At 67.4% G+C, this 55,896-nt stretch carries 53 protein-coding genes and 2 pseudogenes (1 of these 55 only partly in view); 34 read left to right on the top strand and 21 right to left on the bottom strand.

Annotated features, from left to right (window positions below):
- From GSI01S_RS14315 to GSI01S_RS14300, 4 genes are all read left to right on the top strand, one after another.
- Window positions 1–87, top strand: the end of a protein-coding gene (locus GSI01S_RS14315) for a glutathione peroxidase (RefSeq protein WP_039867746.1). The gene continues 414 nt to the left of window position 1, outside the view; the window shows 87 of its 501 coding nt (coding positions 415–501); its start codon lies off the left edge, out of view; it ends in the stop codon at window positions 85–87.
- 80 nt (window positions 88–167) lie between these two features.
- Window positions 168–407 (top strand): phosphoribosylformylglycinamidine synthase subunit PurS, encoded by a 240-nt coding sequence (gene purS, locus GSI01S_RS14310; protein ID WP_006897306.1) that lies wholly within the window; start codon window positions 168–170, stop codon window positions 405–407.
- Between the two features lie 7 nt (window positions 408–414).
- Window positions 415–1,095: a phosphoribosylformylglycinamidine synthase subunit PurQ gene (gene purQ / locus GSI01S_RS14305; RefSeq protein ID WP_006897305.1), complete on the top strand. Its 681-nt coding sequence runs from the start codon at window positions 415–417 to the stop codon at window positions 1,093–1,095.
- The gene (locus tag GSI01S_RS14300) at window positions 1,095–2,396 is read left to right on the top strand and encodes a M18 family aminopeptidase (RefSeq protein WP_006897304.1); all 1,302 of its coding nucleotides are present in this window, start codon (window positions 1,095–1,097) and stop codon (window positions 2,394–2,396) included. The genes purQ and GSI01S_RS14300 overlap by 1 nt, the downstream gene beginning before the upstream one ends.
- A gap of 11 nt (window positions 2,397–2,407) precedes the next feature.
- On the opposite strand, the gene GSI01S_RS14295 is transcribed toward GSI01S_RS14300, so the two are convergent.
- The gene (locus GSI01S_RS14295; RefSeq protein WP_006897303.1) at window positions 2,408–3,265 is read right to left on the bottom strand and encodes an SDR family oxidoreductase; all 858 of its coding nucleotides are present in this window, start codon (window positions 3,263–3,265) and stop codon (window positions 2,408–2,410) included.
- Between the two features lie 131 nt (window positions 3,266–3,396).
- Here GSI01S_RS14295 and GSI01S_RS14290 point away from each other — a divergent pair, with 131 nt between their 5' ends.
- Window positions 3,397–3,792 (top strand): winged helix-turn-helix transcriptional regulator, encoded by a 396-nt coding sequence (locus tag GSI01S_RS14290; protein ID WP_006897302.1) that lies wholly within the window; start codon window positions 3,397–3,399, stop codon window positions 3,790–3,792.
- 13 nt (window positions 3,793–3,805) lie between these two features.
- Here the strand turns inward: GSI01S_RS14290 and GSI01S_RS14285 are convergent, their stop codons facing one another.
- A complete protein-coding gene (locus tag GSI01S_RS14285; protein WP_006897301.1) occupies window positions 3,806–5,116 on the bottom strand; it encodes a PQQ-binding-like beta-propeller repeat protein in 1,311 nt (436 codons plus the stop codon).
- Window positions 5,117–5,370: 254 nt separating this feature from the next.
- On the opposite strand from GSI01S_RS14285, the gene GSI01S_RS14280 reads away from it, so the two are divergent.
- The 3 genes from GSI01S_RS14280 (at window position 5,371) to GSI01S_RS14270 (ending at window position 10,013) form a co-directional block, all read left to right on the top strand.
- The gene (locus GSI01S_RS14280) at window positions 5,371–7,911 is read left to right on the top strand and encodes an ATP-dependent Clp protease ATP-binding subunit (RefSeq protein ID WP_006897300.1); all 2,541 of its coding nucleotides are present in this window, start codon (window positions 5,371–5,373) and stop codon (window positions 7,909–7,911) included.
- A 130-nt stretch (window positions 7,912–8,041) separates the two neighbouring features.
- On the top strand, window positions 8,042–9,004 hold the full coding sequence (locus tag GSI01S_RS14275; protein ID WP_081598126.1) for a hypothetical protein: 963 nt from the start codon (window positions 8,042–8,044) through the stop codon (window positions 9,002–9,004).
- 106 nt (window positions 9,005–9,110) lie between these two features.
- Window positions 9,111–10,013 carry an SGNH/GDSL hydrolase family protein gene (locus tag GSI01S_RS14270; RefSeq protein ID WP_006897298.1) on the top strand — a complete coding sequence of 301 codons (903 nt, stop codon included), beginning with the start codon at window positions 9,111–9,113 and terminating at the stop codon, window positions 10,011–10,013.
- Between the two features lie 140 nt (window positions 10,014–10,153).
- Here the strand turns inward: GSI01S_RS14270 and GSI01S_RS14265 are convergent, their stop codons facing one another.
- The gene (locus tag GSI01S_RS14265) at window positions 10,154–11,611 is read right to left on the bottom strand and encodes an acyltransferase (protein ID WP_006897297.1); all 1,458 of its coding nucleotides are present in this window, start codon (window positions 11,609–11,611) and stop codon (window positions 10,154–10,156) included.
- Between the two features lie 245 nt (window positions 11,612–11,856).
- Between GSI01S_RS14265 and GSI01S_RS14260 the strand changes: the two genes are divergently transcribed.
- A complete protein-coding gene (locus tag GSI01S_RS14260; RefSeq protein WP_411815636.1) occupies window positions 11,857–12,888 on the top strand; it encodes an alpha/beta hydrolase in 1,032 nt (343 codons plus the stop codon).
- Between the two features lie 24 nt (window positions 12,889–12,912).
- Here GSI01S_RS14260 and kstR read toward each other — a convergent pair whose 3' ends face one another.
- Window positions 12,913–13,539, bottom strand: coding sequence for a cholesterol catabolism transcriptional regulator KstR (kstR, locus tag GSI01S_RS14255; protein ID WP_085950754.1), 627 nt, complete (start codon window positions 13,537–13,539; stop codon window positions 12,913–12,915).
- Between the two features lie 168 nt (window positions 13,540–13,707).
- Between kstR and GSI01S_RS14250 the strand changes: the two genes are divergently transcribed.
- From GSI01S_RS14250 to GSI01S_RS14200, 11 genes are all read left to right on the top strand, one after another.
- Window positions 13,708–15,879: an acyl-CoA dehydrogenase family protein gene (locus tag GSI01S_RS14250; RefSeq protein ID WP_006897294.1), complete on the top strand. Its 2,172-nt coding sequence runs from the start codon at window positions 13,708–13,710 to the stop codon at window positions 15,877–15,879.
- Window positions 15,880–15,995: 116 nt separating this feature from the next.
- Entirely contained in the window at window positions 15,996–17,087 is a 1,092-nt protein-coding gene (locus GSI01S_RS14245; protein ID WP_006897293.1) for an acyl-CoA dehydrogenase family protein, read from the top strand.
- Window positions 17,078–18,244, top strand: coding sequence for an acyl-CoA dehydrogenase family protein (locus GSI01S_RS14240; RefSeq protein WP_006897292.1), 1,167 nt, complete (start codon window positions 17,078–17,080; stop codon window positions 18,242–18,244). The genes GSI01S_RS14245 and GSI01S_RS14240 overlap by 10 nt, the downstream gene beginning before the upstream one ends.
- 8 nt (window positions 18,245–18,252) lie before the next feature.
- Window positions 18,253–19,287 (top strand): bifunctional MaoC family dehydratase N-terminal/OB-fold nucleic acid binding domain-containing protein, encoded by a 1,035-nt coding sequence (locus GSI01S_RS14235; protein ID WP_006897291.1) that lies wholly within the window; start codon window positions 18,253–18,255, stop codon window positions 19,285–19,287.
- Window positions 19,284–19,685 (top strand): hotdog family protein, encoded by a 402-nt coding sequence (locus GSI01S_RS14230; RefSeq protein WP_006897290.1) that lies wholly within the window; start codon window positions 19,284–19,286, stop codon window positions 19,683–19,685. The genes GSI01S_RS14235 and GSI01S_RS14230 overlap by 4 nt, the downstream gene beginning before the upstream one ends.
- A complete protein-coding gene (locus GSI01S_RS14225; protein ID WP_006897289.1) occupies window positions 19,685–20,863 on the top strand; it encodes a lipid-transfer protein in 1,179 nt (392 codons plus the stop codon). The genes GSI01S_RS14230 and GSI01S_RS14225 overlap by 1 nt, the downstream gene beginning before the upstream one ends.
- 40 nt (window positions 20,864–20,903) lie before the next feature.
- Window positions 20,904–22,529 (top strand): AMP-binding protein, encoded by a 1,626-nt coding sequence (locus GSI01S_RS14220; RefSeq protein ID WP_006897288.1) that lies wholly within the window; start codon window positions 20,904–20,906, stop codon window positions 22,527–22,529.
- 134 nt (window positions 22,530–22,663) lie between these two features.
- Window positions 22,664–23,032 (top strand): DUF732 domain-containing protein, encoded by a 369-nt coding sequence (locus tag GSI01S_RS14215; RefSeq protein ID WP_006897287.1) that lies wholly within the window; start codon window positions 22,664–22,666, stop codon window positions 23,030–23,032.
- Window positions 23,033–23,067: 35 nt separating this feature from the next.
- Window positions 23,068–23,481: a hypothetical protein gene (locus tag GSI01S_RS14210; RefSeq protein ID WP_006897286.1), complete on the top strand. Its 414-nt coding sequence runs from the start codon at window positions 23,068–23,070 to the stop codon at window positions 23,479–23,481.
- 570 nt (window positions 23,482–24,051) lie between these two features.
- Window positions 24,052–24,747 carry a hypothetical protein gene (locus GSI01S_RS14205; protein ID WP_006897285.1) on the top strand — a complete coding sequence of 232 codons (696 nt, stop codon included), beginning with the start codon at window positions 24,052–24,054 and terminating at the stop codon, window positions 24,745–24,747.
- Between the two features lie 135 nt (window positions 24,748–24,882).
- Entirely contained in the window at window positions 24,883–25,155 is a 273-nt protein-coding gene (locus tag GSI01S_RS14200; protein WP_006897284.1) for a hypothetical protein, read from the top strand.
- Between the two features lie 10 nt (window positions 25,156–25,165).
- On the opposite strand, the gene GSI01S_RS14195 is transcribed toward GSI01S_RS14200, so the two are convergent.
- Window positions 25,166–26,788 carry an ABC-F family ATP-binding cassette domain-containing protein gene (locus GSI01S_RS14195; protein WP_006897283.1) on the bottom strand — a complete coding sequence of 541 codons (1,623 nt, stop codon included), beginning with the start codon at window positions 26,786–26,788 and terminating at the stop codon, window positions 25,166–25,168.
- A 161-nt stretch (window positions 26,789–26,949) separates the two neighbouring features.
- Window positions 26,950–27,588: a TetR/AcrR family transcriptional regulator gene (locus GSI01S_RS14190; RefSeq protein ID WP_006897282.1), complete on the bottom strand. Its 639-nt coding sequence runs from the start codon at window positions 27,586–27,588 to the stop codon at window positions 26,950–26,952.
- A gap of 117 nt (window positions 27,589–27,705) precedes the next feature.
- On the opposite strand from GSI01S_RS14190, the gene GSI01S_RS14185 reads away from it, so the two are divergent.
- On the top strand, window positions 27,706–29,034 hold the full coding sequence (locus tag GSI01S_RS14185; protein ID WP_006897281.1) for a flavin-containing monooxygenase: 1,329 nt from the start codon (window positions 27,706–27,708) through the stop codon (window positions 29,032–29,034).
- Window positions 29,031–30,173, top strand: a complete 1,143-nt coding sequence (locus GSI01S_RS14180; protein ID WP_006897280.1) for a serine hydrolase domain-containing protein — start codon at window positions 29,031–29,033, stop codon at window positions 30,171–30,173. The genes GSI01S_RS14185 and GSI01S_RS14180 overlap by 4 nt, the downstream gene beginning before the upstream one ends.
- Window positions 30,174–30,180: 7 nt before the next feature.
- Here the strand turns inward: GSI01S_RS14180 and GSI01S_RS14175 are convergent, their stop codons facing one another.
- Window positions 30,181–30,633, bottom strand: coding sequence for a MarR family winged helix-turn-helix transcriptional regulator (locus GSI01S_RS14175; RefSeq protein ID WP_006897279.1), 453 nt, complete (start codon window positions 30,631–30,633; stop codon window positions 30,181–30,183).
- Between the two features lie 97 nt (window positions 30,634–30,730).
- On the opposite strand from GSI01S_RS14175, the gene GSI01S_RS14170 reads away from it, so the two are divergent.
- Window positions 30,731–31,114: a DUF5313 family protein gene (locus GSI01S_RS14170; RefSeq protein ID WP_006897278.1), complete on the top strand. Its 384-nt coding sequence runs from the start codon at window positions 30,731–30,733 to the stop codon at window positions 31,112–31,114.
- Window positions 31,115–31,119: 5 nt separating this feature from the next.
- Here the strand turns inward: GSI01S_RS14170 and GSI01S_RS14165 are convergent, their stop codons facing one another.
- From GSI01S_RS14165 to GSI01S_RS14155, 3 genes are all read right to left on the bottom strand, one after another.
- Window positions 31,120–31,722, bottom strand: coding sequence for a hypothetical protein (locus tag GSI01S_RS14165; protein ID WP_006897277.1), 603 nt, complete (start codon window positions 31,720–31,722; stop codon window positions 31,120–31,122).
- Between the two features lie 100 nt (window positions 31,723–31,822).
- Window positions 31,823–32,674, bottom strand: coding sequence for an SDR family oxidoreductase (locus GSI01S_RS14160; protein ID WP_006897276.1), 852 nt, complete (start codon window positions 32,672–32,674; stop codon window positions 31,823–31,825).
- A 58-nt stretch (window positions 32,675–32,732) separates the two neighbouring features.
- Window positions 32,733–34,280: an MFS transporter gene (locus GSI01S_RS14155; RefSeq protein WP_006897275.1), complete on the bottom strand. Its 1,548-nt coding sequence runs from the start codon at window positions 34,278–34,280 to the stop codon at window positions 32,733–32,735.
- A 118-nt stretch (window positions 34,281–34,398) separates the two neighbouring features.
- On the opposite strand from GSI01S_RS14155, the gene GSI01S_RS20170 reads away from it, so the two are divergent.
- Window positions 34,399–34,536, top strand: a complete 138-nt coding sequence (locus GSI01S_RS20170) for a hypothetical protein (RefSeq protein ID WP_156150444.1) — start codon at window positions 34,399–34,401, stop codon at window positions 34,534–34,536.
- A 39-nt stretch (window positions 34,537–34,575) separates the two neighbouring features.
- Here GSI01S_RS20170 and GSI01S_RS14150 read toward each other — a convergent pair whose 3' ends face one another.
- From GSI01S_RS14150 to GSI01S_RS19850, 6 genes and pseudogenes are all read right to left on the bottom strand, one after another.
- Window positions 34,576–35,007, bottom strand: coding sequence for a DUF6918 family protein (locus tag GSI01S_RS14150; RefSeq protein ID WP_006897274.1), 432 nt, complete (start codon window positions 35,005–35,007; stop codon window positions 34,576–34,578).
- A 14-nt stretch (window positions 35,008–35,021) separates the two neighbouring features.
- Window positions 35,022–35,882 carry an enoyl-CoA hydratase ChsH3 gene (gene chsH3, locus GSI01S_RS14145; RefSeq protein ID WP_006897273.1) on the bottom strand — a complete coding sequence of 287 codons (861 nt, stop codon included), beginning with the start codon at window positions 35,880–35,882 and terminating at the stop codon, window positions 35,022–35,024.
- A gap of 3 nt (window positions 35,883–35,885) precedes the next feature.
- Window positions 35,886–37,601 carry a 3-oxosteroid 1-dehydrogenase gene (gene kstD, locus GSI01S_RS14140; RefSeq protein ID WP_006897272.1) on the bottom strand — a complete coding sequence of 572 codons (1,716 nt, stop codon included), beginning with the start codon at window positions 37,599–37,601 and terminating at the stop codon, window positions 35,886–35,888.
- Window positions 37,602–37,735: 134 nt separating this feature from the next.
- Window positions 37,736–38,593 carry a class I SAM-dependent methyltransferase gene (locus tag GSI01S_RS14135; protein ID WP_006897271.1) on the bottom strand — a complete coding sequence of 286 codons (858 nt, stop codon included), beginning with the start codon at window positions 38,591–38,593 and terminating at the stop codon, window positions 37,736–37,738.
- A gap of 48 nt (window positions 38,594–38,641) precedes the next feature.
- Window positions 38,642–39,438, bottom strand: a pseudogene (locus GSI01S_RS14130) (VOC family protein).
- A gap of 110 nt (window positions 39,439–39,548) precedes the next feature.
- A pseudogene (locus GSI01S_RS19850) lies at window positions 39,549–40,558 on the bottom strand (cytochrome c oxidase assembly protein).
- Window positions 40,559–40,720: 162 nt separating this feature from the next.
- Here GSI01S_RS19850 and GSI01S_RS14120 point away from each other — a divergent pair.
- The 3 genes from GSI01S_RS14120 to GSI01S_RS14110 all read left to right on the top strand — a co-directional run bounded on the left by GSI01S_RS14120 (window position 40,721) and on the right by GSI01S_RS14110 (window position 43,195).
- Window positions 40,721–41,908 carry an LCP family protein gene (locus tag GSI01S_RS14120; protein ID WP_233500161.1) on the top strand — a complete coding sequence of 396 codons (1,188 nt, stop codon included), beginning with the start codon at window positions 40,721–40,723 and terminating at the stop codon, window positions 41,906–41,908.
- A 79-nt stretch (window positions 41,909–41,987) separates the two neighbouring features.
- Window positions 41,988–42,611 carry a ClpP family protease gene (locus tag GSI01S_RS14115; RefSeq protein ID WP_006897265.1) on the top strand — a complete coding sequence of 208 codons (624 nt, stop codon included), beginning with the start codon at window positions 41,988–41,990 and terminating at the stop codon, window positions 42,609–42,611.
- On the top strand, window positions 42,608–43,195 hold the full coding sequence (locus GSI01S_RS14110) for a ClpP family protease (protein ID WP_006897264.1): 588 nt from the start codon (window positions 42,608–42,610) through the stop codon (window positions 43,193–43,195). The genes GSI01S_RS14115 and GSI01S_RS14110 overlap by 4 nt, the downstream gene beginning before the upstream one ends.
- 2 nt (window positions 43,196–43,197) lie before the next feature.
- On the opposite strand, the gene GSI01S_RS14105 is transcribed toward GSI01S_RS14110, so the two are convergent.
- From GSI01S_RS14105 to GSI01S_RS14095, 3 genes are all read right to left on the bottom strand, one after another.
- The gene (locus tag GSI01S_RS14105) at window positions 43,198–43,512 is read right to left on the bottom strand and encodes a helix-turn-helix domain-containing protein (protein WP_006897263.1); all 315 of its coding nucleotides are present in this window, start codon (window positions 43,510–43,512) and stop codon (window positions 43,198–43,200) included.
- Between the two features lie 86 nt (window positions 43,513–43,598).
- Entirely contained in the window at window positions 43,599–43,982 is a 384-nt protein-coding gene (locus tag GSI01S_RS14100; RefSeq protein WP_006897262.1) for a hypothetical protein, read from the bottom strand.
- Complete coding sequence (locus GSI01S_RS14095; RefSeq protein ID WP_039867754.1) at window positions 43,982–45,148, bottom strand: 3-ketosteroid-9-alpha-monooxygenase, oxygenase component; 1,167 nt, start codon at window positions 45,146–45,148, stop codon at window positions 43,982–43,984. Before GSI01S_RS14095 ends, GSI01S_RS14100 begins: the two co-directional genes overlap by 1 nt.
- 157 nt (window positions 45,149–45,305) lie before the next feature.
- Here GSI01S_RS14095 and hsaA point away from each other — a divergent pair, with 157 nt between their 5' ends.
- The 6 genes from hsaA (at window position 45,306) to GSI01S_RS14065 (ending at window position 51,255) form a co-directional block, all read left to right on the top strand.
- The gene (gene hsaA / locus GSI01S_RS14090; RefSeq protein WP_006897260.1) at window positions 45,306–46,490 is read left to right on the top strand and encodes a 3-hydroxy-9,10-secoandrosta-1,3,5(10)-triene-9,17-dione monooxygenase oxygenase subunit; all 1,185 of its coding nucleotides are present in this window, start codon (window positions 45,306–45,308) and stop codon (window positions 46,488–46,490) included.
- A 38-nt stretch (window positions 46,491–46,528) separates the two neighbouring features.
- On the top strand, window positions 46,529–47,443 hold the full coding sequence (gene hsaC, locus GSI01S_RS14085) for an iron-dependent extradiol dioxygenase HsaC (RefSeq protein ID WP_006897259.1): 915 nt from the start codon (window positions 46,529–46,531) through the stop codon (window positions 47,441–47,443).
- Between the two features lie 111 nt (window positions 47,444–47,554).
- Window positions 47,555–48,130: a 3-hydroxy-9,10-secoandrosta-1,3,5(10)-triene-9,17-dione monooxygenase reductase subunit gene (gene hsaB / locus GSI01S_RS14080; protein WP_006897258.1), complete on the top strand. Its 576-nt coding sequence runs from the start codon at window positions 47,555–47,557 to the stop codon at window positions 48,128–48,130.
- Window positions 48,121–49,317 (top strand): hypothetical protein, encoded by a 1,197-nt coding sequence (locus tag GSI01S_RS14075; RefSeq protein ID WP_006897257.1) that lies wholly within the window; start codon window positions 48,121–48,123, stop codon window positions 49,315–49,317. Before hsaB ends, GSI01S_RS14075 begins: the two co-directional genes overlap by 10 nt.
- A 26-nt stretch (window positions 49,318–49,343) precedes the next feature.
- Window positions 49,344–50,126: an SDR family oxidoreductase gene (locus GSI01S_RS14070; RefSeq protein ID WP_006897256.1), complete on the top strand. Its 783-nt coding sequence runs from the start codon at window positions 49,344–49,346 to the stop codon at window positions 50,124–50,126.
- Window positions 50,119–51,255, top strand: coding sequence for a sulfotransferase family protein (locus tag GSI01S_RS14065; RefSeq protein ID WP_006897255.1), 1,137 nt, complete (start codon window positions 50,119–50,121; stop codon window positions 51,253–51,255). The genes GSI01S_RS14070 and GSI01S_RS14065 overlap by 8 nt, the downstream gene beginning before the upstream one ends.
- A 43-nt stretch (window positions 51,256–51,298) precedes the next feature.
- Here GSI01S_RS14065 and GSI01S_RS14060 read toward each other — a convergent pair whose 3' ends face one another.
- Both GSI01S_RS14060 and GSI01S_RS14055 read right to left on the bottom strand, forming a co-directional pair.
- Window positions 51,299–52,798 (bottom strand): HNH endonuclease signature motif containing protein, encoded by a 1,500-nt coding sequence (locus tag GSI01S_RS14060; RefSeq protein WP_006897254.1) that lies wholly within the window; start codon window positions 52,796–52,798, stop codon window positions 51,299–51,301.
- Between the two features lie 86 nt (window positions 52,799–52,884).
- Entirely contained in the window at window positions 52,885–53,754 is an 870-nt protein-coding gene (locus GSI01S_RS14055; protein WP_006897253.1) for an alpha/beta fold hydrolase, read from the bottom strand.
- A 175-nt stretch (window positions 53,755–53,929) separates the two neighbouring features.
- On the opposite strand from GSI01S_RS14055, the gene GSI01S_RS14050 reads away from it, so the two are divergent.
- A complete protein-coding gene (locus GSI01S_RS14050; protein WP_006897252.1) occupies window positions 53,930–55,156 on the top strand; it encodes an Nramp family divalent metal transporter in 1,227 nt (408 codons plus the stop codon).
- Window positions 55,157–55,896: the final 740 nt, after the last annotated feature.

The following is a 55,896-nucleotide window of genomic DNA, read 5'->3' as shown; positions in this document are numbered from 1 at the left end:
GTGCTGCGCCGCTTCCGTCCGCGCACCGAACCGGGCTCCCCGGAAGTGATCGGGGCCATCGAGGCGGCGCTCAGCGACGCCTCTTGAGCCAGGTAGAGTAGGCGCGTAACCGTTCTGCCCGCGTGGGTGGGACATTCGAGACCATCGGTGTGAGGAGCAGTGCCCGAATGGCGCGTGTAGTGGTCGATGTGATGCCCAAGGCCGAGATCCTGGACCCGCAGGGCCAGGCCATCGTCGGAGCGCTGGGGCGCCTCGGATTCGCGGGCGTGGCAGACGTCCGTCAGGGCAAGAGGTTCGAGCTGGAGGTGGACGGCACCGTCGACGACGCCGCCCTCGAGCGGATCGCCGAAGAGCTCCTGACCAACACGGTCATCGAGAACTTCAACGTCACCCGCGTCGCGGAGTAGCGGCCACATGACTGCTCGCATCGGAGTCATCACCTTCCCCGGCACCCTCGACGACGTCGATGCCGCTCGCGCGGTCGACGCGGCCGGCGGCGAGGCCGTGAGCCTGTGGCACGGCGACGCCGACCTCAAGGGGGTCGACGCCGTCGTCGTTCCCGGCGGCTTCTCGTACGGCGACTACCTGCGCTGCGGGGCCATCGCCAAGTTCGCCCCGGTGATGGGCGAAGTGGTGGAGGCCGCTCAGCGCGGCATGCCGGTCCTGGGGATCTGCAACGGTTTCCAGATCCTCTGCGAGGCCGGGCTCCTGCCGGGAGCGCTCACCCGCAACGAGGGACTGCACTTCATCTGCCGGGACCAGTGGCTCCGTGTGGAGTCGAACACCACGGCGTGGACCTCGCGCTACGAGGTCGGCGCTGAGATCCTCATTCCCCTGAAGTCGGGCGAGGGACGCTACGTCGCCTCCCAGCGCCAACTCGAAGAACTCAAGGGTGAGGGCCGGATCGCGTTCACGTATGCCGGCGACAACCCGAACGGTTCGAGCCTGGACATCGCGGGCATCGCGAGCGCCGACGGTCGCGTGGTGGGTCTCATGCCGCACCCGGAGCACGCCATCGAGGCGCTCACCGGCCCCAGCGACGACGGTCTCGGTCTCTTCTACTCGGCACTGGACGCGGTGCTCGCGGCCGTCTGATGACGGTCGACACGACTGCGACGGCGGCGGGGCTCGGTGACTTCATCGACGCCTCGCCGTCGCCTTTTCACGTCTGCGCGACCGTCGCCGCGACCCTGGACGCCGCTGGGTATCAGCGGCTGTCGGAGACCGATTCCTGGGCCGGACCGGACGGAGCCGCGTCGAATCCCGCCTCGGGCAGGCACTACGTGGTCCGCGGCGGCTCGATCATCGCCTGGGATGCCTCGGCCGCCGCTGACGACCCGCGCTTCCGGATCGTGGGCGGCCACACCGACAGCCCCAACCTGCGCGTCAAGCAGAATCCCGATCGCGTCAGCGCGGGTCTGGCGACCGTCGCGCTGGAACCGTACGGCGGCGCCTGGCTGAACTCGTGGCTCGACCGCGACCTCGGTCTGTCGGGCCGGCTGGCCTACGACGCCGGCGGAACGGTGGCCTTCGAGCTGGTCCGGATCGACGAGCCCATCCTGCGCATCCCTCAGTTGGCGATCCATCTGTCGGAGGACCGCAAGGGCGTGAGCCTGGACCCGCAGCGGCATGTCGACGCGATCCGCGGCGTCGGAGAGGCGCAGCCACTGCTGGCCTTCGTCGCGGACCGTGCCGGGCTCGACGCCGACGCGGTGCTCGGCTGGGAGTTGATGACGCACGACGTCGCGCCGTCGCGGATCGTCGGTGCGGCGGGGGATCTCCTGAGCGCGCCGCGACTGGACAATCAGGGCACCTGCTACGCCGGACTGCGCGCACTGCTCGACGCGGGATCGGGCGAGCGGTCGGGTGCGATCTCGATGCTGGCGCTGTTCGACCACGAAGAGGTCGGCTCGGGGTCGGAGCGCGGGGCGTCGTCGGACTTCCTCGTGACGGTGTGCGAACGGATCGTCGCCGCGTCCGGAGGTGATCGCGACGACTTCCTCCGCACGATGGCCGCCAGCGTCTGCGTGTCGGGCGACATGGCGCACGCGACGCATCCCAACTACCCCGATCGCCACGAACCGTCGCACCGCATCGCGGTCAACGGCGGTCCGGTGCTCAAGGTGAATCAGAATCTGCGGTACGCCTCCGACGCCATCGGCGAGGCCGAGTTCGCGCTGGCGTGCCGAGACGCCGGCGTGCCGCTGCAGCGATACATCCATCGCGCGGACCTCCCGTGCGGTTCGACGATCGGGCCGCTCACCGCCACGCGTACGGGGCTGCTGACCGTCGACGTCGGCGCACCTCAGCTCGCGATGCACAGCTGCCGCGAGTTGATGGGAGCCGACGACGTTCCGATGTATTCGGCGGCGTTGGCGGCCTTCCTGCGTCGGTAGCCGCCCGGGGCTCAGTTCAGTGCGGCCTCGATGACCTCGGTGAACGGTGTGCCGGGTCGGCCTCGGAGGTCGGCCAGATCCGTCGAATCGGAGTCGAGGGCGCCCTTGCCCGCCCCGGTGTCGGAATCGGCGAGGACGGCGGCGAATCCGGCCGGAACGCCGGCCGATTCCAGCGCCGCGGCGTATTCGGCCTCCGGGAGATCCCGGTAGGTCACCGGGCGACCGGAGACCGCCGCGAACGTCGCCGCGATGTCGGCGTACGTGAGGTGCTCGGCGCCGGCGAGTTCGTACACCGCGCCCGCCGGAGCGTTGATCAGCGCCGCGGCAGCGGCGTCGGCGTAGTCGGCACGCGCCGCGGGTGCGACCACACCGTCTCCGGCGCTGCCCGCGAAGACTCCCGACTCGACGGCGGGCGCCAGCGAGCGCGCATAGTTCTCCGTGTACCAGCCGTTGCGCAGCAGCACCGTGTCAATACCGCTCGCCGCGAGGAGCTTCTCGGTCTCGCGGTGTTCGTCGGCCAGGACGAGCGGTGACGAATCGGCGCGCAGGATGCTCGTGTAAGCGATCAGGCCGACCCCGGCGTGCGTGGCCGCTTCGATCACGTTGGTGTGTTGCGGCAGGCGTCGACCCACCTCCGAACCGGACACCAGCAGCAGCTTGTCGACGCCCGCCAGCGCGGTGCGCAGGGCCGGCGGATCGGCGTAGTCGGCGACGCGCACGGTGACGCCCGCAGCCGCCAGGCCGCTCGCCTTCGTCTCGTCGCGGACCACGGCGACGATGTCGGAGGCCGTGACGCCTCGCTCGATCAAGGAGTGGACGGCGGCGGAGCCGAGTCCGCCGGTCGCGCCGGTCACTGCGTACCTGGTCATGGGGAGTCCTCTCGTGGTCGGCGTAATGATGACGCCGATGAATTTGCGCTGTCAATTCATCATGCACTTACTAATAGTAATGTGCAATGGTGATGGTAAGCACATAGCGTCCAGGAGGGTAGAATGGCCGCATGAACGACGCGCAGCCCACGGAGAACATCGTCGACCCGTCTCTCGAGGCCGACGTCTTCTCGCGGAACTGCTCCTCGCGCGAGATCCTCCAGAACGTCACCAGCAGGTGGGGCCTGCTCGCACTGGTGGCGCTGCTCGACGGCGAGCTCCGGTTCAACGCGCTCCGCAGGCGGGTGGACGGCGTCAGCGAACGAATGCTGTCGGTGACCCTGCAATCGCTCGAGCGAGACGGCTACGTGCGGCGGGAGATGCTGCAAGCCATTCCGCCGCGGGTGGAGTACTCGCTCACCGAGGCGGGCACGCAGGTGGCGCAGCGGCTCTCCGGGTTGATCGAACTCGTGGAGGCCCAGGTGGACGAGGTCGCCGGGGCGCGTGCCGCCTACGACGGGCGCTGAATCCGCGTCGATGTCAGTTCGGTCGCAAGGCGGTGAGTGTCGCGCCCTCGCTCAGCACGATGTAGCCGTCGACGTCACGGGCCGATCCCAGCACAGTCCGGTTCCAGAGCTGCGCGCCCGAGTCGATGTCGTAGGCCGTCAACTGGTTGGGGTTCGCGAACACGGCCACATCGTCGGAGGCGCCCACGCAGGAGGAGGCGTCGATGGCGGCGTCGGGATCATCGAGCGCCGGGGGCGGCATCGCGCCGCGCCGCGCACCGTCGGCGAGGTCGAAGAACACGCGTGAGCGATCCTTGCGCGCCACTGACAGCACTCGGCCGCACGGCCGGGCGTTCGCCTTCGACAGTTCGGGATCTCCGATCTGCCAGAGCCCGTCGCCGGTCGCCGGATCGACGATCTCGTAGTGCCCGGCGGCGTCGAGAGACGACCCCTCGCCGGCGGGGGCGATCACCGGGAGCGTCGACGGTCCGCGGAGCACACGCATGCGCCGCGCCGTTCCGACGGCCTCGTCGCTGACGCCGGCCTCGGTGAAGGGATGGAACGAGACCGACTCGGCGCCGTACGCCGTGTCGGTCACCGCGATGCCGGATTCGAAGACGTCCACCGTGCACTGGGTGCAGGAGATCCGGTCGGTACCGTCGGCGGGGTCGATGACGTGATGTGCGTCGTCGGAGGTGTCGACGATGAGAGCGCCGTGCGCCTTGCGGACCTCGGCGGCGCCGGCGAAGGTGCGGCTCCACGCGGTGGCGCCGTCCGGTGATCGCAGACTGACCTGGTAGCCGCTCTGATTGACGTGCACGAAGTCGGGACCCAGGCCGAGAACCGCGGCGGTGTCGTCGCCGTCGGCGGTGCGGGTGAGGGATCCGTCGTGTTGATCGACGAGGTAGAACCCGTTCTCCGGCCCGTCGATGCGCAACCGAACGGCGCAGCCGATCTGACGGCGGTCGTTGATCGAGCAGTCGCCGAAACCCGCGTCGACCGGGGAGTTCCACTGCGGCTCGCCCGACCGTGCGTCGATGAGCATGAACTCGTGCTTGATGCCGACCGGGTACGAGATCAGCCAGCGGTGGCCGTCGGTGGCCGCGACCGTCGCCGGCCCGCTCATCCCCGGCAGCGTGCCGTCGTCGAGCGTCCACGCCGCGTCGGGTTCGGCGGAGTACGAGCGCAGCACGCCTTCGATGGAGGCGTCCGGTGCGGATTCCGGGGTACCGGACAGGACCACCCCGGCGGTGACGACCAGCGCCGCGGCGCCGAGGGCTGCGACCGCCGCCATGCCTCCGGGCAGGTGTGACAGGCGGCCCGCGAACGAGGAGCGCGAGGACATGCAAGACAGTCAATCACGGGCTCCGGCCGGGTGGTCGGAGCACCGTTCGCTCAGGGCGTATCGGGCCGGGAACATCCCCCTTGAGCGTTGCGTTGTCAACCACAGAACCCCGTCGCAGTACACAGCCGAGGACTGAGGACAGATGTAACTGCCTCGTCGCCTCCCGGGACCACTACAGTGGAGGCAGGGCTGGTCGCCGGAGTACGTCACACTTTCGTGACAGCGGCCGGGGCGCAAGCAATAGAGGGAGAACAATGTTCGAACGGTTCACCGACCGCGCACGCCGGGTTGTCGTCCTGGCGCAGGAAGAAGCGCGGATGCTCAACCACAACTACATCGGTACCGAGCACATCCTCCTGGGACTCATCCACGAGGGTGAAGGCGTCGCGGCGAAGGCGCTCGAGTCGCTCGGCATCTCGTTGGAGGCGGTTCGCAGCCAGGTCGAGGAGATCATCGGCCAGGGCCAGCAGGCGCCGTCGGGTCACATCCCGTTCACTCCGCGCGCCAAGAAGGTGCTGGAGCTGAGTCTGCGCGAGGCCTTGCAGCTCGGTCACAACTACATCGGCACCGAGCACATCCTGCTGGGTCTCATCCGCGAGGGCGAAGGCGTCGCCGCGCAGGTGCTGGTGAAACTGGGCGCCGACCTGAACAAGGTCCGCCAGCAGGTGATCCAGCTCCTCTCGGGCTACCAGGGCAAGGAGCCGGCCGAGGCGGGTACCGGCGCGCGGTCGTCGGAGTCGGGCACACCGTCGACCTCGCTGGTCCTCGATCAGTTCGGCCGCAATCTCACGACCGCCGCGAGCGAGGGCAAGCTCGATCCGGTGATCGGCCGTGAGAAGGAGATCGAGCGGGTCATGCAGGTCCTCTCGCGCCGCACCAAGAACAACCCGGTGCTCATCGGTGAGCCCGGCGTCGGCAAGACCGCCGTGGTCGAGGGGCTGGCGCAGGCGATCGTCAACGGCAACGTCCCGGAGACGCTCAAGGACAAGCAGCTCTACACGCTCGACCTCGGGTCGCTGGTCGCGGGCAGCCGCTACCGCGGCGATTTCGAGGAGCGCTTGAAGAAGGTGCTGAAGGAGATCAACACCCGCGGCGACATCATCCTGTTCATCGACGAGTTGCATCAGCTCGTCGGCGCGGGCGCAGCCGAGGGCGCGATCGACGCCGCCAGCATCCTGAAGCCGAAGCTGGCGCGCGGCGAACTGCAGACCATCGGTGCCACCACTCTGGACGAGTACCGCAAGTACATCGAGAAGGACGCCGCGCTCGAGCGCCGCTTCCAGCCGGTGCAGGTCGGCGAGCCGTCGGTGGAGCACACCATCGAGATCCTCAAGGGTCTGCGCGACCGCTACGAGCAGCACCACAAGGTGTCGATCACCGACGGTGCCCTCGCGGCTGCGGCCACCCTCGCCGATCGGTACATCAACGACCGCTTCCTGCCGGACAAGGCCATCGACCTCATCGACGAGGCCGGCGCGCGGATGCGCATCCGCCGGATGACCGCTCCGCCGGACCTGCGCGAGTTCGACGACCGCATCGCCGAAGCGCGCAAGGAGAAGGAATCGGCGATCGACGCCCAGGACTTCGAGAAGGCGGCGAGCCTCCGCGACAAGGAGAAGCAACTGGTCGCCGAGCGCGCCGAGCGCGAGAAGCAGTGGCGGGCGGGCGACCTCGACGTGGTCGCCGAGGTCAACGACGAGGAGATCGCCGAGGTCCTCGGCAACTGGACCGGTATCCCGGTGTTCAAGCTCACCGAGGAGGAGACCACTCGTCTGCTCCGCATGGAGGACGAGCTGCACAAGCGGATCATCGGCCAGGAGGACGCCGTGGCGGCGGTCTCGCGTGCGATCCGCCGTACTCGTGCCGGACTCAAGGATCCGAAGCGTCCGTCGGGCTCGTTCATCTTCGCCGGACCGTCGGGTGTCGGTAAGACCGAGCTGTCGAAGGCGCTCGCGAACTTCCTGTTCGGTGAGGACGACGCACTCATCCAGATCGACATGGGTGAGTTCCACGACCGCTTCACCGCGTCGCGACTGTTCGGAGCCCCTCCCGGCTACGTCGGTTACGACGAGGGCGGCCAGCTCACCGAGAAGGTGCGCCGCAAGCCGTTCTCGGTGGTCCTGTTCGACGAGATCGAGAAGGCCCACCCGGAGATCTACAACACGCTGTTGCAGGTGCTGGAGGACGGTCGCCTCACCGACGGTCAGGGCCGGACCGTGGACTTCAAGAACACGGTGCTGATCTTCACGTCCAACCTGGGCACGTCCGATATCTCCAAGGCTGTCGGCATGGGCTTCAGCAAGGACGACGGCCGCGGTTCCAACTACGACCGGATGAAGCAGAAGGTCAACGACGAGCTCAAGAAGCACTTCCGGCCTGAGTTCCTCAACCGCATCGACGACATCATCGTCTTCCACCAGCTGACGCAGGACGAGATCATCAAGATGGTCGACCTGATGATCGGCCGCGTGGAGGCGCAGTTGAAGAACAAGGACATGGATCTGGAGCTGACGGAGAAGGCCAAGAACCTCCTGGCCAAGCGCGGATTCGACCCGGTGCTGGGTGCGCGGCCGCTGCGCCGCACCATTCAGCGCGAGATCGAGGACCAGCTGTCGGAGAAGATCCTCTTCGAGGAGATCAAGGCCGGCCAGATCGTCGTCATCGACGTCGAGGGCTGGGACGGAGAGGGAACGGGCGAGGACGCCACGTTCACCTTCACCGGATCCGACCGCCCGCGGGCGATCCCGGATGCCCCGGCGGAACTGACCGAGGCAGCCGACGGCGAGGCGGGCTGACAACCGTCTGATACAGAATTTCGGCTCCCGCACGGGTCTCACAGACCGGTGCGGGAGCCGAAATTTTTGCGTCCGCGGCCTTACGATGATGCGAAAGCCGCGACATCAGTCGCAGACATCAGGGGAGCTCATGACTTTCGGACAGCAGCCGTTCCAACCTCCGCAGCCGCCGCCCGCACAACCCGCCTCACCGGTGGCCGCGTTGCTGGCACCGACGGCGCCGCCGTCGTCGACTCGGACGATCGTGGGTGCTGTCGCCGCTGTCGGGGCTCTCGTTCTCATTGTCTGCAGCTTCTTGGCGTGGGTCTCGGGGTCCGCTAAGAGCGAGCAGAGCCTCGGTACGGCGAGGATCGCCGTGGGAATGGACTTCACGGTGACCGGCATGGGCTCCGGTGACGCGTCGTTGTACGTCATCGAAGCGCCCGACATCGCCCGCGCCGCGATGGAGAACCAGATCTCGGCGCAAGAGGACTCGTTCTCCTCCGATGCCGATGAGAAGGCGAAGAAACCGGGTATCTGGATGATCGTCTTCGGAGTCATCGTCGCGGTGGGCGCGGTGCTGCTGCTGATCGGGCGCTACTCCGGCATCGGCGCGCTGGTGGCCGCGGTGGGCGGTCTCGCGGCCACGATCGCGGGCATCGTGTTCGTCGCCGACCCGACGGGCGCGGTCGGGATGAAGACGAGCAGCGAGATGCCGCCCGGCGCCGAACTCGGCGCTGCGTACGGGTTGTGGCTCGTGCTCGCGGGCGCGTTGGTGACGTTGGCGGCGGGGGCCGCTGCGGTGCTGCTCACGATCCGTCCGGGCCTGTTCGGCGGTAAGCCCGCCGCAGGCGCTGCAGGTCCGGCACAGTCTTTCGGCCAGCCCCAGTATGGGCAGCCCCAGTACGGGCAGCCCCAGCAGCCCGGACCCCAGCAGCCGGGACCGGGGCACTACGGGCAGCCGCAGCAGGGCTACGGACAGGCTCCGGGTGGATTCCCGCCGCCGCAGCCCGGCCCGTACCCGCCGGTGCAGCCGCCGCAGCCGGGCGCGTATCCGCAGCAGCCGCCGCAGACACCGCCGCACGGACAGGGTGGCGTTCCGCCGCAGCAGTAGAGCCCGGACGTCTGATGACGAACCGGGGGTGGGATTGCTTACACGGAACGGCGACAACCGGATCCGATTAGGGAATTCCACAGCTGAATATGTGAAACTCTCCTCCATGCGCTCTTCGGTCAATCGTCCCGCGGCGGTCGCCGCTGTGGTCGTCGCGGTCGTGGTGACCGCGGTGGTCGGATTCGCCCTGTCGAACTCCCGGGGAGCGGCCGGCCCGAGCTCGGCATCGGTGGTCGGAACGGCAGGTCGTACCGCGCCGCCGGTCAACTACGTCGCGATGGGCAGTTCCTTCGCGGCGGGCCCGGGTGAGGGGCCGGTGGTCGATCGGCGTTGCCTCCGTACCGGCGACAACTATCCGCACCAGGTGGCCGCACGGCTCGGTATGCGCCTGATCGACGTGACATGCTCGGGTTCCACCGCGGCGGAACTGGTCACCGGACCGGTGCGTAAGCACGGCAAGATCCGTCCGCAGGTGGAGGCCGTCGATCACAACACCCGCTTGGTCACCATCACGACGGGCGGCAACGACATCGACTTCGTCGGCCGCATCATCGCTCAGGCCTGCAATAACATGCGTGCGCTCGGACTGGCTCACTGCGGGTCGGGACGGATGCCTCCGCCGCCGCCCGGCCCGGCCGACTTCGGCCGTCTCGAGCAGTCGCTGGTGAACGCGGTGGAAGCGGTGCGGGCGCGCTCTCCGCTGGCTCGCGTGGTGCTCGTCGACTACACGCCGGTGGTGGCGATCGATGCACCGCCCTGCCAACTGTTGCCGCTGCTGCCGTGGGAGGTGGAGCAGGACGCCCAGATCGCCGCTGAGATGTCCGCGGTGAATCAGCGGGTCGCCGACCGTACCGGCGCCCAGCACGTCACGACCGCCTCGCTCGCGCCCCTGCATTCGGCCTGCGCGGCCGAACCGTGGATCCGCGGCTACGGCAACAAGATGGTGTTTCATCCGAATGCCGCGGGAAAGACCGGCATCGCCGATCTCGTGGCCGCGGCCGTGCGTTGACTCGTGATGACCACGATGTGGGCGCACCCAGCGTGAACGCCCGGGGGAAGCGGGAACTGCCCGTTCAGTGAAGAACGTTCAGCGAAGAAGGACCCCGGCTCGCCGAGCCGGGGTCCTTCTCGATGCAGTGGATCAGGCCGTCAGGGACGCGCGGGCTTCGCGTCGTGCGCCGCGTTGCTCTGCTTGACGCCCACGACGATCGCGGAGAGCAGCAGCAGCGCGCTGGTCGCCGTGATCAGGACGCCGAGTTCGGTGTTCACCGACTCGTACACGCCGAACCCGATCGTTCCGCCCACCACTGCGACGAACGACGACCGGCCCCAGCGCTGGATGCGCCAGTCGATCCGTTCGCGTCCGGTGGTGATGAGGCTGATCGGACTGCGGCGGAGTACCTCGACGAGGTAGACGGTGCCGAGAACGGTGACGAGGTAGGTCAGCAGGAGATTGATCCACAGCGGGGCGTCGAGGTGCTCGCGTGAGCTGACCAGGACGGTCGAGAGCACGATGACGTGCGCCAGATAGATGCCGAACGACCGGTCCGCGGCGGTTCGCATGAACCTGTCGGCGATCGAGCCCGAGCTCCGCCTGTCCTGCCAGATGGTTCCGCAGACGTACAGGATCACGATGATCGCGACGAAGGCGAACGCGTTGTGCACCATGAAGACGTTGGTGGCACGGAACATCTCTTCGCCCTGGTCGACGTTGTAGACGAAGTACACCAGGGTCACGATGATCGTCACGAGGGCGACGAGCACCAACGGCCGGCGGAAGCGCCTCATGAAGCCGCTGAAGGCCTCGTAGTGATACGCGGCCAGGCAGCCCGCGAGGATGAAGAACTGATACGGGAACAGCGTGACGCCGAGGTAGCGCCAGATCAGGCCGGGCACACCGCTCTCGAAGAAGGAGAGCGGCGGACGCACCATGTGGAACAGCAGCCAGATGTGGAACGTCAGGCTGGCCGCGAGCAGGTACCGGTGGTATCCCCAGGTCCGCTTCAGAACCCACAGGACCGCCGGGAACACCAGATAGATCTGCATGCTCACGGACAGGAAGTACAGGTGGTAGGCGGCGTTGCCGGTGATCAGGTCGTACGCGAGACTCTTGAGTGCGAGGCGCTCGGAGGCGCCGTCGGTGAAGATGCCGCGGATCGCGTCCCAGCCGCCCTGCTGGTAGTGGCGATTGGTCCAGTAGAACAGCGACCACACCACGAAGGGCAGGCCGATCAGCTTGTAGCGTCTGCGCCAGAAGGTCGGTGCGTGCAGTTCGCGGTTGCGGTACTGGTAGGTGAGGACGAAGCCGGTGAGCGCGAAGAAGCAGTAGCGCGTGTACCGCAGGAGCAGACCCAGACCCTGGGCCGCCATCGCCGTCGCGGGGGCGAGCCCCAGGATGACGTGGTCGAGGATGACGCCGCCGAAGGTGAAGAGACGGACGAAGTCGATCTGGTAGAGATGCCCGTCTTTCTTCTTCTTGACGGGGGCCGGCACCTCAGCGGTGTCCGCGGGCTGCGGTGTCTGCGTGTCCGTCGGCGCCGAAGGCTCCTCGATTGCGTCGGGCCGACGCTCGGGCGCGTCGTCGATCTTCGGTTGGGCGTTTACCACCTGGCTACCCTGTCTTGTCGTTCATTCACCTGGCTCTGGTGCTGCTGCTGTGGCGAGGGTACTAGCCCAGGCTGGGTAAACACACATCAGCAACGGCGTCGATGTCCGTTCGGTCACGTTCGCCGGGCCCGTCCCTGGGGATTTGCAACGTTCTGATTCCGAAACGTCCGCCCAGGGTTTCGGTATGTCGGCCATGACGGGATACTCTGTGACAGAAGTGATTGGTGGGGCAAAAGGGGTTTGCAGTGCGACGATTCAGTTCACGAGCCGCGGTGGTCGCGGGAGTCTGCGCTCTCTTCTTGACGGGCGCCGGGGTGGCCTCGGCCGATCCGGCGACGTCCGCACCGAAGGAACCCGCCACGGCTCAGCTTCCCGCGCGTGTCGTGTCGCTGACGAACGTGGCACCCCAGGAGTCACTCCTGGAGGTGTACTCCGCCGCGATGGGGCGGACTATCTCGCTCAACGTGCTCCGGCCCGAGGACGATGCCCCGGCGCCGGTCCTGTATCTGCTCAACGGTGCGGGAGGCGGCGAGGACAGCGCCACCTGGCGCGCCAAGACCGACTACAAGAAGTTCTTCGCCGATAAGCGGGTCAATGTCGTGACGCCGGTGGGCGGGGCCTTCTCGTACTACACGGACTGGCAGCGCGACGATCCCGTGCTGGGCCGGAACAAGTGGCAGACCTTCCTCACGGAGGAACTGCCGCCGCTGGTCGACAAGGCCTTGAACACCAGCGGTGCGAACGCGATCGCGGGCATCTCCATGTCGGGGACCTCGGTGTTCAACCTCGCGATCGCGGCGCCCAAGCTGTACCGGTCGGTGGCTGCGTACAGCGGATGCGCACGGACCAGCGATCCGCTGGGCCAGGCGTACATCCGCACCGTCATCGGCGACCGCGGCCGCGGTGACATCACCAACATGTGGGGACCGCTCGACGGGCCGGGATGGCGGGCCAACGACCCCTACCTGCACGCGGCGGCACTGCGCGGTGTGAAGGTTTACATGACCTCCGGCAGCGGACTGCCGGGCCGGTACGACACCCTGGATGCGAGACTGATCAAGGGGGACCCGGCGGTTCTGGTGGATCAAGTGGTGATGGGCGGCGTCATCGAGGCCGCGGTCCGCAGCTGCACCGTGCAGATGGAGCAGGCGCTCAAGACGGCCGGCGTCGACACCGAGGTGATCTCGCGGCCGCTGGGCACCCACTCCTGGGAGTACTGGCAGCAGGATCTGCACACCACGTGGCCGATGATCGCCAAGGATCTGGGAACGGCCTGATCGGCACGAGTGTGTGACGCGGTGTCAGTCGCGGTCGAGTAGCAATCGGACGGTCAGTTCCATCCGGTTGGTGACGTCGGTGGCCGATGCGCGCCGGGTCAGCCACTGCACCAGATTCGACATCCACACGTCCGAGATGACGCGGGCGATCGCGAGATCCTGGGCGGTCGGCTCGGCAGCCGGGTCCGCGTCGTCGATCATCGCGCCTGCGAGCAGTCGGTCGATGATGGTGGCGACTCGGTTGACCTCGCTGGTGGCCGAGGCGTCGGCGAACATGAAGGCCCGCGTCATCGCTTCGGTGAGCAGCGGATCCTTCTGCATCGCGAACGTGATCATGTCGAGGACGAAGCGCAGTCGCTCCACGGCGGTGTCACCCTGCAGGACGCTGCGGTCGGCGCGCGACTCCACCTTCTCGAGTTCGCGGGCGAGTGCGGTCACCAGCAGGTGCACCTTGGACGGGAAATAGCGGTACAGCGTGCCGACGGCCACGTCGGCCTTGTCGGCGACGGCTCGCATCTGGACGGCGTCGTATCCACCCTTCGATGCGAGCGCCAGGGTGGCGTCGAGGATGCGCCTGCGTCGTTCACGCTGTGCGGCGGATCCGACCTCGGCACCGGACAGTTGAGCGGGGGCTGGAGGCGGCGCCGGCATATCGGTCTCGGTCTTCGTCGTTCCCGCGCCAGCCATAGGTTTCCGTCTCCTCCGTTACGTCACGTCCATCGGCCGCCAGTTGGCAGCCGCCCTCCGATGGTGTACACCCAATGGATATTAGAACAGGTTCTAATTGACGTTACCAACAGAATCTCGGAGGAGGTCTCGGTGACAATCGCCACGTCAGCGGACCAAAGGGTTGTAAGTGACAGTATCGCTGCTTGGGCTCAGGCGCGCGATGTTCGCTCCGCGGTGCGGGGCGATCTCGACCACTCGGCGGACTCCTGGCGTCCGCTGTGGACGCAGATCGCGGACCTCGGGCTGTTCGCCGCCGGTGTTCCGGAGAGTGCGGGAGGTGCAGGCGGCAGCGTCGAGGACGTCGCCGTGATGTTCTCCGCCTGCGGTTCGGAGCTGGTTCCCGGTCCGCTTGCGCCGACGATGGCCGCCGGATACGTGCTGGCCACGCAGGGTGCGGAACTCGCCGACGAGGTGATGGCCGGACAGCGCCCGGTGGTGGTGCCCGCCACCGCGGTCGCCGAGTCCGCGGGCTTCGGCGTGGTCGACGGCTCAGTGGACCTCGGTCTGATCCCCGCGTACGTGTCCGACGCACTCGTCGCCGCACCGCTGACATTCGACGGCGGCACCGTGCGGTGGCGCCTCATCGATCCGGCATCGTGCCGCATGGAGACCGACGCGGTCGCCGGGCCCCTGGACGGCACGGCGGTCCCGGTGCGGGTGCGGGTGTCGGAGCTCTCGGAGGAGGAGACGCTCGCGCTGGACGACGGTGAGCTGTTCGTGGCCCTCCTGCACGTCGGCGTGATCGCCTATCAGGCCGGGGTCGCCGCGCACGTCCTGGACCTGGCGGTCGACTATGCGAAGGTCCGCACCCAATTCGGTGCGGTGATCGGGTCGTTTCAGGCGATCAAGCAGATCTGCGCGGACATGCTCTGCCGGAGCGAGCAGCTCGCCGCCGCCGCATGGGACCTCGCTCGCGCGCTCGACGACGCGCGGACCGGTACCGGTGATCAGGGTCGTGACCAGGTGGAACTGAGCAGGCTGGCGGCCGCGGTGCTGACCGCGGATCTCTCGCCCGCCAACGCGAAGGACGCCATTCAGGTCCTCGGCGGCATCGGCTTCACCTTCGAGCACGACGCGCACCTGTATCTGCGTTCCGCGCTCGCCGCGCGCATGCAGCTCGCCGCCGGGGAGCCCCAGCGCGCGGCGTTGGCCGAGCTCGGCCGTGCCGGCGGCCGCCGAGAGTTCTCGCTCGACCTCGCCGACGCCGAGGCCCGCAGGCCCGCGATCGCGGCCACCGCCGAGGCGATCGCGGCGGTACCGGAGTCGGAGCGACGCGCCGAGCTCGCTCGCACCGGATTCCTCGCCCCGCACTGGCCGGAGCCCTACGGATTGTCGGCCGATCCGGCGTTGCAGCTGCTCATCGACGCGGAGCTCGACCGGGTCGGCGTGGTCCGCCCCGACCTGGTGATCGCCGGATGGGCGCTGCCGACCATCCTGGAGCACGGCACCGACGAGCAGCGCGAGAAGTTCGTCTCGCCCACCCTCGCGGGCGAGATCCGCTGGTGCCAGCTGTTCAGCGAACCCGAGGCGGGCAGCGATCTCGCATCACTGCGCACGCGCGCGGTCCGCACCGACGGCGGCTGGCTGCTGACCGGACAGAAGATCTGGACGTCGGAGGCGCACATGTCGCAGTGGGCGGTGTGCCTGGCGCGGACCGATCCGGACGTGGCCAAGCACAAGGGCATCACGTATTTCCTGGTCGACATGTCGGCACCGGGCATCGACATCCGTCCGCTGCGGGAGCTGACCGGCCGGGCGATGTTCAACGAGGTCTTCCTCGACAACGTTTTCGTGCCCGATTCCATGGTGGTCGGCGACGTCGGAAACGGCTGGCGCCTGGCGCGCACCACCCTCGCCAACGAGCGTGTCGCCATGGGCGGGTCCGGGCTGGGCAAGGAGGTGGATGCGCTGCTCCGGCAACTCGACAGCAGCGGCGCCGAACTGACCGGGGCCCAGACGCTCGAACTGGGCCGGATCATCGCCGACGCCCACATCGGACGGGTGCTCGACGCGCGGTCGGTGGCTCAGCGGCTCAGTGGCACCGACCCGGGCGCCACGTCGAGTGTCCGGAAACTGATCGGTGTGGTGCACCGGCAGTCGGTGCCCGAGTTCGCCACCGATCTGCTGGGGTGCGAGGGGCTGGGCGCCACCGCCGCCACCGACCTGCTGCTGCTGAATCGCTGCCTCTCGATCGCCGGTGGAACCACCCAGATCCTGAAGAACGCAGCGGCTGAACGGATTCTAGGTCTACCCCGCGGCTGAGCGGGAAACGCGTCGACAACGGCATGAAAATCGCAGGGCATCGGCAAGATGTGACACCGGTCTCTGGGTCTCTGATAAAATAGAACAAGTTCTAATACTGCTGGAGGAGGAGCCGGGTGGATTTCACCCTGGAGCCCACCGCTGCTGCGGTCCGCGACGTCGCCGACGAGGTGATGCGCCGACTGCAGCCGGACTGGGAGAGCAAGTTCACCGAAGGAGCCGGCGGCTTCGACGCCGCCGCATGGGAGGCGCTCACCGGAGCCGGAGTCACCGTGCTTCCGCTGCCCGAGTCGCTCGGAGGCGACGGGCTGGCGATCGATTCGCTGGTGCCGCTGCTGACCCGCGCGGGTCACGACGCCGTCGTGGCTCCGCTGATCGGGACCCTGGTCTCCGGACTGGTGCTGGCTCGGTCGTCCTCGGCGGCCGAGCACGCTCGCGCCATCGCCGAGGGCGGCTGGCACGCCGTCGCGATCGGCGAACGGGGTCGCGCACTGGGTGAGGCCCCGACGGTCACGCTCACCGACACCGTCGACGGGGCCCGGCTCGACGGCGTCAAGACCGGCGTGCTCGCGGCCGAAGGCGCATCGGCGCTGCTGGTGGTGGCCGACAGAGGCGTCGCCGTGGTGACGCCCGACGCCGCCGGCGTCGAGATCAGCCGAACCACCGCGTCGTCGGGCTGGGGCGAGTACACGGTCGTGTTCGACGGTGTCGCCGTGCCGCACTCGCACGTCGTCGCCGACGATCCCCGCCCGGCCGTCGACGCGTACCGGGCGCTGTTCGCCGCGTACGTCGACGGACTGGTGGCCGGCGCGGTCAAGCGGACCGCCGAGCACGTCTCGACCCGCCACCAGTTCGGCAAGCCGATCGCCGGATTCCAGGCCGTCGGCCAGCAGTTGGCGGACGTCTATGTGATCTCCCGGACCATGAATCTGGTCGCCACGGCGGCGGCGTGGGACATCGCGAACGGAGTCGATCCCGAGCAGGATCTCGCCACGGCGATGTATTGGATCGCCGCCGAACTGCCGGCCACTCTGCGCACCATGACGCACCTGCACGGCGGCGTCGGCGTGGACGTGACCTACCCGCTGCACCGCTACTTCTCACTGGTCAAGGACGCCGCTCGTCTGGCGGGCGGCGCACACGCCACGCTCGACAAGCTGGCCGACGAGACCGTTCCCGCCGGACAGGAGGCGCTCGCATGTTCGTAGCGTTCACCGACGAGCAGATCGCCCTGCGCGACGAATTGCGCGCCTACTTCGCCGGCCTCATCAGCCCGGACGAGGAGCGCACGATGCGCACCGAGCGGCACGGTCCGAGCTACCGCAACGTCATTTCCCGCATGGGCGCCGACGGCTGGCTCGGTGTCGGCTGGCCGAAGGAGTTCGGCGGCAAGGGCTTCGGCGAGATCGAACAGCAGATCTTCACCAATGAGGCGGTGCGGGCCGACGTTCCGCTGCCGTCGGTGACTCTGCAGACCGTCGGCCCCACCCTGCAGCGCTACGGGACTCAGGAGCAGAAGGACTTCTTCCTGCCGAAGATCCTCGCCGGCGAGGTGCACTTCGCGATCGGCTACACCGAACCCGACGCCGGTACCGACCTCGCCTCGCTGACCACGCGGGCCGTCGTCGATCCGGCCACCGGCGACTACATCGTGAACGGTCAGAAGATCTTCACCACCGGCGGCCACGACGCCGATTACATCTGGCTCGCCTGCCGCACCGATGCCGAGGTGCCGAAGCACAAGGGCATCTCGATCCTCATCGTCGACACGAAGGATCCCGGCTTCACCTGGACGCCGATCATCACCGCCGACGGTGCGCACCATGTCAACGCCACCTACTACAACGACGTCCGCGTGCCCGCGAGCATGCGCGTCGGAGAGGAGGGCGATGGCTGGAAGCTGATCACCACCCAGCTCAATCATGAGCGCGTCATGCTCGGGCCGTCGGGGCGCATCGGCGGGCTGGAGGACCGACTGCGCGCGTGGGCCCGGTCCGCCCAGTACGAGGGCGCCCCGGTGATCGAGCAGGAACAGGTGCGACGGCTCCTCGCGCAGATCGGCGCATACGAGCGGCTCAACGAGCTGCTGAACTGGCAGGTCGCGTCGAACGGAGAGATCTCCATGGCGGACGCCGCGGCGACGAAGGTCTTCTCCACCGAGCGGCTTCAGACGATCTACCGGCTGATCGACGACGTCGTCGGACGCTTCGGCGACTTCACCGAACCGGTCACGTCGGAGTTCGCCGAATGGCTCGACATGCAGGCGAAGCGCAACGTCGTCATCACCTTCGGCGGCGGTGTCAACGAGGTGATGCGCGACATGATCGGCACGGCCGGCCTCGGCCTGCCGCGGACGAAGCGATAGGGGGCGGGATGACGATCACCCGAGAGTCGATCACCGGGCAGTCGACGCCTGAGCAGATCCGTGCCGCGGCGGCTGAGATCGCCGCCCGGGGCGCCAGCGCTCCCCGGACCGGCCGGGACCCGATCAACCAGCCGATGGTGAACAACTGGCTGGAGGCGATGGGCGACGAGAACCCCATCTACGTCGACGACACCGCAGCGCGCGCCGCCGGTCATCCCGGCGTGGTGGCGCCCCCGGCGATGGCGCAGGTGTGGACGATGCGCGGGCTGCACGGTGTCCGTACCGACGACGATCCGCTGGGTCTGGCGACTGAACTCTTCGACGCGGCCGGCTACACCTCGGTGGTCGCCACCAACTGCGACACGGTGTACCACCGGTACACCCGTCCGGGTGAGGAGGTGACGATCACCTCGGAACTGACCGAGGTGGTGGGGCCGAAGCAGACCGCGCTCGGGGAGGGCTGGTTCTTCACCACGCGCAACACCTGGCGTGTGGGCGAGGAGACCGTCGCCGAGATGGACTTCCGGATCCTCAAGTTCCGTCCCGCCGCACCGGTGTCGGAGACACCGCGGGAACAGACCGCCGACTTCGCCGGTCTCGATCCCACCAAGCTCATTCGACCGTCGGCCTCGCGCGACACCCGTTTCTTCTGGGACGGCGTGGCCGCCCACGAACTGCGCATTCAGAAGGTGCAGGACGGCTCGCTTCGGCATCCGCCGATTCCCGCGGTCTGGACCGAACGCGGCGCCGACGGCGAGTACCCCGACACCGACTACGTGGTCGCGGCCGGGACCGGCACCGTGTACAGCTACGTCGTCCACCACGCGCCGCGGGTCCCGGGACGGGAACTGCCTTTCGTGGTGGCGCTCGTGGAGCTCGACGAGGGCGTCCGCATGCTGGGACAGCTGCGCGGCGTCGATCCGGACGCGGTGCGGATCGGAATGCCCGTCGAGGTGGAGTTCCTCGATTTCCCGGGAGACGACGACTCCGGCGGCGAGCCGTGGTCGCTCTATGCATGGCGAGCGAAGGAGACGGCGAAGTGACCGTGCAGACCATCCAGGTGGGCCAGACGCTGCCCCCGCTGGTGATCGACGCGTCGCCGACCTTCGTCGTGGCATCGGCGATCGCCACCCGCGACTATCAGGACGTCCATCACGATCGAGACCTGGCCCAGCAGAAGGGCTCGAAGGACATCTTCGTGAACATCCTGACCGACACCGGTCTGGTGGAGCGCTTCGTGACCGACTGGGCGGGTCCGCGGGCGCGGATCGGCGCCATCGAACTCAAGCTCGGGGTGCCCTGGTACGCCTACGACACGCTCACCTTCACCGGTGAGGTGACGCAGGTGGACGACGTCGCCGTCACTGTCGCGGTGACCGGCACCAATTCTCTTGGCAAGCACGTGATCTCCAAGGTCACCTTCACCCGCGAGGAGGCGTGATGACGGACCGGACGCTCTCCGGCAAGGCCGCGATCGCCGGGATCGGCGCCACCGACTTCTCGAAGAACTCGGGCCGCAGCGAACTCCGGCTGGCCGCGGAGTGCGTGAACGCGGCCCTGGCCGACGCCGGCCTGTGCGCCACCGACGTCGACGGCCTGGTGACCTTCACGATGGACACCAATATGGAGATCGCGGTGGCGCGGGCGACGGGCATCCCCGAACTCAAGTACTTCTCCCGCATCCACTACGGCGGCGGCGCCGCGGCGTCGACGGTGCAGCAGGCGGCGATGGCGGTCGCCACCGGCGTATGCGACGTGGTGGTCGCCTATCGCGCCTTCAACGAGCGGTCGGGCAACCGATTCGGCCAGGTCAACGCGGCTGTCGCCAACCAGGAGAATTCGTCGGGCACCGACAACGCCTTCTCGTACCCGCACGGACTCTCGACGCCCGCGGCGTTCGTCGCGATGGTCGCGCAGCGGTACATGTACGAGTACGGGGCCACGAGCGAGGACTTCGGGCGCATCGCGGTGGTGGACCGCAAGCACGCGGCGACCAATCCGAACGCCTTCTTCTACGGCAAGCCGATCACCCTCGAAGACCATCAGGCCTCGCGCTACATCGCCGAGCCGCTGCATCTGCTCGACTGCTGCCAGGAGTCCGACGGCGGTGTCGCCATCGTCGTCGTGTCGCCCGAGCGAGCGAAGGACCTCAAGCAGAAGCCGGTGACGATCGCCGGTGCCGCATCGGGCAGCGGTACCGACCAGTTCATCATGACCAGCTACTACCGGGACGCGCTGCCCGAGCTGGCGGAGATGGGACTGGTCGGGCGGCAATTGTTCGCGCAGTCCGGACTCACGCCGTCCGACATCGACATGGCGGTGCTGTACGACCACTTCACGCCCTACACGCTCATTCAACTCGAGGAACTGGGTTTCTGCGGACGCGGAGAGGCGAAGGACTTCGTCTCACAGCCCGGTGCACTCGAAGTGGGCGGTGTGCTGCCGCTCAACACACACGGCGGCCAGCTGGGCGAGGCGTACATCCACGGTATGAACGGCATCGCCGAAGGGGTCCGTCAGCTGCGCGGTACCTCCGTCAACCAGGTCGACGGCGCCGAGCACGTCCTCGTCACCGCGGGCACCGGCGTGCCCACCTCGGGCCTGATCCTGTCCGCCTGACCCCGACCCCGTCGGTTCCCTCCCAAGGAGATCAACAAAGATGAAGTTCAACCTCGCAGACGTCTTCGAGACCGTCGTCGACGCTGTTCCCGAGCGCGTGGTCCTCACCTGGGAGGGCCACGACTACACGTACGCCGAGCTCGACAGGCTCGCCAATCAGGTGGCGCATCACTTCGCGGCGCACGGGGTCGGCAAGGACGACAACGTCGCGCTGTTCCTGAAGAACAGCGTCGAGCACGTCACCTCGCTGATCGGCCTCATCAAAGTCCGTGCGGTGCCGGTGAACGTGAACTACCGCTACACCGACTCCGAGCTGGAGTACATCTTCGACAACTCCGACTCGGCCGCCATCGTCGTGGAGCTTCCCGAACATCAGCGCAGCGTCGCGAACCTGATGGCTTCGCTGCCCGAACTGCGTACCGTCTTCGTGATCGGCGAGGCGGTGGACGAGCTGACCGCCGCGGCGGCCGCCCTCGACGGCCGCACCGTCGAGATCGTCGATTTCAACGGCTACATCGCCCGGTCCACCGAGCGCGACTTCGAGAAGCGGACCGGTGAGGAGCTGTACCTGATCTACACGGGCGGCACCACGGGTTATCCGAAGGGCGTCATGTGGCAGCATGACGACTTCTTCCGCAAGCCGATCTCCGGCGGCAACCCCTACGGACCGCCGCGCGCGGATCTCGCGGAGCTGGCCAAGGAGGTCCAGAACTTCCCGTCGCTGTCGTTCCTGATCGCCGCGCCGCTCATGCACGGAGCCGCCTCGTACTCGCTGTTCACGTTCATTTCGCTGGGCGGGCGTCTGATCCTGGAGCGCGACTTCGACGCCGCCAAGATCGTTCGCAACATCGGCAGGGACAAGACGCAGATGATTCTGATCGTCGGCGATGCGATGGGCATGCCCTTGGCCGACGAGATGGAGAAGCAGAAGGACACCGCCGACTTCTCGACCCTGTTCTCGATCACCTCGGGCGGCGCGCTGTGGAGTCAGAGCGTCCGGGAACGGATGCTCGCGGTGAAGCCGGATCTGATGCTGCGTGACAATTTCGGCGCCTCGGAGTCGGGCAACGACGGCGAGATCAAGATGGACGAGAACGGCAACCTCATGGTGCCGCCGACCGACCGGATGATGGTGGTCGACGAGAAGTTCAACAAGATCACGACTCCCAACGAGGTCGGCCACATCGCCCGCATCGGCAACATCCCGATGGGGTACTACAAGGATCCGGAGAAGACCGCGCGGACCTTCCCGACGCTGGCCGACGGCACACGCATCTCGGTGCTCGGCGACATGGGATACCTGCGCGAGGACGGCAGCATCGTCTTCCTCGGCCGTGGCAGCCAGTGCATCAACACCGGCGGTGAGAAGGTTTACGCCGAAGAGGTCGAAGGCGCTCTGCACGCGCATCCGGCCGTGGCCGACGCCCTCGTGGTGCCTGCACCGGATCCCAAGTACGGCCAGCGCGTCGCCGCAGTCGTGTCGCTGAACGAGGGCTTCGACGAGCCGTCTCTCGAGGAGATCCAGGAGCACTGCCGCCAGACGCTGGCCGGCTACAAGGTTCCGCGCACGGTGGTCTTCGTCGACGAGGTGAAGCGGACGCCGGCCGGCAAGGCCGACTACAAGTGGGCCAAGGCCACCGCCGCTGAAGAAGGCGCGGCCGTCTAGCTCTTTTCGTCGGTCAGCGGACCCTCATGCCTCGTCCTCGATGCGGTGTGAGGGTCCGCTGACGTGAGGCCTGTCGGGCGATACTGTTCAAGACGACCGCTCGATGCACCCACCCACGACCGAACGGACTGTTCATGCGACTTCGATACCTCGTCATCGCCCCGCTGGTCGCGGGCGCGGCCTTCCTCTCCGCGTGCAGCGGCGATGACAGCAGCAACAGCAGTTCCAACGAGTCGACGTCGGAGGCGCGGACCAGCGTCTATCTCCAGGTGGTGAAATCGTCGGGGTCGTCGTACAAGGACGACGACGCGGCCGTCGCGGCAGGCAAGAAGGCGTGTTCGGAACTGGCGTCGGGCAAGTCGATGATGGAGGTTATCGATTCGATGAACACCGAGGCGGGAGGCAAGGGGCAGGCCGCCGCGGTGGTCGGCGCAGCCATTCCCGCGTTCTGCCCGGATCAGAAGGACAAGATTCTGCCGAGTCAGCTGCGACCCAGCAGCTAGTTCCTCGCGGCGTCTCGGATCGTTAGGGTCGGAGGATGCGATTCTTCAACCGGCAGTCGGAGTCTGCGGCAGCCCAAGCGGACGTGGTCGGACCGTTCCAGTTCCGGATCGAGGACATGTTCACCGTCACGGGCAAGGGACGGCTGTTCACCGGGACCGTGGAGTCCGGGACGGTGGTGACCGGTGCGGCGGCCTCGCTGGTGATCGGCGACAGCGTCGTGTTGGTGCAGGTGGCTCGGGTGGAGACTCGGCGTCGCCGTGCGCCGGCCGTTCTGGAGGAGGGGACGGCCGGCGCGATCGGGCTCGACGGACTGCGGATGGATCAGCTTCCCACCAAACCGTACGGCGGTCAGGTGATCGTCGACATCGATGCGATCAAGGGCGGCGTGATCCGATCGAGGCTGGCCTCGGACGTCCCGCCCGCCGGGGATGTCGCTGACGGTCAGTGAAACCGGGGGGCGGTTCTGGGTAGACGGATCGGCGATCGGACGGCGAACTGTCTTTCATGTCGCCCACATCTACGACTCACAGGTCATCGTTCCCTTCGTAGGGAAGCGCCGCATCCCTACGATCTTCTGATATGTCCGTCTTGACCAGGAGTAGTCGCCCAGGAGGAATTACGCCTGGGTAGAATTGGTAGCCTTGCGTCGATGTGAGCAACTGCGAATCGTCCACGCCTTCGACCAGCCATATGTCGACAGGGCGCGTTTACGCGGGCCACGAGCCATCTCGGTGACCGCATCGTCTCCATCGATCACTTGGAAATGAAGTCGTAGTCAACGTTTTCGTGAGGATCCACGCGCGATCTGCCGGCCAGATTATTGCACGCCGCGTCGAGAACCTCTGCGCAGCACGCTCGACGTCGGCGCGGTTTCTCCGGCGTCGATAACGTCTCGTTCACCGGCTCCACTCAAGAGGGCAAGGCCACAGCCAGTAGCCGAGTTTTCGCTCCCAAGCGGACAAGTCCGTACTCGAATCGGACTACGCTCCAAGTAGACAGTTGCCGAGGGGAGTAGCCAATGGCTTCTGAGTGGGCTCGAGATGAAGTGATTCACGATACCGAAGTGGCTGAATGGGTTGATTCGCTGCTCTTTCAGCCATACTCGGGCACTGTCGGATCACTTGTCCCCGGCGGATACGAGAGGTATCTTCGTGTGTTGCACCCAGCGGAAAGGGTCGTCAACGGTGCTCTGATCGGGAACTATCGATGGTCCGACGTTGCGCGAGTCAATGGCAAGGTAGCTCATGCCGAGATGCAATGGTCAAAGATCTCGCAGGGTGAATTCGAACCCCGCGGGGGATGGTGGAATGAAGGCCCTCATCGAATTAACTCTCTTCGGCCGATGGTGACCGACGAGATCGCACATCATCTGGGGCGCGGACTGAACACCCGTTGTGTATTTGCCTTCTGGGAAGGAAATACGGCGTTTCAAGAGATTTCGTCGATGTGTCCGACCGTCCGGATCGGTGCATTCAACTACTACCTCACCATGGGGGATGTGGGCCGTGCGTCAGAGGTACTTGAAGGGATCCGTCCGAACATGTGGTGGGCCGTCGACCAAAGTTGGTTCGTATGCTCGAACGTCGAGCTGGACTCGACGTATATCGGCGCAGATTCGGCTCGTGCTGAGGAGATTGTTCTCAGCCGTTCTCTTGAGTCCTGGCCCACCCTGCGAAGCCATCGAATCACGATAGACGGCGATCGGTTCAACTGAATGCACCAACGACGGGCTGATTACCCGCGGCATACCTGGTTCGCTCGTACCCGAGGTCCCGGGATCGCTTGGGCATGGCTGTTTGCACTCTTGCTGGCTACTCTTACCGCTGTATTCGCGGCAGCAGAGCCCCTGATGCAAGTCACCGACTGTGAGGTATGGAACGCGAGCGATCCCGATTGCAAGGGAAGCGTTCTCGATTTCTACGGCGGCTACTTCCTTGTCAGGGCCTCTGTGCCGCCATTGGCATGCGTGTTGGCGCTGGGGATCCGAACGCCCGCGTTCTCCGTCATCGCCTGCCTCGTCATCGGGTCCAGCATTCTCATTGCTTCATTCATGCTCTACTTCCTCCCAGTCCTTCTCGTTGTCGCGTGCCTCGCCGGGTATCAGGTGGTCGTGTCTCATTGAGGATCGAGTCTCACTCCGGCAGATCGTCCCGCTGCCTCAGGGTCCCGTCCCCGGGCAGTTCCACGACGGTGTCGAGGCCGAGCCTGTTCAGGAACGGGTAGTCGTGGCTGGCGACGATCAGGGCACCGCGGTAAGCATTGAGAGCGTCGGCGAGCTGGTCGACGCTCGTCGTGTCCAGATTGTTGGTCGGCTCGTCGAGAACGAGCACCTGGTGCGGAGGATCGGCGAAGAGCAGCTTCGCCAAGCAGACGCGGAACCGTTCGCCGCCCGAGAGCGTCGACACCGGCCGGTCGACGGTGTCGCCACGCAGGAGGAGCCGCGCCAGGTGATTCCGGATCTGGCCGGTGGCGGTGCCGGGTGCGGCGGCTTGGAGGTTCGCGAGTGCGCCGGCACTCTCGTCGAGACCGTCGAGCCGCTGGGGGAGGACGCCGACACGGTCGGTGAACAGGCGTCCGCCGGGGCGGCCGGCAGTGGGTTCGGCGCCGCTGATCATGTGCCCGAGCAGCGTCGACTTGCCCGACCCGTTCGGTCCGACGATGGCCAGGCGTTCGGGTCCCTGGACGAACACCGACCGCTCGCCGGCGGTGAGTTCGGCGATGCGCCTGCTTCGCGGGACCGCCGGGTCGGGAAGGTCGAGACTGATGCGGTCGTCGTCGCGGACCCGGGCGTCGGCCGCGTCGAGTGCGGCCTGCGCGACCCGGACCTTCTGATCGAGTACCGAGCGCATGGCACCGGCCGATCCCTGCGCGCTGTCGGCGAGCATGCCCGCGACGATCCTCGGGACGCCGCCGTCGCGCTGGGCCTTCTTCGCCGTCCGCTCACGCCTGGCCAGCTTGGTCTCAGCCTCCGCCCGCTGCCGCTTCTCCGTCTTCAACACCTGTTGCGCCGCTCGCGCGGCCTGTACGGCGGCAGCCTGCTCCTGGTCCGCGTGAGCCTTCCACGCACTGTAGGGACCGCCGAAGGTCTCCAGCGCGCCATCGTGCAGTTCGGCGGTCGCATCCATGTGTTCGAGGAGTTCGAGGTCATGGCTCACCACGATCAGTGCACCCGGCCAGTCGTCGATCATCTCAGCGAGGCGAGCGCGCGTCGGGCGGTCGAGGTTGTTCGTGGGCTCATCGAGCAGAGTGATGGCCGTGCGGTGCATCCGCAGACCGGCCACCGCTATCAGCATCGCCTCCCCGCCGGACAGTTCCGCGACCGAACGGTCGACGTCGGCGGCGGAGAATCCGAGACGATCGAGCGATTCGGCCGCGCGCGCTTCGACGTCCCAGTCATCACCGATCGTCTCGAAGTGGCGCGCATCCGCGTCGCCGGACTCGATCGCTCGCAGCGCTTCGAGTACGTCGGCGATGCCGAGGAGTTCGGCGACGGTGGAGTCGCCGGTCAGCGTGACGGTCTGCGGCAGATAGCCGACGTCGCCGGCGGTCTCGATCCGGCCGGACGACGGCGTGAGCCTCCCGGCGATGAGCCGGAGCAGGGTGGATTTGCCGGAGCCGTTGCGGCCGACGAGACCGGTCCGGCCGGCGCCGAACGAGCCGTCGACGCCCGACAGCGCGACGCTGCCGTCGGGCCAGGAGAACGAGAGCGAGACGATCGTGACGGACGATTCAGGCGTGGTGGATGTGTGAGGCATGGTGGAGCTCGATTCACGAGAGTCGCCGCGCGAGGTGATGCGCCGGCGAGGCGGATGAGGACACACTGGTGCCGGAGAACCGGCTTCAGGCCCTGTCGACCTCGATCTCGCAATCCACGACGGTGAGGCTACTCGTGTCGGGTGCTCGGCGCATCCGAGATTCAGCGGGTGCCGGGAGGCTGGAGCGCCGGGTACCAGATGTCGGTGAGGACGTCGGCGGCTCGGTCCGGCGCGAACTCTATGGTTCGCTGGACGGTGGAGCGTGTGAAGTACCGCTCCAGTTGGGTCACGAGCAGTTCGATGCGGAAGCGGGCCTCTTCCCGGCGGTCGTCCGGCCACCGCGACAGGTAGTCGGGCATCGCATCGGTCAACGCGGTGATCGACGCGCGGCCCACGCTCCGGAACTCGGGATCGGCGGAGAGGGCCTCGTCCCAGGCCGGGAGGATGTCGCGATTGGCGTCGAACCACTCGAGGGCCCGTTCGATCCACGCGGTGAACGCCGCTCGTGAACCGTCGCGGAGGACGGCGTCCAGGTCGCCGTACACCGACGCTGCGCGCTGCTGCATGGTCTCGGCGCTGATCCTCGCCAGGATGTCAGTCTTGTTGGTGAAGTGCAGGTAGAACGTGGCACGACTGCATCCGACCGCTCGGGTGATGTCGTCGACGGTCACGTCGGCGTAGCCGTTCTCGGTGAACAGACCGCGCGCGGCCTCGAGCAGGGCCAGCCGGGTTCGGCGTTTCTGTTCGTCCCGCAGATTGGGCCGCTGCGCCCCGACCGTGTCCTCCCGCATGAAGACCATGATGCTCGCCGCTCATCTCGATTGACAATGTGACCACTGACTAGACACGTGTCAGTGAGATCCCTACGGTGGGTCTGTGACGGTCGACACGTACGGCCGCTGACGAGAGGACAGAGCATGACACGCGATCGCGTCGCCATCATCGGTGCCGGCTGCTCCGGCTTCACCACGGCCAAGCGACTCAAGGACGAAGGCATCGAGTACGACTGTTTCGAGATGTCGGACGACGTCGGAGGCAACTGGTACTACGACAACCCGAACGGAATGTCGGCCTGCTACCAGTCGCTCCACATCGACACGTCCACCAGCCGGCTGAAGTTCGACGACTACCCGGCGCCGCGCGACTGGCCGCATTTTCCGCACCACACGCTGATGCACCGGTACTTCCGCGACTACGTCGACCACTTCGGGCTGCGCGAGACCATCACGTTCAACACGGCGGTGGAGAAGGCCGACCGTGAACCGGGAGGCGGCTGGACGCTGACCCTGAGCACCGGGGAGCGCCGCGAGTACGGTGCCCTGGTGGTCGCCAACGGTCACCACTGGAATCCGTTCGTCCCGGAGTACCCCGGCAGCTTCGACGGGCAGATCATCCACAGCCACGACTACCGCAGCCCGTTCGCTCCGATCGACATGCACGGTCAGCGCGTGATGGTGGTCGGGATGGGCAACTCGGCGCTCGACATCGCCTCCGAACTCTCCAACCGCTCCGTCGCCGAACACGTCTGGGTCTCGGCGCGGCGTGGCGTATGGGTGCTGTCGAAGTACCGCGGCGGCAAGCCCGCCGACAAGATGATGATGCCGCCGTGGATGCCGAAGAAGCTGGGTCTGGCGATCGCGCGACGGTCGATCAAGAAGTCGATCGGCAGGATGCAGGACTACGGTCTGCCCGAGCCCGATCACGAACCGCTGTCGGCGCACCCCTCGGTGAGCATCGACTTCCTGGCCAAGTCCGGTTCCGGTGACCTGACCTGCGTACCTGCGATCGAGCGTCTCGACGGTGACGCCGTGATCCTGACCGACGGCCGCCGGGTGACGGTCGACGTGATCGTGATGGCGACCGGCTATCGCATGGCGTTCCCGTTCTTCGACGATCCCGCGCTGATGCCCGATGCGCAGCATCGTTTCCCGTTGTTCAAGCGGATCGTTCATCCGGACGTCGACGATCTGTACTACGCCGGCCTGGCGCAGTCGTCTCCCACGATCGTCAATCTGGCCGAGCAGCAGAGCAAACTGATCGCCGATCATCTTCTGGGCCGGTACGTGCTGCCGTCCCGCGCCGAGATGCGGAAGGCGATCGTCGAAGACGAGCGTCGTCACCTGGGGCAGTACTACAACGCGCCGCGCCACACGATTCAGGTCGATTTCGCGCGGTACAAAGTGGATCTGCTGGCCGAACTCGCGGCCGGGCGAGAACGCGCCAAGCGCCCGGTGGCCGCACGATGACGGTCTCGGGAACGTGCGTGTCCGCGTTCGAGCCGGTGCGGGATCTGTTCGCCGCCAAGCTCGAGTCGGGCGAAGAGGTGGGTGCCTGCCTCGCTGTGGTCTCCGGTGACGACATGGTCGTGGATCTCTGGGGCGGCACGGCCGACGTGCCCTCGGGACGTGTGTGGGAACGCGACACCCTCGCGAACACGTATTCGCTGACCAAGACGATGACGGCGCTCGCGGTCCTGCTGCTCGCCGATCGCGGGGAGGTGGATCTCGATGCGCCGGTCGCCCGCTACTGGCCGGAGTTCGGGGCGGCGGGCAAGCAGAACGTCCTGGTCCGGCAGGTGCTGGGACATACGAGCGGCGTCGCAGGCTGGGATGCGAACATCAGCCTGAGCGACATCTACTCGCACGAGGAGGCGGCGGCGCTGCTGGCCGCGCAGGAGCCCTGGTGGACGCCCGGCGCGGGTTCGGGCTACCACGTGCTCACCTTCGGGACCCTGCTCGGGGAGGTGGTCCGGCGTGTCACCGGCTCGAGCCTCGGACGGTTCTTCGCCGAGGAACTCGCCGGTCCGCTCGGCGCCGACTACCGCATCGGAGTGACGGACGAGGCGCCGGAGCGGTTCGCCTCGATGGTCGCTCCGTCATCCGCGGCGGCGGACTACTCGTCGATTCCGCCCGACAGCCTGATCCGCCGAACGCTCCTGAACCCGGCGTTCGCGCCGTCGATCGTCACCGACCCCGATTTCCTCGCGGCCGAGATCGGAGCGGCGAACGGCCAGGGGAACGCCCGGTCGGTGGCTCGGCTCGCGTCGCTCGTCTCCGGAGGCGGTGCCGTCGGCGGGCGAGCGGCGCTGTCGCGCACCACTCTCGAGCGGATCTTCGACGTCCAGGCGGACGGCGTCGACAGAGTCCTCGGTGTACCGGTGCGTTTCGGTCTCGGCTGGGCGCTTCCGGGTGCGGTGATGCCAGGCGTCCCGGAGGGACGGGTCTGCTGGTGGACCGGGTTCGGCGGTTCGGTGGTGGTCGCCGATCTCGACCGCGACCTCGCCGTGGCCTACGTGATGAACAAGATGTCGCCGGAACTCGTCGGCGCTGCGAAGCCCAACGAGTATCTGGCGGCGGTGTACGAGTGCGTCGGTCGCGGTCGGTGATCTCCGGTCACCTGGCTTCGGCGGCCACCGCGGCCGCGTTCACCTTGGTCAGAACGGCGTGGAGTTCGCCGAGCAGTTCCAGGTCTCCGCCCAGGGCGTCGACCACCTGCGGCGGGATGTCGAGTGCCTGCTCGCGCAGTGCCACACCGGCCTCGGTGAGATGGATCTCCACCTTGCGTTCGTCGTCGTCGCTGCGTCGTCGTTCGATGACGCCGTCGGCTTCGAGGCGCTTGAGCAGCGGGGACAGAGTCGCCGAGTCGAGCTGCAGTAACCGGCCGATCTCGTTGACCGGCAGCGGTGCGTGCTGCCACAGCGCCAGCATCACCAGGTACTGGGGGTGGGTGAGGCCGAGCGGTTCCAGCAGCCGTCGATACACCCGGAGCACCGATCGGTTGGCGAGGGCGAGCGCGAAGCAGACCTGCCGTTCCAGCAGGAGGGGATTACCGGGGATGTGGGCCATGACACGAGTCTACGACTATTTCATAGGGCGCTATTGAATCGCGTGATAGATAGTGCAATATTGAGTAGTGCACGATCTAAAGACGGAGGTTTTCAGGATGAGCGGTCGCCCGAATCCGATTCAATGGGTTGTCTACGCCTACGGGGGCACGCTCCCCGAGTCGAAGCGCGAGTGGGTGCGCAACGATCTCACCGGCCGGACCGCGACCCTCCGTCACCTGATCCGTTCGCAGTTCTGCTTTCTGCCGCTCTACCTCGTCATGTTCTTCGCGTTCGGCGGCGAGATGTGGATCCGCGGCCTGATGGTTTTGCTGGCGGTGCTGCTCGCGCTGATCTTCTCCGCGTCGTACATGGATCAGAACCGGGTTCTCCGCATGCGTAAGCACGGGCTCGGCAACTCACCGCTGACCCAGCGACAGCAGGCGCGAGCCGATCGGGAGAAGGAGCGCTACGAGGCCGTCTACGCCGACCGCCGTGGCTGATCCGCTCAGGACGTGGTCAGCACGCCGTTCGCGACGGTGAACCAGCCGTCCGGTGAGGTGCACGTGATCGCGTCGCCGGGCAGCGCGGTGCACGAGAGGTCGCCGAAGGTCAGCCGGTGTCCGGCCGTCAGCGCGGGGGCCGGGGTCGGCCCGCCTTCGGTGATCGTCGGTTCGGTTCCCTGCGCGGTCAACGTGATCGCGTTCGGTGGCCCGTCGAATGCGCCGATGCGGATACTCGGCGCGTCCTCGGGGTAAGGGGCGGCGCAGGTGATGCGCTGCGGCAGGCGGGACCCCGCCGGCTGCAGTACGCATTCGCGAAGGGGATCTCGCGCATAGCTCCATCGGTAGCTTCCCGGTTGCCCGGAAACGGCGTAGGGGGCCGTGTCGACGGTGGTGGCCGACGAGGTGGTCTCGCCGGTGAGCGGGATCGACGTGACGATGACGGTGGAGGTGCGCGCCGGCGGCGGTGCGATGGCCGAGATGCCGCTCAGCGAACTGGTCGGTGCGGACTCGTCGCCCGGTGTGCATGACGACAGCGCCGCTGCCGTCAGGAGTGCCAGTGCGGTGATCGTGAACGCTCGCGCGTCGGCCGTGAAGGTGCACTTCATCCGTGCCCCCTGAAGGTCGGTGCCCCTGCGATGCCCGTCAGATTACCCGCAGGAGCAGGTCGATTCGGACGATCCTCTCCGTCATGTCATCGGCCGGACGTCACTCGCCGTCCGTGAGCGGCTTCTCGTACGCCGACCGCACCGAGGATCCCGTCACCGCGGCGACCTGGTTCGGCACCGTGGCACGCAGGGCGCGGTCGCGCACCGATTGCGGCAGAACGCCGGAGATCGCGACCAGGGCTCCGACGGTCCGCGGCACCCATACCTGGAAGCGCCTGGTCTCGATCGCCGACACCACCGCGGCCGCGACGTCGTCCGGACTCAGCCGCTTCACCGATCCCGAGGAGGTCCCGGCCGCCAACTCGGTGTCGACCACGGTCGGCATCACCGCGGTGATCGCGACGCCGGTGCCGCGCAGTTCCTCCCGTACGCCGGTGAGGTAGCCGAGAACCCCGTGTTTGGTTGCGGCATAAGAGGATTCGCCCGGCGGAGCGAGACGCGACGCCGCTGAAGCCACCGTGACGATGTGGCCGCGTCCGCGGTGCCGCATCTCCGGCGCGGCCAGGCGCACACCGCGGATCACTCCCAGCAGGTTCACCGCCACCATCCGCTCGGCGGCGATCGCGGGTTCGGTGTCGAAGGGGCCGACCCACATCACGCCCGCGTTGTTGACGAGCACGTCGATCGGACCGAGGTCGGCTGCCGCATCGGCCAGGAAGGCGGCGAACGAGTCGTCGTCGGTGACGTCCAGGCGGTAGCCGCGGGCGGTTCCGCCGAGTCTGTCCGCCGCACGGTGAGCCGCGTCGGCGTCGAGGTCGCCGATCGCCACGCGAGCGCCGAGGGCCGTCAACCGGTCGGCGATCGCGAAGCCGATACCCCGCGCGGCGCCGGTGATCGCCACGGTGGTGCCTGCGATCTGAACGGGTCGGTGCCGGCGGAACGAGAAGCGCATGAGTCCAGTCTGCCCCTCGGCGACCGTCGAAGCGAGAGGCCCCGGCGGACGGAGGTGCTCAGTCGTCGAGGCGGGGTTCGGGTGCGAGGACCGCGCGAGGAGCGAACCAGCCGAGGAAGGCCGCGCCCGCGAGCAGGATCGAACCGAGCACCAGACAGGCGGACTGCAGCGGAGGCAGGAACGCCGCATACGCGCCCTCGGTGATCTTCTCGGCGAGCGAAGACGCCTGCGGTGGCAGGTGACCGGCCACCTCCACGGCACCCGCCAGCGAGCCGCGCACCCCGTCGGCGGCGCGTTCGGCGGCGTCCGGGTCGATCGTCGCCAGCTGGTCGTGGACGTCCTGCGCGGTGCCGGTGATGCGTCTGTCGTACCCGGCCGCCAGGATGCTGCCCGCCAGGGCGATACCGATCGCCGCACCGAGTTCGCGGGCGGTGTCGTTGACAGCCGATCCGACGCCTTGGTTCTCCAACGGGGTATTGGACATGATCGCGGTGGTGGACGGGGCCGTCGCCAGCCCGATACCGACAGCGCACACGCCGAGCATCACGCCCAGCTTCCAGTACACGTCGGCGTCGACGATCCCGAGCGCGAGTACGCCGGCCGCGGCGATCGCGATGCCGGTGGCGAGAACCGCACGCAGCGAGTAGCGGACCGCCACGAGGTTCCCGATCATGGCGAAGACGCCGACGCCGACCACCATCGGGAACAGCGCGACCGCCGACTTGAGTGCCGAGTAGCCGAACACCAGCTGCAACTGCAGGAGCAGCAGATAGAAGACGCCGAAGGAGGCGAGGAACTGCAGCGCCACCGACAGGGAACCGGCGGCGAAAGCGCGGTTGCGAAACAGGTTCACGTCGAGCAGAGGCGAGGATCTGCGCAGTTCGATCACGATGAACGCGGCGATCATCGCCGCGCCACCGATCAGGCAGATCAGGATGAGCGGGTTCGTCCATCCCCGATGCGGCGCCTCGAGCAGGCCGTAGACGACGGCGGCGATCGCGGTCATCGACGTCAGCGAGCCGATGTAGTCGAACCGTCCCGGGGCGTCGTCCTTCGAACTGCCGATCGTGACGGTGAGCAGGAGGGTGGCCGCCGACGACGCCGCGAACGTGATGAAGACCGAATGCCATCCGAAGAAGTTGAGCAGAACCCCGGTGACGAAGAAGCCCATTATCGCGCCGGCCCCGGCCACGCCGGCCCAGATGCTGATCGCGAGCGCGCGCTTCTCACGCGGGACACCGGCCGTGATGAGCGACAGTGTGGCCGGCATGATCATCGCGGCGCCGACGCCGGCGACCACGCGGGTGAGGATGAGCTGGGTGGGGGTGTCCACCCAGACCGCGGCCAGTGAGCCGATTCCGAAGACCACCAGACCGATCATCAGAACCGGCTTGCGTCCGATCCGGTCGCCGATCGCACCCGCGGGCAGCAGCAGCGCGGCCAGTACCAAGGTGTAGCCGTCGATGATCCACGTCATCTGCGCGGTGGTGGCGCCGGTGGCGCGGGCGATGTCGGGCAGCGCGGTGTTGAGCGCGGCCATCGCCGCCACCACCAGGCTCACCGCGAGACAGGCGACGAGGATCAGCCACGCCGTCGCGAAGGTCATCGAATCGTTGCTGGTTCTTTGCCCGACACGCACAGTCTGTTCATCGCCTTCTTTTGTAACTTGTGACACATTGGTCACACGGACAACAGATCACGATCTCGAGGGAGAGTTGATCACCATGGCTTCCAACCAGCTGACGTCCGGCGTCACCGAGATCCGGCAGGGCCGAATCCACATCTGGCGTCTGCTCGCGATGGTCGCGGTTCTCGCCGCGATCCTCACCGTCCTGCTCCTGATAGTCGCAAGCGCGGCTTGATCGTCTTCACGATCAAGCCGCGCTCGCGTCGTCACTGAACTAGCCCGCGTACTTCTCGACGACCGCGCCCACCGGGTCCAGAGCGTCGATGACGTGGCCCTTGGCCTTGCCGCGGACGCTCTTGTACGCCTTCGCGAGGACCGACGGGGCGCTCTGCGCCTGTCCGTCGGTGACGGCGAGCAGCGCCTCGGCGGCCTGGTCGCCGTTGGCTGCCAGGTGAGCGCCGAAGGGCGTGCCCGCGGGCCTCGAATCCCACAGCGGCGAGAGCGCGGTCATGAAGTCGGGCAGCATCTTGTTCGTCGCCACCTGGACCACGCCCGGCTTGAACTTCTGAGCCGCGGAGTACGCGGTCTTGATCGCCGCGCCCGACAGGCCGGACTGCTTCTTCACCTCCGCGTCGATGACGTCGGCGAAGTCGGAAGCCATGGCTTCGCGGTTGGCGTCGAGCAGGGGCAGGAGCGAGGCGGTCATGCAGAGCCTTTCGGTCAGGATTCGAGGAACACGACGTTGCTCAGGGCCGGTGCGTCGTCGCGGTCGACGACGGTGGTGGCCACGAGCAGTCGGTCGCCATCTTCCCAGGCGCGGACTCGGAGCGTCTCGCCGGGGAACACAACTCCGGCGAAGCTCACACCGTAATCGGCCACGGCCGAGACGTCGCCGCCGAAGACCTCGTCGACCACGGCCCGGCAGACGCTGCCGTACGTGCACAGCCCGTGCAGGATCGGCCGCGGGAAGCCGGCCTCGGACGCGAATTCCGGATCGCTGTGCAGGGGGTTTCGATCACCGCACAGTCGGTAGAGGAGCGCCTGGTTCGGCTGGGTCGGCACCAGGATCTCGCGGTCGGCGGCGCGGTCGGGGAGATCCACCCGGGTCGACGAGCCGCGCTCGCCGCCGAATCCGCCCTCGCCCTTGGCGAAGATCGACGATCGTGCCGTCCAGAGCGGCTCGCCGTTCTCGTCGCGAGTGACCGATTCCTGGATGACGACCGCGGCCGAGCCCTTGTCCTGCACCTCGGCGATGCGCGTGCGGGTGGTCGCGGTGCCGGTCGCGGGCAGCGGCCGGTGCACCCGCACCTGCTGGGCGCCATGAACCACCTTCGACAGGTCGATGTCCACTCCGGGGAACGACACCTTCGGTGCCTCGGTGGCGTTGAACGTCGCCGCGACGGTGGCGAACGACGGCAGTACCTTCGGCTCCGAGTCGTGGACGTACTGCAGACCCGCGGTGTCCAACGGGTCGTGGGCCCCGCCCACGGCGAGGTTGTAGAGCGCCACTTCGCGCGGCGTCCACGAGAACGTCACTTCACCGAGGTCGGCGCCGGCGGCGACTGAGGGATCGATGGGCATGAATCAGGCTCCTGCGTGCGAGACGGTGGCGTTCTTGGCCTTCTCGACGGCGTCGAGCGCGGCGAGATATCCGAACACCATGGCCGGGCCGATCGTGGCGCCGGGACCGGCGTAGGTATGGCCCATCACCGGCGCGCTGGTGTTGCCCGCGGCGTAGAGGCCTTCGATCACGCTGCCGTCGGCTCGCAGTGCGCGTCCCGCGGTGTCGGTGTTGACGCCGCCCTTGGTGCCCAGATCGCCCGGAACCATCTTCACGGCGTAGAAGGGCGCCTTGTCGACGACGCCGAGGCTCGGGTTGGGCTTGTTGGTGATGTCGCCGTAGTAGTGGTCGTAGGCGCTGTCGCCGCGGTGGAAGTCCTCGTCCTTGCCGCTGCGGGCGAATCCGTTGAAGCGCTCGGTGGTGGCCTGCAGCTTGTCCGCGGGCAGGCCGGTCTTCTCGGCGAGCTCGGCGATGGTCGTGGCCTTCACGACGACGCCCGACTTGAGCCAGCTCTTCGGCAGCGGCTGTCGTGCGGTGACGCCTGCGAACAGGTATCGGTTGCGGCAGCGCTGATCGAAGATGAGCCAGCCGGGCACGTTCTCGCCTGGGCCGTCGCCCTGGCCGAACTGGCCGCCGTACATCTGGTGGACGGCCTCGACGTAGGGGAGCGATTCGTTCATGAAGCGCTCGCCCCGGGTGTTCACGATGAAGGTGCCCGGCACCGAGCGTTCCGAGAGCGCGAACCACGGACCCTTGGGCAGCGGAATGGTGGGTCCCCACCAGGCGTCGTCCATCAGGGAGACGTCGGCGCCGACCGCGAGCGCGGCGTTGATGCCGTCGCCGGTGTTGGTCGGTGCACCGGTGGTCCACTCGCTGCCGATCGGCGCGCGCTGGTACTTCGCGCGCATCTCGGCGTTGTGCTCGAAGCCGCCGCTGCCGAGGATCACACCGTAACGGGCACGCAGTTCGGTGGCGGCGCCGTCACCCGTCCCTACCTTGACTCCGACCACGGCGCCGTTGTCGGTCACCAGATCGGTCAACGGAGTGTTGAGCCGGATGTCGACGCCCGCCTGCCGGCAACCGAGCAGCAGCTCCGCGGCCAGGGCGGCTCCCATGGCGATCATCTTCTTGCCGCGGCTGCGGGCCCAGAAGAAGCGTGCACCGACCTTCGCCATTCGGACGGGGCCGCGCCAGTGCCGGAATCCGGTGTTGAGCCAGCGGTAATCGGACTGCAGGACGACCATGTTCAGCGGTGCCTTGGTGTACTGGGGATGCAGCGTCGCGAGATCGTCGCCGAGGCGTCGGGCGTCGAACGGCTTGGGCTCCACCGAACGTCCCATCGCACGACCGCCGGGGGCCTCGGGGTAGTAGTCCGAGTATCCCTTGACCCACTCGAGTTCCAGTGGTGCATGGGCGATCAGATAGTCGAGAGCCTCCGGTCCGCGGTCGATGTAGGTGTCGATCCGCTCGGCGGGAGCGTGCTCGCCGATGATGGCGTGGGCGTACTTGCGTGCTTCCTCGGGGGTGTCCTCGACGCCGTCTCGGCGCAGGATCGAGTTGTTCGGAATCCAGACGCCACCACCGGACCGCGACGTGGATCCGCCCCAGTACGGCGACTTCTCGATGAGGACGGTCTTGAGGCCTTTGCTGGCCGCGGTCAGCGCGGCCGCGAGACCGGCGCCGCCGGCACCGACCACGATGACGTCGAACGTCTCCGGCTCGCCGGCTTCGGTGTTCATGGCTTCGGTGGTCATTTCCTGCCCTTCGTCTGCATGCTGCGCTCATCGCGCCAAAGTAGAACGTGTTGCAGAACAGCCTAAACTAGAACACGTTCGCACTGAAAGGGCGGCTCGAGACTGACGGTGGCCGTGACTCAGGCGGCGGCCGTCACCAGCCAGCAGTGATTCGGGTGCTTCACCGCACCGTCGACGAGGTTGGCGCGCAGATCGGCCCGGACGCGGTCGAGGAGTTCGGCCCAGCCCGCCTCGCCGAGCGTGCCGCGGACTCGGTCGGAGACGAGTTGTCCGCTGCTGGTGGCGAGGATGACGGCGAGACGTTCTTCGACCCCGTCCGTGCGACCGCCCGCGCCGTCGGGAGTCGAGTAGTCGCTCTCGAATGTGAAGGGGTCGATGGAGATCTCCGACCAACCGGAACCGTCGAGAATCGATCGGAGGTAGTCGCGGTCGGCGAAGGCCAGCGGGCCCGGTGTGCCCGGCGCCGGACGTTCCGGCGGCTCGTCGAGCGCGGAGACGAGTGTCTTGGTGCCGAGACTGAAGATCCGGTTGCTTGAGCCCTCCTGCCAGCAGATGAACGCGAGTCGACCGTCCGGCACCGCCGCTCGGCGGATGTTCTCGAACGCTTCGACCGGACGGTCGAAGAACATCACGCCGAATCGCGACACGATGCGGTCGAAGCCGCGGTCGCCGATGAGCCCGCGCAGATCCGCGGTCTGCGCGTCGGCGACCACAGCCCGTGCGCCGGGAACCCGACGGTTCGCTGCGTCGACCATCGCGGGCGAGATGTCGACGCCGACGGCATCCGTGCCTGCGGCGACCGCCGCCTCCAGGAGCGTGCCTCCGCCGCATCCCACATCGAGGACGGAGCCGGTCAGGTCGGCGGCTTCCACGAGCGCTCGGGTGGCCGGAGCGAAGATCGCATCGAAGATCGCGTCCTGTTCAGCCCACGCCGCCCCGTGCTGAGTCCAGTCGGGTCGCAGAGAGTCCTTCGCCATGTCTGGGACGCTATCGGCGGCGACACTCGGTCCGCAACGGATCGTGAGTCACATCCCGGGGGGCGGGGTCGCGACGCAGATGGCTGCGCCCATCGGGTCCTTGAACGAGGCGAGGACGCCGTACGGCGTGTCATCGGCGGGCATCAGGATCTCGCCGCCCAGCCTCCCGACAGCGGCGAGCGTGGCGGGGACGTCGTCGACGGTGATGTACACCTGCCAGAACGACGGGTGCCCGTCGCCGAGCATCCCGGCCGCGTCCATGATCCCGGCGGTGCCTTCGCGGCCGTCGCCGCCGGTCACCATCACCTGCGCGTAGCGACCCGGCCCGTCTGAGCCGCCGCCGATCTCCTCCAGTTCCAGTCGAATACCCGCGGGTAGAACGCCGATGACGCGGCGTAGTCCATCGACATCTCGTCGAACCAGTACGGTGTGCCGGGCTCGCCGCGTCGCACGAAGCCGGGGTGCGTGCCGGGCTGCCAGACGCCGAACGCGCCGCCCGCCGGATCGAGATACACGGCCATGGTTCCCATGTCGCCGACCGGCATCGGCGGCACGACCACGCTGCCGCCCGCCGCGGTCACCGAGTCGGTGGTGGCACCGGCGTCGTCGCTGCGGAAGTACACCGACCAGACGTTCGTGGGCCCGTTGTCGGAGCCGGTCATGGGCATCAGGCCGGCGACGCGCGACCCGCCGGCGGTGAAGTTGCGGTAGCCGCCGAAATCGGGGGACGGCTCCTCGATCGACCAGCCGAACAGCGTGCCGTAGAAGTCGGAGGCGCGGTCGACGTCGCTGGTCATCAAGTCGAACCAGATCGGGGCGCCGGGCGCGGCGGAATAGGAGGGCATGACGGTCTCGCTTTCGTTCGCGGTGGCTGTCGCTGAAATGGACGTCACCTTCGATCGTTGTCGATCAGCGCCTCGGTGTCCACCGCAGGTAGGCGGTTCTCGCGAGCGGTTCAGCGCCTGCGGAACCGCTCGCTGAGTTCGGGGTCGTCGAGGAACCACGGGCGGTCGGTGGCGACGGCGGATGCCGGCGGTCCCCAATTTCGTTGCATCGCCTGCTGAGCGACCGCGCCGAGCACGCCGCCCTGCCACAGGATCACGCCGAGGACGCCGTCGCCGAGGGTCTCCCCGGCGGCGATCAGCAACGTCAGCAACGACAGTCCTGCGTGCCGATGCCGCGGCACCGGGTCCACCTGGAGTCGCGCATAGAAGTAGATCGAGCCGGCCAGGACCAGAAAAGTCTGCGTCGCGCGGTCCACCGCGGGAATGTCGAGGGTGGCGGCGTACCACGGGTCAAGAACAGCAGCCAGGGCGTCACGAGCATCAGTGCCGACGTCGCGAGCGGCGATAGGAGGACGCGAACGATGCGGGTGCGGCCGATCCGCATCAGAGTCCTGCCGGCTCGACGATGAGATGCGATCACCGTCACCGGTCGCCCCGCCGCGAGCAGGAAACCTGTGACGACAGTGAGCAGAACGAATGTGAGAGAGCGGACCCAGAACAGCACCTCGCCGTAGACGGCGGTGAAGCTGTTAGTCGCGAGCCACCAGATCGCGCACCCGGTCACGAAGGCGATCCGGGTGCCGATACCCACTCGAGTGCCGCGCGCGAGTAATAGATACGCGACGGCGCAGACACAGGCCGGCAGGGTCGACAGCGCGTCGACGTTCCAGGTGGTCAGTGCCGAGGAGACGGTCAGCTCACTCACGGGCACCCGCCTATCGTCGCAGGTGCCAACTGATCCGTCTAATGCCTGTGCCAGGGAATATTTGAGTGCTTCGCGCGCCCGGATGTCGAAATAAGGAAACCCCAAGGTTCCGTGCGGACACTGGGGTGTCGCGCCATGGATCCGCCAGGTGCGATCTGGTGAAGGGAAATAGTCGTGCGGCGCGTACCACGAGACCCGGCGGGGCGGCCCACCGCCGGCGACGTCGTCCGGCAACGGATCGCTGCGGGGCAACATGTGCAGCAGTGGCACGTCACCGAGTCGCGACGGAGTCGTCCCCGCTCGATGACTTCGTCCGCGCCGGACCTGTCGAGCTCCCGTACGCGCAGAGTCACTGCGAAGCCTCGCGGCGGTCGGTCCACGAGCCTTCTGTGGCTCGCCCGCACGGGTGTCGCAGTGGTGTCGTGTGGAGCAGTCGCGATCTCGGGATTGGTGTGGGCCGAGACCCATCACCTCGTCGACGGCTTCACCATGTCGAACGCGCTCGGGGCCGATGCGCCGCATTCTTCCGGCGGCGGCGAGAACATTCTGCTGATGGGATTGGACACCCGAAAGGATCTGAACGGACAGGACCTGCCCGACGGCATCCTCAAGCAACTGCACGCGGGCGACAGCAGCAACGGCGGCTACAACACGAACACGATGATCCTGGTCCACATCCCCGCGGACAGGAAGAACATCGTCGCGTTCTCGATCCCGCGAGACGACCTGGTCCGAATGGACGACGTCGACGTGCCGGAGGCGAAGATCAAAGAGGCGTACGGCCGGAAGAAGGCCATTACGGAGGACGAACTCCAGAAGGAGGGCGTGACCGACCCGCAGGAACTCGAGACGCGTGGCCGCGAGGCCGGTCGCGCCGAGACGATCAAGACCGTTCGGAACCTGACCGGGGTGCCCATCGACAGGTTCGCCGAGGTCAGCCTGTTCGGTTTCTACGATGTCGCCAAAGCACTGGGCGGCGTCAAGGTCTGCCTGAATCACGCCGTGTCCGACAGCTATTCGGGCGCGAAGTTCAAGGCGGGCGAGCAGACGCTCGACGGCAAGCAGTCGCTCGCGTTCGTCCGGCAGCGTCACGGACTCGACAACGGCGACCTCGATCGGACGCACCGGCAGCAGGCGTTCATGTTGTCGGTCCTCAACCAGCTCCGCGACGCAGGAACCTTCACAAGCATCGACAAGGTGAACGCACTCGTCGACGTCGCCCAGCGAAATGTGGTCCTCTCCGACGGCTGGAACCTCGTCGACTGGATTCAGCAGATGGGGTCGGTCTCCGACCAGCGCATCACGTTCACGACACTTCCCGTGGTCCGCTACGACACGTTCGACGGGCAGGACGTGAACATCGTCGACCCGGCCGTTATCCGGTCTCGGGTGCAGAAGGCGTTCGGCGTGAAGCCGACGCCCGCGCCCATCACGTCGAGTGTGGAGCCGTCGTCGACGGACCAGAGTTCACCCGATCAAAGTTCCCCGGATCGGTCCGAGACCGGTGCGAGTACCGATCCCGCGACGGCCACGGTCTCTGACGCCCCACCGCCGGATTCCGGGACCTCGTTGTCGAGCAGCAGTGGCGTCCCCTGCGTGAACTGAGGTCAGTCTCTGCTGACGGCAGATCGGCTGCAGGCAGATCCGCGAGCACCGGCGATCGGCGGTGACGCACGCTGGTGCCATGACGAAACCCGATGAATCCCAACACTTCACCCGCGACGATCGCCAAGACCTGTATCGGCGGCGGGTCGTGGTACTCGACGGCCAGTTGGACGACGACAACGGCACCCTTCTCGCGACGCAGATGCTCTCCCTGGCCGCGGCCGACGACAGCGCCGACATCTCGCTCTGGATCCACTCACCCGGCGGGTCGGTTCCGGCGATGCTCGCGATCCGGGACGTGATGAACGTGGTGCCGTGCGATGTCTCGACCCTGGCTCTCGGAATCGCCTGCAGCGCGGGACAGTTCCTGTTGTCGGCGGGGGCCCGGGGCAAACGCCGGGCCATGCCGCACGCTCGCATCCTCATGCACCAGGGGTCGGCGGGTATCGGCGGAACCGCTGCCGATGTGGAGTTGCAGGCCGACGACCTGCGGTACACGCGGGACACGGTCCTGGGCCTGATCGCCGAGGACACCGGCCGCCCGCTGGAACAGATCTTCGAGGACTCGATCCGCGATCGGTGGTTCAGTGCGGAGCAGGCACGCGACTACGGTTTCGTCGACGAGGTGGTCGGGAACTTTACGGACGTGGTCCCGCACGCCGATCGGACCGGTTTCGGCCTCACGGGGAAGGCTGCGCGATGAGCTCCTACCCGATCCCGAACGTCGTCGAGCGGACGCCCGCCGGCGAACGGTTCACCGACGTCTACTCGCATCTGCTCGCGAGCCGGATCGTCTATCTCGGCACTCCGATCGACGCGGGCGTCGCGAACGCCCTCGTCGCGCAGTTGATCTACCTCGAAGCCGACAACCCCGACCGGGATATCGAGCTGTACATCAACTGCGAAGGCGGCGACCCGGCGGCGATGCTCGCGATCTACGACACCATGCAGTACATCCGGCCGCCGGTGGCCACGACGTGCGTGGGGCAGGCGGTGTCGGTGGGAGCGGTGCTCCTCGCGGCCGGGGCGCCGGGCAAGCGGTCCGCGACGCCGCATTCGAGGCTGGTGCTGCATCAGCCTGCGGCGGAGGGACGCGGCACGATCCCCGACTTGATCATCCAGGCCGACGAACTGGTGCGCGTGCGATCGCAGATGGAGCGAATCCTGGCGCGCCATACCGGGCACGACGAGGCGGAACTGCGCGCCGACACCGATCACACGCGGGTGTTCACCGCCGCCGACGCCGTCGGCTACGGGTTGATCGATCAAGTGGTCGACGAGCGGTGACCTCAGGCCGCGCAGGCCAGCGCGGTCGGACGCGACGGCGCCGGGGCCGTCGCGGTCGGCTGCGTCTCGCGGAGATGCTCGCCGACCGCTACGGTCACGTCGCCCAATGTGGTGTCCAGGGCGCCGACCACGGCGGCGATCATCTCACTGGAGGGATCCTTTCGTCCACGCTCGATCTCCGACAGATACTGCACCGACACTCCGGCGCGGGCGGCGGTGTCGGCGAGACGTTCGCCCCGCCGGAGCCGAAGGCTGCGCAGATGTTCTCCGAGCGCTTCCCGGAGCAATGGTGTGCGGACGATCGCGACGACTCCCATGACTCCAAATTAGGCCAGGCGGCGAAGATGACGCCGCCGACTCTGCTCAGAGCAGAATCGGCGGCGTGGCTGTGGGGAGACCGACCTCACCAGTAGCCGTCGGGATCCTCTTCCGGGGACTCGCTCGGGATGATGCCCTCGGCGACCCCGTGATCGATGCTCGCCGACAGCCGCGGGCACGTGGGCAGCAGTGCGGCATTGCCGCCCGAGGCCCGGATCTCGGAGATCTGCGAGCACCGGGCCAGCGCGTCGTCGTTCCACTGGACGCTGGTGTGGTGCGCGCTGGTCTTCTTCACCATCACGTGTGCGTGGCATGTGCGGCACTCGATGTCCGTCATGCCGCCGGTGAGGTAGTGCTTGCGGTCCCGGGCGGTGGCGTCGGCGATCGCGGCGACGCGCTCGGGATCGCCGGCCCACTGCGGGGCCTTCGCCCAGCCGGGGACCGCGGCCCGCTCGTCGGCGCGAGTCATCAGACCGACGCGCCCTCGGAATCGTTGGCCTCGGCCTCGGCGGCCTCCTTCTCGGCCTGGATCCGCAGGTTCTCCTGGACTTCCTTGTTCCAGGTCTCCTGAGCCTTGGCGGTGTCGATCTCGTACTCGAAGCGGCCCGTCATCTCCTCGGTGACGTCGGCGACGTCCACGTAGAACTGCTCGTACCAGCGTCGCAGCTGGTAAACGGGTCCGTCCTCCTCCACCAGCAGCGGATTGTCGATGCGGGTCTTGCGCTTCCAGATCGCGACGTCCTGCATGAACCCGACTTCGACGCCCTTGGTGATCGTCTTGACCATGCCGTCGGTCTGCTCGGGCGAGAGCCCCTGCGGGATCTTCGCCATGACGCCGAACATGAGGACGAACGAGTTCGAGTCGATGGGGTAGTGGCAGTTGGTCAGAATCGTCTCGACCGAGTACTTGCCGTAGTACTGCACCATCGGGTTCAGCATGTAAGACGGGCCGTAATACGCGGCGATCGACTCCAGGCGGGTGTCGCCGTAGGCGGTCGAGATGCCGACGTCGGGGCGGCCGTGGCTGTTCATGTATTGCGCCGCGGTCTCACCTTCGAAGACGTTCTTGAAGTAGTCCGGCAGCGCGTAGTGCACGTAGAAGAAGTGCGCCATGTCGACCACGTTGTCGATGATCTCGCGGCAGTTGGAGCCCTCGATCACGAGCTTGTTCCAGGTCCACCCGGTCCACTCGTCGGTGCCGAACTCGGCGAGTTCGGGAATGATGACGTCCTCCGGCGGCGGGTTGCCCTCGGGATCGTTGTAGACGAAGACCTGGCCGTTGCGGATCATCGTCGGCCACGTACGGGTCTTGGCCAGCTTCGGGTGCCGCTTCGCGTAGGGCACCTCGGCGCAACGTCCCTTGCCGTTCCACTGCCATCCGTGGAACGGGCACGCCACGTTGTCGCCCTTGACGGTGCCCATGGACAGGTCGGCGCCCATATGGCGGCAGTAGGCGTCCAGAGTGTGGATGTCGCCCTTGCTGTCGGCCCACACCACCAGCTTGGTACCGAAGATCTCCAGCGAGTGGGTCTCGCCGTCGTTGTACTCGTCCACCAGGCCGATGCAGTGCCAGCCTCGCGCGAATCGGGTGGGGGGCGTGCCGGTGTCGATCTCCCGGATGTCGGTGTCAGCCATCTTCTCGGCCTCCTCGTCGGTCTCGTTTCGGGCTCTGGCCCGTCTGACTCGATAGTAGAACATGTTCCACTAGAATGAGAACGTGTTCTAGTCCAAAACGAGAACGTGTTCTAATATTGGTCGTAAGTCGATGACGGCACACGAACAGGAGTGACTCATGTCAGCACAGCGGAGCGAAGCCGCGCAGCAGGTTCTGGACAAGATCGATGCATTGCTGCCGGATCTCGCGCAGCGCGCGCAGTCCACGGAGGATGCGCGACGCATCCCCGCGGAGGTCGCGGACATGCTCCAGGAGACCGGCTTCTTCAAGCTCCTGCAGCCCGCGCAGTGGGGCGGTCACGAGACCGACCCCGTCACCTTCTACGAGGCGGTGCGCCGTCTGGCCACCGCCTGCGGTTCCACCGGGTGGGTCGCGGGCATCGTCGGCGTCCACAACTGGCATCTCGCGCTGTTCAGCCAGCAGGCGCAGGAAGACGTCTGGGGCGAGGATCCCAATGTCCGCATCTCGTCCTCGTACGCACCGATGGGCATGGGTGAGGTCGTCGACGGCGGCTACAAGGTCAACGGCTCCTGGGCATGGTCGTCCGGCTGCGACATCGCCGACTGGGTGGTCGTCGGCGGACCGGTCATCAAGAACGGCAAGCCGGTCGACTTCGTCAGCTTCCTGATCCCGCGGACCGACTACAACATCAAGGACGTGTGGAACGTCGTGGGCCTGCGCGGCACCGGCTCCAACACCATCGAGGTCAAGGACGTCTTCGTTCCCACGCACCGGGTTCTGAGCTTCGGCGTCATGAGCAAGGGCGCCGCTCCCGGGCTCGAGCGCAACACGGCGCCGGTCTACAAGATGCCGTGGGGCACCATCCACCCATCGACCATCTCGACCCCGATCGTCGGCATGGCCTACGGCGCCTACGCCGCCCACGTCGAGCATCAGGGCAAGCGCGTCCGCGCCGCCTACGCGGGCGAGAAGGCCAAGGACGATCCGTTCGCCAAGGTTCGCATCGCCGAGGCCGCCTCGGACATCGACGCCGCGTGGCGTCAGCTCTCGGGCAATCTGCAGGCCGAGTACGACCTGATCGTCGCCGGTGAAGAGGTGCCGATGGAACTGCGTCTGGCCGCGCGCCGCGACCAGGTCCGAGCGACGTCGCGTGCGATCGACTCCATCGATCTGCTCTTCGAGAACTCCGGCGCGCACGCACTGGAGAACGGGACGCCGATCCAGCGTTTCTGGCGCGACGCCCACGCCGGCCGCGTTCATGCGGCCAACGACCCGGAACGGGCCTACCAGGCCTTCGGCAACGGCGAGTTCGGCATCCCCATCGGCGACACGATGGTATAGCGCGACGGCCCGACTACTTGACGAGGAACGACGAACACATGACTGACGACCAGAGCCCGATCCGGTCTCTCGGCTACATGCGGATAGACGCCACGGACATGGACGCGTGGCGTGAGTACGGGCTGAAGGTGCTCGGCATGGTGGAGGGTTCGGGGTCCATCCCGGGCGCCCTCTATCTGCGGATGGACGACTTCCCGGCGCGCCTGGTGATCGTGCCCTCCGATCGCGATCATCTCGCGTGCTCGGGCTGGGAGTGCGCCACCGCGGCCGGGCTGCAGGAGGTCCGTGACCGGCTCAGCGCCGCGGGCGTCGAGTTCCGGGAGGGCACCCCGGAGGAGATCGCCGACCGCCGCGTCGACGAGTTGATCGTCTTCTCCGATCCCGACGGGAACGTCCTCGAGGCCTTCCACGGGGTGGCGCTGCAGCATCGCCGGGTGGTGAGCCCGTACGGCCACACCTTCGTCACCGGCGAGCAGGGCCTGGGTCACGTGGTCCTCACCACCACCGACGACGCGCGGGCGCTGACGTTCTACCGGGACGTTCTGGGCTTCCGGCTCCGCGATTCGATGCGGCTCCCGCCGCAGGTGGTCGGGCGTCAGGAGGGTGAGGAGCCGGCGTGGCTGCGGTTCTTCGGCTGCAACCCCCGGCACCACTCGCTGGCGTTCCTGCCGATCCCGAACAGCACCGGCATCGTGCATCTGATGGTCGAGGTCGAGAACTCCGACGACGTCGGCCTGGCCCACGACCGCGCGCTGCGCAAGAAGGTGCCGATGTCGGCCACGCTCGGTCGCCACGTGAACGACCTGATGCTCTCGTTCTACATGAAGACGCCCGGCGGCTTCGACGTCGAGTTCGGTTGCGAGGGCAGGCAGGTGGACGACACCGACTGGATCGCCCGCGAATCGACGGCGGTCAGCCTCTGGGGTCACGATTTCACGATCGGTATGAAGTAGGTCCGAGCCCGTTCCGCCGGTCGAGCGAGCGGAGTGAGTCGATCGCCCACTCCGTCCGCTCGGCCCGATCATCCGACCCACTGCATCCGACCCCACCGAAGGGAAACCGACATGACTCCGCACTCCCCGTACGGGACCGACGACTTCGACTCCCGGCAGTTCCGGACCGCGATGGGCCAGTTCTGCACCGGGGTCACGGTGATCACCACGCTCGACGAGGAGGAGAAGCCGGTCGGCTTCGCCTGTCAGTCGTTCGCGGCGCTGTCGCTGGACCCGCCGCTGGTCCTGTTCTGTCCGCAGAAGACGTCGCGAACCTGGCCGGTGATCGAGGCGCGGGGGCAGTTCTGCGTCAACGTGCTGTCGAACCGGCAGCAGGATGTCAGCGCGACCTTCGGCGCGCCGGGGGCCGACAAGTTCAAGTCGATCACCTGGGATCCGTCGCCCGCGGGGCTGCCGGTGCTGCGGCACAGTCTCACCTGGGTGGAGTGCTCGGTGGACTCGGTCACCGACGGGGGCGACCACTGGATCGTCATCGGGCGGGCTCAGATCCTCGGCGACGTGCTGCAGGACAAGCCTCTGCTGTTCTATCGCGGCGGCTACCTGTCCACCGAGCATCCGCGGGTGACGCCGGCTCAGGCCGAACTCGACAACTTCCTCACCTGGACCGGAGGCGACACGTGGCTGTGACCGAGCCCACGGAGTCGGTCACCGCGCCGTTCACCGCGGCGATCGCCGAAGCCGAGGCGCTGGTGCGCAGTGCGGACTTCGCCGAGACCGACGCCGAGCGCGCGGAGGGTCTCGACTATCTGGCGGGCGGCATCTCGTCGATTCTCCAGGTGGCACGCGCGGGGGAGAAGACGCATCCCTATTTCGTGACTTCCACGGGGCCGTACTCCAAGATGGGGCTCGACAACCCGGACACGCTCTATTACCACGCGACGGTGGTCCCCGAGGCCACGTACGTGGTGCGGGGCGTGCGCGGCACCACCGCTGATCTGGCCTTTCAGGTGATCCGGGGCAATTACACGGCGGATGAGGTCCCCGGCGGAGAGACCGCCTTCGACGATCGCGTGATCCCGATCGCCGACGACGGGAGTTTCGAGATCACGTTCGGGCCGGAGCGGCCGGGAGTGCCCGACGGCACCCACTTCGTGCTGGGTGAGGGCGCGACCATGCTCTCGGTCCGGGAGGTGTACAGCGACTGGGCCGCCGAGCAGAAGGGTTCGATCACCATTGAGCGGGTGGACACCGTCGGACTTCCACCCGCGGAACTCTCCACCGACCGGATCGCCAAGCGCTACGCCGTGGCGGCGAAGATGCTGACCTCGCGCGTGAACACATGGTTCAACTTCCCCAAGTGGTTCTACCTCGATGAGCCGGTCAACACCTTCACGGCGCCGCGCACCACGCCGGGCGGGTTGGCGACTCAGTACTCGTCGGTCGGTCACTTCGATCTGCCCGCGGGCCGGTCGATGGTGGTGACCGTGCCGTGCTCCGATGCGCCCTACCAGGGCTTTCAGCTCGGCAGCATGTGGTACATCTCGCTCGACTATGTGAATCATCAGACGTCGCTGAACTCGGCTCAGGCTCAGGTGGACCCGGACGGAATGATCCGGATGGTGATTGCGGCGAACGATCCGGGAATCGCGAACTGGGTGGAGACCACCGGCCGGCGGCGCGGCATCCTGCAGTTCCGGTGGCAGCGGACCGATGCGCCGATCACTGCCGAGCAGGGTCCCACGGCCGTGGTGGTGGACGATGCCGACGTTCCCTCGCATCTGCCGTACTACCGGGACAACCGGATCGACGCCGTCGGCTGGGCAGAGCGGATCGCGGTCCGGCAACGGGCATTCGCCCGCCGGATGCTCGGCTAGACAGGCTCGGATAGACAGGACGGGTAATGGCAGGTCTTCTCGACGGAAAGACCGTCGTCGTCTCCGGAGTGGGTCCGGCGCTGGGCCGTGCGGTGTGCGTGCGTTCCGCGGCCCAGGGGGCTCGCGTGGTGCTCGCGGCACGGACCGAGTCGCGGCTCGCGGAGATCGCGGCCGAGATCCGGCAGGCGGGCGGCGAGGCGCTGTCCGTCCCCACCGACATCACCGACGATGCCGCGGTGGCGAACCTCGTCGATCGGACCGTGGCAGAGTTCGGCGGGGTCGACGTCCTGGTCAACAACGCCTTCGCGGTCCCGTCGATGAAGCCGCTGGGCCGCACCGACTTCGACCAGATCACTTCCGGTCTCGACCTCACCGTGCTCGGCACACTTCGAGTCATCAAGGCGTTCACGCCCGCGTTGAGCGAGGCGAACGGGTCGATCGTGAACGTCAACTCCATGGTGATCCGGCATTCGGAGCCGCGTTACGGCAGCTACAAGATCGCTAAGTCGGCGCTGCTGTCGATGTCGCAGACACTGGCCACCGAGCTCGGCCGCGAGGGGATTCGGGTCAACAGCGTCGCGCCCGGATACATCTGGGACGACCAGCTGAAGTGGTACTTCGGCGAGGTCGCGAAGAAGTACGGGATCACCCCGGAGCAGGTCTACGAGCAGACCGCGTCGCGCAGCGATCTGAAACGGCTGCCGGAGCCCGCGGAGATCGCAGACGCGGTGCTGTTCCTCGCCTCGGACCTCGCGCGGGCGATCACCGGACACACCCTCGACGTGAACTGCGGTGAATACCATGACTGAGTCCCGAACCACTGTCGGCACGGTCGACGAACTGCACGAGGCGGCGATCCGCGCCGTCGGCCTCGAGGACTTCGGCGACACGGACTACCTCGAAGGTCTCGAGGTGCTGCTGTCGTCGTACGCGCAGTCCGCCGATCTGGAACCGTTGGGCAGCAAGATGTTCCGCTACTTCCTCAAGGGCGCGCTGATCGCACGGCTGCTCAGCGAGGCGGGGTGGAAGAACAACCCGGACTACGTGCGGGTGCCGGTGGAACGGCCGGTGTTCGTCACCGGACTGCCGCGGACCGGCACCACCGCGTTGCACAGGCTGCTGGCCGCCGACCCCGCCCATCAGGGGCTGGAGATGTGGCTGACGGAGTTCCCGCAGCCGCGGCCTCCGCGCGAGACATGGGACGCGAACCCGGTCTTTCAGCAGATAGACGCCGGGTTGTCGCAGCATCACGTGGAGAACCCGGAGTTCATGGGGCTGCACTACATGGGCGCGGCCGAGGTGGAGGAGTGCTGGCAACTGCTGCGGCAGTCGCTGATGTCGATCTCGTACGAATCGCTCGCGCACATTCCCGAGTATTCGGAGTGGCTCGCGCAGCAGGATTGGACGCCCGCTTACGAGCGCCACCGGCGCAATCTCCAGCTCATCGGCGGCAACGACGTCGATAGGCGTTGGGTGCTGAAGAACCCGAGCCATCTCTTCGCGCTCGACGCGATCATGGAGGTGTATCCCGACGCTGTCATCGTGCAGACGCATCGTGCGCCGGAGACGATCATCGGATCCATGTGCAGCCTCGCGGAGCAGGCGACGGCGGGCTACTCGCGTGCGTTCACCAGGGACCGGATCGGGCAGACGCAACTCGATCTGTGGTCGCGCGGTCTGCACGCGTTCTCTCGGGCGCGCGAGAAGTACGACCCGGCGCAGTTCGTCGACGTCGACTTCACCGATCTGAGGGCGGACCCGTTCGGAACCGTGGAGCGCGTGTACGACGCGATCGGTGCCGAGTTCACCGACGCCGCCAAAGGGGCGATGACCGCGCTCGACGAGGATTCCAAGTCGGGCGACCGCCGGCCGCAGCACAAGTACGCGCTCGAGGACTACGGGCTCACCGCAGATCAGGTGCGCAAGGCGTTCGCGTAGGAGCGGTCCACGCTCAGATCCTCGGGGCGCGGTGCTCCGCCGGTCAGGCGGCGATGAGGCGGGCGAGGTAGGCCTGGCCGCGGGAGTCGCCCGGTGCGGGCGGGGCGTGCGGACCCTGATCGGGCAGGAGTTCGGCGTGGTGGATCTGGTTGACCCTCCACCCTTTCCGAGGGTAGCGAGCAGCGACGGGTCGCCACGCGATGCGCCCGGCGTGTGGACCGTCGATGAGGAGCATCGTCTCCCAGTCGCCGAGGGCCTTGCCCACTGAGCGGTTGTGACGGCCGCACGCCGCCCCGAGGTGGTCGACATCGGTGGGACCGCCGTCCGCGTAATCGGGGAAGTGGTGGGCCTGGGTGCGGGCGAACGGTGCTGAGCATCCGGGGGCGGTGCACCCGCGGTCGCGGGCGAAGAGCATCAGCCGCTGGGCTTTCGACGCGAGGCGTCGTCCCCGACCCAGGTAGAGGGCCTGGCCGGTGTGGTGAGAGAACACCGCCAAATGCGGAGTCGCGTCGGCAGCGACTTCGATCAACTCAGCGACGGGCAGCCGAGTACCCGTCGCGGTCAAGGCGACACCCGCGTGCTCGCGCAGTTCTTTGTCTGTGACGGTGACGACGATCTGCGACGACAGCCGGCCGTTCCCGGTGGTTGCGGCGGCGGTCAGTGCGCGTTCGGCGTCGAGCAGCGCGACGAGGGCGTCGTGGCCGCGTTGTCCGGCGGTGCGGTCGTCGCGCTCGGCCGCAGCGGCGACCGCGGCGGGGTCGGCGACTTCGCACGCCCCGCGTGGAGACTCCGGATCTGCCGGGTTGTTCATGCCGGGTGCGGCCCACGAACCCAACAGGAGTTCGAAGCGGGCCCGCAGCGCCGGGGTCAGGGACGCAGTCACTTTGCTCATCAGCCGCCGGTCCTGCGGCATCAAGGCGAACTTGCGGTGCCGCTTGCGGTCCCGCTCGTCGGTCAGTGATCCGTCGGGGTCCAGGTGCGCTAGCAGCCGGATCCCGGCGGCTCGGACGCCGTCCGGGGTCAGCTCCCGCGCCACAGCAGCCAACTGGGCCTCGGCCTGTTCACGCGTCAGTGGGTCGACGGCGGCCGGGATCCTGTCCATGATCGCATCGATCTCCCGGACGTGGGCCGCACCGATGACCCCGTCGGTGACCGCATCGGCGGTGGCCGGGCGCGACGGTGGGAGGGTTTGGCCCTGTAGGCCGGTGAAGCGGCCGATCGCGGCAACGCTGGTCCGTCGGCGGCGGGCCTCACCGTCGCCCAGACGCAGTCCCGAGGACAGGTACTGATGCAGTGACAGGTAGCCGTCCTTGCGGTAGGCGCCGCGGTCGGAGACCTCCACCAGCAGCGCGGCGTCGACGGCGTCGAGCCGACGGTGCACTCGCTCGAGAACCTCGGCGATCTCGAGGAGCTGTTCCTCGGTGGCGGCGGTGAACCGGGCAGTGGCGAGTGCGACCGTCGCCCCCTCGATCATGGCGACCAGGGCGGCCGGATCCGTTGGCAGCACCGTTGACGGCTCGGCTTCCGTCTGATCTGCATCCATCCGACTCACCCCCTATCCGTGTCGTCGATCACTCACTATCCGATTGTATGTACGAAGCCTATCGCGGGGGTACGACAAGGCCTGGGTTACAAACCGCTACGGTCCAGGAATCCCTCGATCGCCGCGGCGAAGACCTCGTTGTCGTCTCCGGCAACCATGTGGCCTGCGCCGCTGACGTCGGCGGTCTCCGCGTGGGGGATCAATGCGCGCATGTGCTGCACGCCGGCGTCGCTCACAACATCCGACTTCCCGCCGCGGACGATGAGCGTCGGAACGGTGACGTTCCGGGCGGCCTCGGCCAGGCGTTCGGGATCGGTGTGCCGGCGCGGTTCGTCGCCGTCGCCCGATCGGATGAACTGCGGGTCCCAGTGCCAGTACCAGCGTCCGTCGTCGCGGCGTCGCACGTTCTTGCGCAGTCCGTCCAGGGTCGCCGGACGTGTTCGTGCCGGGTTGTACGCCGCCACCGCGTCGGCCACCTCCTCCAGGCTCGCGAATCCGTCGACGTGATCGGTCATGAACGCCTTGATGCGGTCGATGCCCGTCTGCTCCACGTTCACCACGATGTCCACCAGCACGAGCGCCGCCGCGGCCGACTGGTCCTCGCCCGCGGTGCAGAGGCCGGTGATGCCGCCGAGTGACGCACCGACGATCACGGGGGCGCCAGACAGTGTCGGCAACACGCCGCGCAGGTCGGAGACGAACGCCTCCAACCCGTAGTCGTGGTCGCGCGCCCAGTCGCTGTCGCCGTGTCCGCGCAGATCGATGGTGTAGACATCGCGTCCGCGCGAGACCAGGGCGGAGGCGGTGCGGTCCCACGAATGGCGGGTCTGCCCTCCGCCGTGCAGCAGCAGCGCGGGAGCGGCCGCGGGGCCGGAACCGTTCGCGCGCCAGCGGTCGCCGCGCAGTGTGAGGTCGCCGACTTCGACAGCGAAGGACTGCGGGACTGTGACGGTCATGATGGCGGCCTTCCGATGCGACGATTTCCTCTCTTGTGGGTACTACATATCGGAGTCGTCCGCGTGGGTGGGGTGTCGTGCGCGCCGGAATCGAGCAGGTGTCGACGCCAGTGGTGAGCATCCGCACATTAGAGTTCGGTTGACCGAATTATTTGTGAACGCCTAGCCTCATTACATGCTTCGCACAAGGGGTTCGGGGACTCGTCTGCGCGCCGTGGGCCTGCTGGGACCGGCGTTCGTCGCGGCGATCGCCTACGTCGATCCCGGCAATGTCGCGGCCAACATCACCGCTGGCGCGAAGTACGGGTATCTCCTCGTCTGGGTACTGGTCGTCGCCAACGTGATGGCGGTGATGGTGCAGTATCAGTCGGCCAAACTCGGGGTGGTGACCGGGAAGACGCTGCCCGAGACGTTGGGGCGGCGCCTGTCGCGGCGGTCGCGTCTGCTGTTCTGGGCCCAGGCCGAACTCGTGGCGGGAGCCACCGACATCGCCGAGGTGATCGGCGGTGCGATCGCCCTCAACCTGCTCTTCGGACTGCCGTTGCCGATCGGCGGAGTGATCGTCGGCCTGGTGTCGATGGCGATCCTCTCGATGGCCGATCGACGCCGACAGCGGCGATTCGAAACTGCGATCGTGGCGCTGTTGGCCGTGATCGTCTTCGGTTTCCTGGCCGGACTGCTCGTGAATCCGCCCGACGCCGGCGGGATCATCAACGGCATGGTTCCCCGGCTCGACGGCGCCGAGACTGTGCTGCTCGCGGCATCGATGCTGGGGGCGACGGTGATGCCCCACGCGATCTATCTGCATTCGTCCCTGGTGATCGACCGGCACGGTCAGCCGATCGGCGCCGGCCGCACGCGCAGGCTGCTCGCGGTCACGCGGATCGACGTCGTCATCGCGCTCGTGATCGCGGGCACTGTGAACATCGCGCTCCTGGTCCTCGCTGCGTCGAGTCTGTATGGACGCGAGGGCACCGACAGCATCGAGGGGGCGCACGATGCGGTGCGCGATGCGCTCGGGCCGGTGGTGGCGGCGGTGTTCGCCGTCGGTCTGCTCGCGTCCGGTATCGCTTCGACGTCAGTCGGCGCGTATGCCGGTGGCGCGATCATGGGAGGGTTGCTCAAGCGGCGGATTCCGATTCTCGTGCGCCGCGCGGTGACGCTGATCCCGGCGATCGTCGTCCTGGCGCTGGGTGTGAATCCGACGATGGCGCTGGTCATCTCGCAGGTGGTGCTCAGCTTCGGGATCCCGTTCGCAATCGTTCCCCTGCGTCGCTACACCGCAGACCGGGCCTTGATGGGCGAGTTCGCCGACGGCCGCCCGTTGCGCTGGGCCTCCGCTGTCGCCGCAGTCGCCATCGTCGTGCTCAACGTGGTGTTGATCGGTCTGACGTTCGCGTAGGTGCGCTGTCTGGGCGGGTCTGCGCGCGTGGTGGTTGGGGACGCTCGCCGTCGTCCCCAGGTTCGTCGAGTAGGCGTGTGAGCGTAGCGAGCGCGGCGTGTCGAGACATGGTGTGTGCGGTTGGTTTCGACTCGCTTCGCTCGCTCAACCAGCCGGGGGGCTCGTCGTCGTTCCGAGGTTTGTCGAGTAGGCGTGTGAGCGTAGCGAGCGCGGCGTGTCGAGACATGGTGTGTGCGGGTTGGTTTCGACTCGCTTCGCTCGCTCAACCAGCCTGGGGGGCTCGCTCAACGAGCCTGGAGGGGGTGCTCGTCGTCCCGAGGTTCGTCGAGTAGGCGTGTGAGCGTAGCGAGCGCGTCGTATCGAGACATGCTGTGTGCGGTTGGTTTCGACTCGCTTCGCTCGCTCAACGAGCCTGGGGGCCGCGCTCAACGAGCCTGGAGGGGGTGCTCGTCGTCGTTCCGAGGTTCGTCGAGTAGGCGTGTGAGCGTAGCGAGCGCGTCGTGTCGAGAGATGCTGCGCGCGGGATAGTTTCGACTCGCTTCGCTCGCTCAACGAGCCTGGGGGCTCGCTCAACCGGCCTGTGGGGGGCGCTCGCCGTCGTTCCGAGGTTTGTCGAGTAGGCGTGTGAGCGTAGCGAGCGCGGCGTGTCGAGACATGGTGTGTGCGGGTTGGTTTCGACTCGCTTCGCTCGCTCAACCGGCCTGGGGGCTCGCTCAACCGGCCTGTGGGGGGCGCTCGCC

The organism is Gordonia sihwensis NBRC 108236 (genome assembly GCF_000333035.1).
GTDB classification, from domain to species: domain Bacteria; phylum Actinomycetota; class Actinomycetes; order Mycobacteriales; family Mycobacteriaceae; genus Gordonia; species Gordonia sihwensis.
The sequence above is the reverse complement of the archived record's forward strand: the minus strand, read 5'-3'. Positions and strand labels throughout refer to the sequence as shown.

Coding starts and splice junctions, on each gene's coding strand:
- purS (WP_006897306.1), top strand. CDS start 168: ATGGCGCGTGTAGTGGTCGATGTGATGCCCAAGGCCGAGATCCTGGAC.
- purQ (WP_006897305.1), top strand. CDS start 415: ATGACTGCTCGCATCGGAGTCATCACCTTCCCCGGCACCCTCGACGAC.
- GSI01S_RS14300 (WP_006897304.1), top strand. CDS start 1,095: ATGACGGTCGACACGACTGCGACGGCGGCGGGGCTCGGTGACTTCATC.
- GSI01S_RS14295 (WP_006897303.1), bottom strand. CDS start 3,265: ATGACCAGGTACGCAGTGACCGGCGCGACCGGCGGACTCGGCTCCGCC.
- GSI01S_RS14290 (WP_006897302.1), top strand. CDS start 3,397: ATGAACGACGCGCAGCCCACGGAGAACATCGTCGACCCGTCTCTCGAG.
- GSI01S_RS14285 (WP_006897301.1), bottom strand. CDS start 5,116: ATGTCCTCGCGCTCCTCGTTCGCGGGCCGCCTGTCACACCTGCCCGGA.
- GSI01S_RS14280 (WP_006897300.1), top strand. CDS start 5,371: ATGTTCGAACGGTTCACCGACCGCGCACGCCGGGTTGTCGTCCTGGCG.
- GSI01S_RS14275 (WP_081598126.1), top strand. CDS start 8,042: ATGACTTTCGGACAGCAGCCGTTCCAACCTCCGCAGCCGCCGCCCGCA.
- GSI01S_RS14270 (WP_006897298.1), top strand. CDS start 9,111: ATGCGCTCTTCGGTCAATCGTCCCGCGGCGGTCGCCGCTGTGGTCGTC.
- kstR (WP_085950754.1), bottom strand. CDS start 13,539: ATGCCGGCGCCGCCTCCAGCCCCCGCTCAACTGTCCGGTGCCGAGGTC.
- GSI01S_RS14240 (WP_006897292.1), top strand. CDS start 17,078: ATGTTCGTAGCGTTCACCGACGAGCAGATCGCCCTGCGCGACGAATTG.
- GSI01S_RS14235 (WP_006897291.1), top strand. CDS start 18,253: ATGACGATCACCCGAGAGTCGATCACCGGGCAGTCGACGCCTGAGCAG.
- GSI01S_RS14225 (WP_006897289.1), top strand. CDS start 19,685: ATGACGGACCGGACGCTCTCCGGCAAGGCCGCGATCGCCGGGATCGGC.
- GSI01S_RS14220 (WP_006897288.1), top strand. CDS start 20,904: ATGAAGTTCAACCTCGCAGACGTCTTCGAGACCGTCGTCGACGCTGTT.
- GSI01S_RS14215 (WP_006897287.1), top strand. CDS start 22,664: ATGCGACTTCGATACCTCGTCATCGCCCCGCTGGTCGCGGGCGCGGCC.
- GSI01S_RS14210 (WP_006897286.1), top strand. CDS start 23,068: ATGCGATTCTTCAACCGGCAGTCGGAGTCTGCGGCAGCCCAAGCGGAC.
- GSI01S_RS14205 (WP_006897285.1), top strand. CDS start 24,052: ATGGCTTCTGAGTGGGCTCGAGATGAAGTGATTCACGATACCGAAGTG.
- GSI01S_RS14200 (WP_006897284.1), top strand. CDS start 24,883: ATGCAAGTCACCGACTGTGAGGTATGGAACGCGAGCGATCCCGATTGC.
- GSI01S_RS14195 (WP_006897283.1), bottom strand. CDS start 26,788: ATGCCTCACACATCCACCACGCCTGAATCGTCCGTCACGATCGTCTCG.
- GSI01S_RS14190 (WP_006897282.1), bottom strand. CDS start 27,588: ATGGTCTTCATGCGGGAGGACACGGTCGGGGCGCAGCGGCCCAATCTG.
- GSI01S_RS14185 (WP_006897281.1), top strand. CDS start 27,706: ATGACACGCGATCGCGTCGCCATCATCGGTGCCGGCTGCTCCGGCTTC.
- GSI01S_RS14180 (WP_006897280.1), top strand. CDS start 29,031: ATGACGGTCTCGGGAACGTGCGTGTCCGCGTTCGAGCCGGTGCGGGAT.
- GSI01S_RS14175 (WP_006897279.1), bottom strand. CDS start 30,633: ATGGCCCACATCCCCGGTAATCCCCTCCTGCTGGAACGGCAGGTCTGC.
- GSI01S_RS14170 (WP_006897278.1), top strand. CDS start 30,731: ATGAGCGGTCGCCCGAATCCGATTCAATGGGTTGTCTACGCCTACGGG.
- GSI01S_RS14165 (WP_006897277.1), bottom strand. CDS start 31,722: ATGAAGTGCACCTTCACGGCCGACGCGCGAGCGTTCACGATCACCGCA.
- GSI01S_RS14160 (WP_006897276.1), bottom strand. CDS start 32,674: ATGCGCTTCTCGTTCCGCCGGCACCGACCCGTTCAGATCGCAGGCACC.
- GSI01S_RS14155 (WP_006897275.1), bottom strand. CDS start 34,280: ATGACCTTCGCGACGGCGTGGCTGATCCTCGTCGCCTGTCTCGCGGTG.
- GSI01S_RS20170 (WP_156150444.1), top strand. CDS start 34,399: ATGGCTTCCAACCAGCTGACGTCCGGCGTCACCGAGATCCGGCAGGGC.
- GSI01S_RS14150 (WP_006897274.1), bottom strand. CDS start 35,007: ATGACCGCCTCGCTCCTGCCCCTGCTCGACGCCAACCGCGAAGCCATG.
- chsH3 (WP_006897273.1), bottom strand. CDS start 35,882: ATGCCCATCGATCCCTCAGTCGCCGCCGGCGCCGACCTCGGTGAAGTG.
- kstD (WP_006897272.1), bottom strand. CDS start 37,601: ATGAACACCGAAGCCGGCGAGCCGGAGACGTTCGACGTCATCGTGGTC.
- GSI01S_RS14135 (WP_006897271.1), bottom strand. CDS start 38,593: ATGGCGAAGGACTCTCTGCGACCCGACTGGACTCAGCACGGGGCGGCG.
- GSI01S_RS14115 (WP_006897265.1), top strand. CDS start 41,988: ATGACGAAACCCGATGAATCCCAACACTTCACCCGCGACGATCGCCAA.
- GSI01S_RS14110 (WP_006897264.1), top strand. CDS start 42,608: ATGAGCTCCTACCCGATCCCGAACGTCGTCGAGCGGACGCCCGCCGGC.
- GSI01S_RS14105 (WP_006897263.1), bottom strand. CDS start 43,512: ATGGGAGTCGTCGCGATCGTCCGCACACCATTGCTCCGGGAAGCGCTC.
- GSI01S_RS14100 (WP_006897262.1), bottom strand. CDS start 43,982: ATGACTCGCGCCGACGAGCGGGCCGCGGTCCCCGGCTGGGCGAAGGCC.
- GSI01S_RS14095 (WP_039867754.1), bottom strand. CDS start 45,148: ATGGCTGACACCGACATCCGGGAGATCGACACCGGCACGCCCCCCACC.
- hsaA (WP_006897260.1), top strand. CDS start 45,306: ATGTCAGCACAGCGGAGCGAAGCCGCGCAGCAGGTTCTGGACAAGATC.
- hsaC (WP_006897259.1), top strand. CDS start 46,529: ATGACTGACGACCAGAGCCCGATCCGGTCTCTCGGCTACATGCGGATA.
- hsaB (WP_006897258.1), top strand. CDS start 47,555: ATGACTCCGCACTCCCCGTACGGGACCGACGACTTCGACTCCCGGCAG.
- GSI01S_RS14070 (WP_006897256.1), top strand. CDS start 49,344: ATGGCAGGTCTTCTCGACGGAAAGACCGTCGTCGTCTCCGGAGTGGGT.
- GSI01S_RS14065 (WP_006897255.1), top strand. CDS start 50,119: ATGACTGAGTCCCGAACCACTGTCGGCACGGTCGACGAACTGCACGAG.
- GSI01S_RS14060 (WP_006897254.1), bottom strand. CDS start 52,798: ATGGATGCAGATCAGACGGAAGCCGAGCCGTCAACGGTGCTGCCAACG.
- GSI01S_RS14055 (WP_006897253.1), bottom strand. CDS start 53,754: ATGACCGTCACAGTCCCGCAGTCCTTCGCTGTCGAAGTCGGCGACCTC.
- GSI01S_RS14050 (WP_006897252.1), top strand. CDS start 53,930: ATGCTTCGCACAAGGGGTTCGGGGACTCGTCTGCGCGCCGTGGGCCTG.